Genomic DNA, 49,803 nt, shown 5'->3' with positions numbered 1-49,803 from the left:
CGGCTTCGGCCGGGCTTTTCTTTTGTGGACAAGGAAAACGCGGCGCCGGCGCGGCTACCATGCCCGTCGCCACCGCTATGCAGGATAGGGCCCGATCCATGCACACGCCGAAACCTCGGCCACCCGCCACCCGCCAGGCGCCGCGCCACGGCTTGGCGCGCGTGCTCAGCAAACTCGGCGTCTGCTCGCGCAGCCAGGCCGAGCGGGCGGTGCGCGGGGGCAGGGTGACGGTGGACGGCCGCGTGACGCTGGACCCGGAGCGGCCCACCGATCCCGCGCGCCAGCGCATCGCGCTCGACGGCCAGCCGGTGGCGGCCGCAAGCCGGGTCTACGTGGCGCTCAACAAGCCCCGCGGCATCGTCACTACGGCCGCCGACGAGCGCGGCCGGGACACCGTCTACGACCTGCTGCGCGACGCCGGCCTGCCCTGGCTGGGCCCGGTCGGCCGGCTCGACAAGGCCAGCGAGGGCCTGCTGCTACTGAGCAACGACAGCGCGTGGGCGGCGGGCCTGACCGATCCGCAGCGCCACGTGGACAAGACCTACCACGTGCAGATCGACGCCATCCCCGATCCGTCCATGCTGGATCGCTTGACGCAAGGCGTGACCGACGAAGGCGAGCGCCTGGCCGCCAAGCGGGTTTCCCTGCTGCGCAGCGGCACCAGGAACGCCTGGCTGGAAGTCGTGCTCGACGAGGGGCGCAACCGGCACATCCGCCGCCTGCTGGCCGTGCACGGCATCGGCGTGCTGCGGCTGATCCGCGTGGCGATCGGTGGCCTGGCGCTGGGCGAGTTGCCCAAGGGGCAGTGGCGGCACCTCGATGAGGAAGAAGTCGCCGCCTTGCGGCGCTAGTCCTGCAAGGCGGCCACCGCCGATGGGTTCCTGCGCGGGGATGCGCGGCGGGTCGAGACGCGGGCGTGCCGTGCGGCACGCGCCCACCGATGGCGCGGATCGGCAGCGCGCTTTCGCGCCAAGCCTCAGATCACGCCGAGCTTCTTGCCGATCTTGGTGAACGCCTCGATCGCCCGGTCGAGCTGCTCGCGGGTGTGCGCGGCGCTCACCTGCACGCGGATGCGGGCCTGGCCCTGCGGCACCACCGGGTAGAAGAAGCCGGTGACGTAGATGCCTTCCTCCAGCAGTTCGGCGGCCATCGCCTGGGCTTTCTTGGCGTCGTAGATCATCACCGGCACGATCGGGTGCACGCCCGGCTTGATGTCGAAGCCGGCCGCGCCCATGCGGGTGCGGAAGTGGCTGGTGTTGGCCTTCACCTGCTCGCGCAGGTCGCCTGCCTCGGCCAGCATGTCGAACACCTTGATCGCCGCGGCCACCACGTGCGGCGGCAGCGAGTTGGAGAAGAGGTACGGTCGCGAGCGCTGGCGCAGCATCTCGATGATCTCGCCGCGGCCGGTGGTGAAGCCGCCGATGGCGCCGCCCAGCGCCTTGCCGAGCGTGCCGGTGATGATGTCGATCTTGTCCAGCACCCCATGCACCTCGGCCGAGCCGCGGCCGGTGGCGCCGAGGAAACCGGTGCAGTGGCTCTCGTCGATGTGCACCAGCGCCTTGTACTTGTCGGCCAGCTCGGTGATCTCGGCCAGCGGCGCGATGAAGCCGTCCATGGAGAAGGCGCCGTCGGTGCTGATCAGCTTGGTGCGCGCGCCGGCGGCGTCGGCCGCGGCGAGCTGCTGTTCGAGGTCCACCATGTCGCAGTTGGCGTAGCGGTAGCGCTTGGCCTTGCACAGGCGGATGCCGTCGATGATGGAGGCGTGGTTGAGCGCGTCGGAGACGATCGCGTCTTCCTCGTTGAGCAGTGGCTCGTATAGGCCGCCGTTGGCGTCGAAGCAGGCGGCGTAGAGGATGGTGTCCTCGGTGCCGAAGAAGTCGGCGATCTTCGCCTCCAGCTGCTTGTGCAGGTCCTGCGTGCCGCAGATGAAGCGCACGCTGGCCATGCCGAAGCCGTGGGTGTCGAGCGCGTCCTTGGCGGCCTGGATCACCTCGGGGTGGTCGGCGAGGCCGAGGTAGTTGTTGGCGCAGAAGTTGAGCACCTCCTTGCCGCTGTCGAGCCGGATCCGCGCCGACTGCGGCGACACGATCACGCGCTCGGCCTTGAACAGCCCCTGCTCGCGGATGGATTCGAGTTCACTGGCGAAGCGGGCCTGGCCGGGGTAGCTCATGGGTGTCGTCCGTAGGGTGGGAGGACGCCCATTGTGGGCCTTCGCGGCGGATCGGAAAACCGCCGCGGAGGGGGCAGGCGTGGATCAGTGCAGCCCGAAATCGACCCGCGTGGTCTTGCCCTGGTCGTCGATGCCCTTGGCGTCGAGCCTGGGCGCGAGCAGGAACACCCGCTTGGCGTCGATCTTGCCCTCGAGCCACTTGCGTACGGCGGCGGCGCGGCGGTCGGCGAGCTGGCGCAGCGCATTCTGGTCCACTGTCACGTTGGCCTCGAGCATCTTCTTCATCTCCTCCGGCGGCTGCGACTTGGTCAGGCCGATGAAGTTGCGCGGCTTGTCGAACTTGGCGTGCTTGTAAGCGCGCTCCAGGTAGCGGTCGTAGTCCTCCGGCGAGAGCGGCGGGGGTGGCGCGACGCCGTCCGTGTCCTGGTCATCGCCCTGTTCGTGGCGCACCAGTTCGTCCACCGTCACCTGGCGCAGGCCCTGTTCGTCGCGGGCGGGGTCGATGCGGCCCACGATGTCGAGGTTGAGCGAGGGGCGCTCGCCCAGCGCCTTGACGATCTGCGCCAGGCGATCCTTGGCGGTGGCGTCGAGCAGGGCCGAGCCGGGCGCGAACTCCACGTAGCCCAGATCCTGGCCGCCGTTGCCGCCGCCACCGAAGGCGGAGGCGAGCAGGCGGAACGGCGCGGTGGCGGCCTTGGCGATCAGGTTGACGAAGGCACGCCAGATCACCCCGCCCAGGCTGAACTGCGGATCGTCCAGCGAGCCGGACACCGGCACGCGCACGTCGATCTCGCCGCGCGAGTTCTTGAGCAGCGCCACCGCGAGCTTCACCGGCAGGTGGCTGATGCCGGGGCTCTCGATGCGGTCGCCGAAGGTGAGCTGGTCGATGAAGATGTGGTTCTCGGCCTTGAGCTTGCCCTGGTCGAGCAGGTAGTGCACGTCGGCGTTGAGGCGGCCCTTGAGGATGGGGTAGCCGGTGTACTTGCTGGAGTAGGCGCTCAGGTGCGTGAGCTCCACCCCGTTGGCCTTGCCGTTGATGTCGAGGAAGGCCACCGGCGCCAGCGGGTTGATGCTGCCGCCGATGTCCACCGGCGAGCTGTCGTCGAGCTGGCCTTGCAGCACCACTTCGGCCGGCGGGCCGCCCTGGGTGCCGAAGGCGCCGACCTTGCCGGTGAGCGCCGTGATGTTGGCGCTGTAGTTGGGCTTGATGAAGTCGTCGGTGTAGTTGAGCTGGCCGCGCGCGAGCATGATCTGGCCGATGCGGATGTCGGATGGCGGCGCGGGGGCGGCGGCAGTGGCCGCGGCGGTCGAGGCCGCCGGCGCCGGCGTCTCGACCTTGGGCGGGGCGGCCGTCGGCTGTTCGTTTTCGGCCCGGGTGACCGACACCGGCTGCGCGGCGCCCTGGCCGGCCACGTCGGCGAGGTTGAGGCGGCCGTTGGCGTTGACGATCACGCGCGCATAGAAATCGCTGAGCGCGATGTCGCCCAGCGCGAGGTGCAGCGGCCCCTCGCCGTGGCGGAAGTCGATCCCGTCCAGGGCCAGCGTGCGCCAGCGCAGGAAGTCGTCGCCGGTGAGCTTGTCCTGCACCAGCACGCGGGCCAGCGTGGCGCGGCCGCGGTAGCTCACGCGCGGCTGCGCGCCGCCGGCGTAGCGCAGCTGGCCGTCGCTGGTGAGCTGGGCGCGGGCCACGCTCACGTTGAGCGGCATGTCCACGTAGGGCTGGAAGCCGGCCAGCTCGAACTGCCGCGTCCTGATCTTGAGATCGGCGCGCAACGGCTCGGGTCGCAGCGTGCCGCCGGCCTCGAAGCTGCCCTTGCCGACCGTGCCGGAGGCGGTCAGCTTGAACGGCTGGCGCAACTGGTCGGAGAGGCCCTGGAGCTCGGCCTTGAGCGCTTGCAGCCGGACCCTGGCGGGCTTGCCGGAAGCGTGGTCGGTCAGCGTGAGCGCGCCGTCGTCGAGGCCGAGGCGATCGAGGCGCCAGTGCCAGGCCGGTGCGGCGCCGCCGCCGGCCGGGCGCGCCGCCGGTTTCGCCGCGGGCGCGCTGTCGGCCAGGCTGGCGAGGTCGAGATGGCCGGCGGCGTTGCGCTGCGCCGTCACGTCCAGGCCGTGTATCGCCAAGGCATCCAGCTGCGCCTGCCGGCCGGCGAGGTCGAAGCGGGCGAGGGTGGCGTCCAGGGCCTTCCACGCCACCAGCGTATCCGGGGCGCCGCGCTTGCCGAGGGCGAGGTTGCGGAGGCCGAGCCTGGCCGGCTCCACGTGCAGGTTGAAGGCGTCGTGCCAGTCCACCTGCATGCTGCCGTCGGCGTCGAGCCGGGCTTGCCGGACTTCGGCCTGCAGCGTGGGCGCGGCCAGCGCCTGGAGCGGTGCGGCGTCCACGTCCTTGAGCGTCAGCGTGCCGGCGTAGCGGCCGGCAGCGAGGCCGAGCTTGCCGCGTGAGGCCACGCCGCCGCCGTTGAGCCGGCCGCTCACCGCCACGGCGGCGGCCGCGGTCGCCTGCGTGTTCAGGCCACTAAGGTTGCCTTTGAGCGCATCCAGCGTGAGCGTGGCGGGCGCCGCGCCGGTGGCGTCGGTGTAGACGAAGCGGCTGCCGCCAAGCGCGAGGCTGGCGATGCCGACCTCGGTGGGCGGCGCCTTCGGGTCCGGCGGCGTGGCCTTCGCCTGGCCGCCGCCGGTGAGCGCGTCGAAGTTGCTGCGGCCGCCGGCCTGGCGCGTGTACGCCATGCTGGCCTGCTCCAGGCTCACCGCGCCGAACCGGTAGCGCGCGAGCAGCGGCTGCACGTCCGCCAGCGCCGCACTGCCGTGGCCGAGCGCGAGGATCGCCGCGCCGTCCTTGCCGGTCAGGGCGAAGTCGTCCAGCGCCAGGGTGCCGCCGAGACGCAGCTGCGGTGTCGGCTTGCTGTCGATGAAGTGCAGTTCCAGGTCGCCGGACAGCTGGCCGCGCGGGATCGCGAACGGCAGCGCGGCGGGCACGTAGCCCAGGTAGCGGGGCAGGTCCAGCCGCTCCAGGTGGAAGCCGACGATGGATTCGAGGCTGCTGTCGAAGGGCTTGGTCTGGCCCTGGATGCGCAGCGGGCTGCCGTCCACGCGCATCGCCAGCAGCGGTTGCACGAACACGCCGGTGTCGCGCGGCAGATTGGCGATGAAGGGGATGCCCAGTTCCAGCTGGTCGACGCGGTGGCGGGTGCCGAGCGTGCGGTCGTCGAAGGCGATCTCGCCCCCGTGCACCACGATGTTGGAAAGCGCGAAGCGCGCCGGCTCGGCGCCGGGCTTGGGCGGGCCGCCGGCGAAGCGCTCGATCAGGTCGGAGAAGTTGAAGCGCTGCGGCGCGCTGCGCACCAGGGCGATGCGCGGGCGGTCCAGCTCCAGGGCGTCCAGCACCGGCGCCAGGCGGAACAGCGAGGTCCAGGAGGCGTTGACCACCACGCGGTCGGCATCGACGAACGGGCTGCGGCCGTCTGCATCGCCCACGTGCAGGCCGGCCACGCTGAGCTTGAGCGTGAGCGGGTTGAAGCGGATCGCTTGCACCGCCACCGGCCGTCCGAGCAGGGCGCCGGCGCGCGTCTGCGCGTAGTGGCGCAGCAGGGCAGGCACCGCCAGCGCGGTGGCCACCACGTACAGCAGCAGAGCGACCAGCGCGATCAGCACCCAGCGGCGCAGCCGCCGTGAACGGTAGAGCGCCACCAGGCGCTCGCGCCAGCGATGGCGCCACGGCTTGCCCGTGCTCGGCTCGTGCATGGTCCGGCTTCCTCGTGAGGCGCCGCCGATGGCTTCGGCAGCGTTTCAATGGGACGAACGACGACTGGCGCGAGTGTACGCTGCCGCCGTGCCGACGCGCAGGACGGGGGCCGGTACGGTCGTTCATGTGGAGCGCGCTTGCGCGCGGGAAGCCTGCGCGGCGGCAACAACACCGCAGTCGCGCGCGGGGGGCGCCTACAGGGCCGGCGACGGGGCGCTCAATGCCAGGAGCACACCACCTTGCCGCAGCTGCCCGCGTCCATCAGGTCGAAGCCGCGCTGGAAGTCGTCGATGTGGATCTGGTGGGTGAGCACCTTCTGCAGCGGGAAGCCGGTGAGCACCATCTGGGTCATCTTGTACCAGGTCTCGTACATGCGCCGGCCGTAGATGCCCTGCAGGGTGAGGCCCTTGAAGATCACCTTGTCCCAGTCGATGCCGGCGCCCTTGGGCTGGATGCCGAGCAGGGCGATCTTGCCGCCGTGGTACATGCATTCGAGCATGTCGTTGAAGGCGCGCGGGTTGCCGCTCATCTCCAGGCCCACGTCGAAGCCTTCCATGTGTAGGTCCGACATCACGTCGCGCAGCGACTGGTTGGCCACGTTCACCACGCGGGTGGCGCCCATGTCGGCGGCGAGCTTGAGGCGGTAGTCGTTGACGTCGGTGACCACCACGTTGCGCGCGCCCACGTGCTTGGCGATGCCGGCGGCGATGACGCCGATGGGGCCGGCGCCGGTGATCAGCACGTCCTCGCCGATCAGGTCGAACTCCAGCGCGCAGTGCGCGGCGTTGCCGTAGGGGTCGAAGAAGGCGGCCAGCTCCGAGGGGATCTGGTCGGGGATCGGCCACAGGTTGGAGGCCGGCATGCTCATGTACTCGGCGAAGGCGCCGTTGCGGTTCACGCCGATGCCGATGGTGTTGGGGCACAGGTGCTGGCGTCCGGCGCGGCAGTTGCGGCAGTGGCCGCACACGATGTGGCCCTCGGCCGAGACGCGGTCGCCGATCTGGTAGCCGGTGACGCCGGGGCCGATCTCCACGATGCGCCCGACGAACTCGTGGCCGATGGTGAGGCCCGGCCTGATGGTGCGCTGGCTCCACTCGTCCCACTTGTAGATGTGCAGGTCGGTGCCGCAGATGGCGGTCTTCTCGATCTTGATCAGCACCTCGTTCGGGCCGACCTGCGGCAGCGGCACCTCCTCCATCCAGATGCCTTGCTCGGCGTGGCGCTTGACCAGGGCTTTCATCGTCTGCGACATGGGAGATCCGTGGGTTGGCCCGCGCGGGGCGGGCGGGGAAGAAAGGCGCGCAGTATAGACCCCGGCGTGCCGCGCGGCTTGGCGCGGCGCAGTGAGGAAGCCGCGCGCCGGGAGGCGCGCCGGCACGGCCGGGCGGGGCGGCCGCCGGCGATCGCGCACGGCCTGATTACAATGGCCGGATGCCGATCGACCAACGCCCCCTCGCGATCTTCCTCATGGGCCCGACCGCCTCGGGCAAGACCGCGCTGGCCTGCGCGCTGAGCGAACGCTTCCCGGTGAGCCTGGTCAGCGTGGACTCGGCCCTGGTCTACCGCGGCATGGACATCGGCACCGCCAAGCCGGACGCCGCCACGCTGGCGCGCTACCCGCACGCGTTGGTCGACATCCGCGATCCGGCCGAGCCGTATTCGGCGGCCGACTTCCGCGCCGACGCGCTCGACGCGATGGCGGCGGTCGGCAGGCAGGGCCGGGTGCCGCTGCTGGTCGGCGGTACCGGGCTCTACTTCCGCGCCCTGCAGCAGGGCTTGTCGGCCCTGCCCGAAGCCGACGCGGCGGTGCGGGGGCGCCTGGCGGCGGAGGCGGCGGAGCAGGGCTGGCCGGCCATGCACCGGCGGCTGGCCGAGCTCGACCCGCCTGCCGCGGCGCGCATCGGCCCCAACGACGCCCAGCGCCTGCAGCGTGCGCTGGAGGTGATCGCGCTGACCGGCCGGCCGCTGTCCGAACTGCAACGCGGCGGCAGCGGCGAGCGCTTCCCCTGGCGCGTGCTCAAGCTGGCCCTGTTGCCGGCGGACCGCGCGCCGCTGCACGCGCGCATCGCCCAGCGCTTCGACGCCATGCTGGCGGCGGGCTTCCTCGACGAAGTCCGCACGCTGCGCGCGCGCGGAGATCTCCATGCCGACCTGCCGGCCCTGCGCGCGGTCGGCTACCGCCAGGCCTGGGAGCACCTGGACGGCCGGACCGACGCGGCCACCTTCCGCGACAAGGGCGTGTTCGCCACCCGCCAGCTGGCCAAGCGCCAGATCACCTGGCTGCGCAGCGAACTGGACGCCCGCGTGCTCGACCCCGACCGGCCGGGCCTCGCCGGGACCGCCACCGGCGCCTTGGAATTGTTCCTTGCCGGCTCCATCTCCTGAGCTATTCGAAGGGTTGCTTCGGAAACTGTGGAGCGGTGCCCGTGGCGCGGCCCACGGCGTTCTTTCAACCTGGATTTAAAAGCGGTTAACATCCTTGCACCTTGGGCCGGGCGCCGTGTGCGTTTTTCTCCGGCCCGTCCGTTGCGAGGGGGAAACAACAATGTCCAAAGGGCAGTCTCTGCAGGATCCATTTCTAAATGCGCTGCGTAAGGAACGTGTTCCGGTAGCCATCTATCTCGTCAACGGCATCAAGCTGCAGGGCACGATCGAATCGTTCGACCAGTTCGTCGTCCTGCTGCGCAACCAGGTGAGCCAGATGGTCTACAAGCACGCGATCTCCACCGTGGTGCCCAGTCGCAACGTGCGCGTCAGCGGCGCCCCGGAGGGCCACGGCGAGGCGCATTCCACATCCGCCGAGGCGGAAGGTTGATCCACTCTGTTCGATAGACAAAAGAAAGGCGAGCGTGCCGTACTGCTGCTCCCATACGCCCGCGGCGATGGCGACGCGGCGCGGCGCGCGGAAGAATTCACCGAACTGGTGAAGTCGGCGGGCGCCGAGGTGCTGGGGAACATCACGGCGCGCGTCGAAGATCCCAACCCCCGCTTCTACGTCGGCAGCGGCAAGGCCGACGAGGTCGCCGAGGCGGTCCGTGCGCTCGAGGCGGATCTGGTCCTGGTGGACCACCTGCTCAGCCCGGTGCAGGAGCGCAACCTGGAAAAGCACCTGGGCGTGCGCGTGGTCGACCGTGCAGGGCTGATCCTGGACATCTTCGCCCAGCGCGCCCGCTCGCACGAAGGCAAGCTGGAAGTGGAGCTGGCGCAGCTCAAGCACCTCGCCACCCGGCTGGTGCGCGGCTGGACCCACCTGGACGCCCAGCGCGGCGGCGCCATCGGCAACCGCGGCCCGGGCGAGACGCAGCTGGAAACCGACCGCCGCCTGCTCGGCGAGCGCGTCAAGCAGCTCACCAAGCGCCTGGAGAAGGTGCAGGTGCAGCGTGGCCAGCAGCGCCGCGCGCGCCTGCGCAACACGGTGCCGCGGGTGGCCCTGGTGGGCTACACCAACGCCGGCAAGTCCAGCCTGTTCAATGCCATCACCGTGGGCGACGTGTACGCCGCCGACCAGCTGTTCGCCACGCTCGACCCCACCGTGCGCAAGCTCGACGGCCTCGACTGCGGCCCGGCCGTGCTGGCCGACACCGTCGGCTTCGTGCGCGACCTGCCGCACGACCTGGTGGCCGCTTTCCGCGGCACCCTGGCCGAGGCGCGCGACGCCGACCTGCTGCTGCACGTCTCCGACGCCTCCGACGAGGAGCGCGACCTGTTGCAGCGCGTGGTCGACCAGGTGCTGGAGGAGATCGGCGCCGGCGACCTGCCGCAGCTGCGGGTGATGAACAAGATCGACCTGATCGAGGCCGAGCCGCGCCTGGTACGCGATGGCGAGGGCCGCCCCACCCAGGTATGGCTCTCCGCCGCCACCGGCGCCGGGCTGGACCTCCTGCGCGAGGCGCTGGGCGAACTGCTCGGCGGCGACCGCGTGCAGTCGGAACTGCACCTGCCGCTCACCGCGGGCCGGCTGCATGCGCGCCTGAAGGCCGCCGGTGCGATCGCCGGCGAATCGGTGGACGAACACGGCTGGCGGCTCGCCATCGACGCGCCGCGTGCGGTGCTGGCTGCGCTGGGCGGCGAGGACGCCGGCCCCGTGCGGGCCCTGATCGAGCGCGCCGAGGCCTCGGGCGGCTAGCCGCGGGCGGGGCGGCGTCCGCGTCGATCTGCTAGAATCCGCGCTGTTTGTGCCTAGTCGCGCCCGAGCTTTCCCCTTTCATCGCGATACCCTCGCAGCCGACACGACTGTCATCATGCCGATTTCCAGTTCGACCCACGCCCGGTGCCCCGCGCCGGCCAAGACTGCGCCCGCGGGAGCCTGAGCCATGGCCTGGAACGAACCCGGCGGCGGCCAGCGCGACCCCTGGAACCGCCACCGCCCCGGTGGCGGCAAGAGCCCGCTGGACGAGACGCTGCGCAAGCTGAAGGCGCGCTTCGGCCGCTTCGGCGGCGGGCCCGGCGGCATCCTCACCATCGTGGTGGCGCTGCTGCTCGCCTGGGCGCTGTTGAGCTGCTACACCGTGGTGGGCGCCACCGAATCGGGCGTGGTGCTGCGCTTCGGCCAGTACGCGCGCACGCTCGGCCCCGGCTTCCACCTCAAGCTGCCGCAGCCGGTCGAGTCGGTGCGCAAGGTCGCCACCACGCGCGTGCGCTCGGTGTCCGACAGCGTGCGCATGCTCACCCGCGACGAGAACATCATCACCATCGACTTTACCGTGCAGTACCAGGCAGCCGACGCGCACAAGTACCTGTACGCGATGGACGACATCGACGGCACCATCGGCGCCGCGGCGGAAGCGGCCGTGCGTGGCGTGATCGGCCGTAGCACCATGGACCAGATCCTCTCCGGCCAGGGCACCGCGCTGGTGGGCGAGACGCGCAGCGAGCTGCAGCGGACGCTGGACAGCTACGGCAGCGGCCTCGTGGTCACCGAGGTGAGCTTCCAGAACGTGTCGCCGCCGCAGGAAGTGAAGGACGCCTTCGACGACGTCAACAAGGCGCGCGAAGACAAGCAGAGCGCCGAGAACAACGCCATGGCCAACGCCAACAAAGTGGTGCCGCTGGCCCGCGGCGACGCCGCGCGCATCACCGCCGAGGCCGCCGGCTACAAGTCCGAGCGCATCGCGCGCGCGCAGGGCGACACCGAGCGCTTCAACCTGCTGCTCAAGGAATACAAGGCCGCGCCCGAGGTCACCCGCCGCCGGCTGTGGCTGGAGACGATGGAGCAGGTGATGGCGCACAACGCCAAGGTGATCGACGGCTCGGGCGGCCGCAACATCATCAACCTGCCGACGGCCGCGCCGGCCGGCCCGGCCGCCGCCGGCGCGGCGGACCAGCCGACCCAGGCGCAGGGCAAGGAGGGGCAGCCATGAAGATCGCCTCGATCGTCCTGGTCGTGCTGCTGGTGCTGTTCGGCTTCAACAGCGTCTTCGTGGTGAACGAGGGGCAGAGCGCGCTGCTGCTGCAGTTCGGCCGCATCGTGCGCGCCGACTACGCGCCGGGCCTGCACTTCAAGCTGCCGCTGATGCAGCAGGTGGTGCCGCTGGACGCCCGCCTGCTCGAGCTGGACGCGCAGCCGGAGCGCTACTTCACCGCCGAGAAGAAGAGCGTCAGCGTTGACTTCTACGTGAAGTGGCGCATCGCCGACAACGCCGCCTACTACCGCGCCACCAGCGGCGACCAGATCCAGGCGGTGCAGCGGCTCACCCCGATCGTGAAGGACGCGCTGCGCTTCGAGTTCAACGCGCGCGAGCTGCAGGACCTGATCGCCGGCAGCCGCCGCGACATCACCGAGCGCGTGCGCCAGTCCACCGACACCGCGGCGCGCCGCAGCCTCGGCATCGCCGTGCTCGACGTGCGCATCAAGCGCATCGACCTGCCGGACGAGGTGAGCGAATCGGTCTACCAGCGCATGCGCGCCGAGCGCCTGCAGCTGGCCAACGAGCTGCGCTACACCGGCCAGGAAGCGGCCGAGCGCATCCGCGCCGACGCCGACCGCCAGGGCCAGGTGCTGCGCGCCGACGCCGAGCGCGACGCCGCCAAGGTGCGCGGCGAGGGCGACGCCCAGGCCGCGGCGATCTACGCCCAGGCCTACGGGCAGGATCCGGAGTTCTTCGCCTTCTACCGCAGTCTGGCCGCGTACAAGCGCTCGTTCCAGGACGGCAAGGGCGTGCTGGTGCTCAAGCCGGACGCGGAGTTCCTGCGCTACTTCAACGACGGTGGCGCGAAGCGCTGAGCGCCCGGCGATGCCGCACGACCTGTATGCCGTGTTGTGCCTGGTGCTGTGGTGATCGAGGGCCTGGTGCTGCTCGCCGCGCCGCGCGGCTGGCAGCGCATGGTGCGCGTGGCGCTGGAACTGGAGTCCCGCGCCGCGCGTGGCCGGCGCCGGCGCGGTGGCGGCGGGGCTGCTGGTGCTGCAACTGGTGCGCCGGGCCAGACACAAAGAGACATCGGGGCGGGCGACCGCCGCAAGGTTTTTACTTCCTGCGCTCCCTGAGTGGAGCACAACCGACGAGCGAGAAAGATCATGGGCAAGTCAGTCGTCATCCTCGGCGCCCAGTGGGGCGATGAGGGCAAGGGCAAGATCGTCGACCTGCTGACCGAGCGGGTCGGCGCGGTGGCGCGTTTCCAGGGCGGCCACAACGCCGGCCACACGCTGGTCATCGGCGGCAAGAAGACCGTGCTGCACCTCATCCCCTCGGGCATCCTGCGCGACGATGCGCTGTGCCTGATCGGCAACGGCGTGGTGCTCTCGCCGGCCGCGCTCAAGCAGGAGATCGAGGAGCTCGAGGCGCAGGGCGTGGAAGTGCGCTCGCGCCTCAAGATCAGCCCGGCCACGCCGCTGATCATGCCCTACCACATCGCCGTCGATAAGGCGCGCGAGGCCGCCGCCGGCAAGCAGGCCATCGGCACCACCGGCCGCGGCATCGGCCCGGCCTACGAGGACAAGGTCGCCCGCCGCTCCATCCGCGTGGCCGACCTCATGTACCCGCACGAGCTGCCCGAGAAGCTCAAGGCCGCGGTGGACTACCACAACTTCATCCTCACCCAGTGGCTCAAGTGCGAGCCGGTGGACTACCAGGCCGTGCTCGACGAGGCGCTGGCCTGGGGCGAGTTCATCCGCCCGATGATCGACGACGTCGCCACCATCCTGCACGACGTGCGCCAGGAAGGCGGCAACATCCTGTACGAAGGCGCGCAGGGCGCGCTGCTGGACATCGACCACGGCACCTACCCGTACGTCACCTCGTCCAACACCACCGTGGGCGGCGCGCTGGCCGGCACCGGCGTGGGCGCCAACGACATCGACTACGTGCTGGGCATCTGCAAGGCCTACGCCACCCGCGTCGGCAGCGGCCCGTTCCCCACCGAGCTCGACGACGAGATGGGCGAGCTGCTGCGCAAGAAGGGCAACGAGTTCGGCGCCAGCACCGGCCGCCCGCGCCGCACCGGCTGGATCGACCTGGTGGCGCTCAAGCGCGCCGTGCAGATCAACGGCATCAACGGCCTGGCCATCACCAAGCTCGACGTGCTCGACGGCCTGCCCACCGTCAAGGTCTGCATCGCCTACGAATACCGCGGCAAGCGCCGCGAACTGGCCCCGCTCGACGCCGACGGCTGGGCCGAGTGCAAGCCCGTCTACCTCGACTTCCCGGGCTGGGAAGAATCCACCGCCGGCATCCGCGACTGGAACAAGCTGCCGCCCGCGGCGCGCGCCTACCTGCGTGCGGTGGAGGAGCTGTCCGGCTGCCGCCTGGCGCTGGTGGCGACGGGTGCGGATCGTGACGACACGATCGTGCTGGATGATCCGTTCGCCTGAGCCGTCGGCCATTGCAAACAAAAAGCCCCGCGTTGCGGGGTTTTTTGTTGGACAGGCCAAGAACATTGCCGATGCCGACATAGACGCTCCCCGGGTGCGGATACCGCTCGGGAGTGAGTTTGCATCGGTTGATGCTTTTGCCATGGGTAGGCGTGACTTCCGGCCGTATCGGGGCCGGGCAAGGGGACGGAAGATCGGCGGGCTGCGCGTTGCCGTATGGCGGCGCTTCCGGTTTGCCTCGCTGACAAGGATCTTCCCATGCGCCGTCGACTTTTCTCCGCCATCGCCCTGGCCCTGGTCGGGAGTCCTGTTGCCTGGGCCGCCACGCCCATCGCCACGCCGGCCGCCGAGCAAGCCACCACCCAACTCCCCCGCACCGTCCGCCCCACGCACTACGACGTGGCGGTGACGCCGCATGCGCAGACGCTGAGCTTCGACGGCAAGGTGACGGTGGATGTGGCGGTGCTGCAGCCGACCACGGCGATCACGCTCAATGCCATCGACATGGACTTTTCCTCGGTGCAGCTGGCGGCGCTCAAGGGCCGCTCGGCGTTTGCCGCGCCCAAGGTGGCGGTGGATGCGCAGAACCAGACGGCCACGTTCACCTTCGACCGGCCGATCCCGCCCGGCGGCTACAAGCTGGCGATGGTCTACACCGGCAAGATCGGCACGCAGGCCAACGGCCTGTTCGCCATCGACTACGACACTCGGGCGGGCAAGCAGCGGGCGCTGTACACGCAGTTCGAGAATTCCGACGCGCGGCGCTTCATTCCCTCGTGGGACGAGCCGGCGTACAAGGCCACCTTCGACCTGGAGGCGACCGTGCCGGTCGCCGACATGGCGGTGAGCAACATGCCGGTGGCGTCGAAGGCGGACCTCGGCAACGGGCTGGCACGGGTGAAGTTCCGGACCTCGCCGAAGATGTCCACCTACCTGCTGTTCTTCGGGCTGGGCGAGTTCGAGCGCGCTACCACCACCGCCGACGGCACCGAGATCGGCGTGATCACGCAGCGGGGCAAGACTGCGCAGGCGGCCTTCACGCTGGACTCGGGCAAGGCGGTGCTGCGCGAGTACAACGACTACTTCGGCGTGCCGTATCCGCTGCCCAAGCTGGACAACATCGCCTCGCCGGGCAGCAGCCAGTTCTTCTCGGCGATGGAGAACTGGGGCGCGATCTACACCTTCGAGTACGCGCTGCTGCTCGACCCCAGCATCTCCACGCAGTCGGACAAGCAGGCGGTGTTCAACACCGCCGCGCACGAGATGGCGCACCAGTGGTTCGGCGACCTAGTGACGATGCGCTGGTGGGACGATCTGTGGCTCAACGAGGGCTTCGCCTCGTGGATGGCCGCGCGCACCACCGAGAAGCTGCACCCGGAATGGAACACCGCGCTGGACGCGGTGGACACGCGCGAGTCGGCCATGTCGCGCGACGCGGTGGCGACCACGCACCCGGTGGTGCAGCACGTGGAGACGGTGGAGCAGGCGAGCCAGGCCTTCGACGCCATCACCTATTCCAAGGGCGAGGCGGTGATCCGCATGCTGGAAGGCTATGTGGGCGCCGAGACCTGGCGCCAGGGCGTGCGCCACTACATCAAGGCGCACGCCTACGGGAACACGGTGTCGGACGACCTGTGGCATGCGATGGACGAGGCGGCGGCGGGCAAGCAGGTCACCACCATCGCGCACGATTTCACCCTGCAGCCGGGCATTCCGCTGATCCGCGTGGACTCGGCGGTGTGCAGCGACGGCCGCACCACGCTCAAGCTCAGCCAGGGCGAGTTCACCAAGGACCGGCCGGGCAAGACGCCGCTGCGCTGGCACGTGCCGGTGATCGCGCAGGGCGCGGGCGGCGCGCCGGTGCGCACGCTGGTGGACGGCCAGACCACGCTGGCGGTGCCGGGCTGCGGCCCGGTGATCGTCAACGCGGGACAGAGCGGCTACTACCGCACGCAGTACGCGCCGGCGCAGTTCGCCGCGATCAAGGGCCGCTTCGCCCGGCTGTCGCCCATCGACCAGCTTGGCCTGCTGGGCGACAGCTGGGCGCTGGGCATGGCCGGCCTGCAGCCGGTGTCGGATTTCCTCGACCTGGCCGCGGCCACGCCGGCCGATGCCGATCCGCAGATCTGGGGGCAGGTGGCCGGCAGCTTCGCCGCGCTGGACAACTACTACCGCGGCAACGCGGTGCGCCAGGCGGCGCTCCGCGCGTTCGCCATCAAGCGGCTGGAGCCGGTGTTCGCGCGGGTCGGCTGGCAGGTGCAGCCGAACGAGAGCGTGCCGGCTACCATCCTGCGCTCGCAGCTGATCGGCACGCTGGCCGAACTGGGCGACCCGCGCGTGATCGCCGAGGCGCGCCGCCGCTACGGCGCCCAGGCGAGCGACCCGGCGGCGGTGCCGGCGGAGCTGCGCAAGACCATCCTGGCGATCGTGGCGAGCCATGCGGACGCGGCCACCTGGGACAGGCTGCACGCGCAGGCCAAGGCCGAGACCACGCCGCTGATCAAAGACCGGCTGTACGCGATGCTGGCCGCGGCGGACGACGAGGCGCTGGCCAAGCGCGCCCTGGCCCTGGCCCTCACCGACGAGCCCGGCGCCACCAACAGCGCGGGCATGATCGCCACCGTGGCCCACCGCCATCCGGACCTCGCCTTCGACTTCGCGCTGGCGCACCGCGCGCAGGTGGACAAGCTGGTGGATTCCACCTCCAGCAGCCGCTACTACCCGGCGCTGGGCGGCAGCTCCTTCGACCCGGCGATGATCGGCAAGATCAAGGCCTACGCCGAGGCGCACGTGGCGCCCGGCTCGCGCCGCGCCGCCGACACCGTGATTGCCAACATCAAGTACCGCCTGATGATCCGTGACGAACGGCTGCCGGCGGTCGATGCGTGGCTGGGCCGGCACGGCGCCTGATGCGGCGAGCCCCGGCACGGTTTCGCGCCGGGGAGGGCCTGCTGGGTTCGGAGCATTGGCCATGATGGTGGTGCGGGAGAGGCATGGCGCCGTTCGTGCAGCGCAAGCGCTGGTGCGGAAGGTGTGGCATCACGCGGTCAGCGGCGGCTGATCGGTCAACTCGCCGGCGACGCTCCGGCGGGCGGCGGGCCATCGGGCCGCCGTGGCGTATCCGGGCATCGAGGGGACGGCAATTGGTGGCGCGCCGCGCCCGCGCCATCTTGCCGGATCGCGCGCGAGGGCGTCCGGCGGCGAAAGGATGTGCCGCTTGCAGGCCTGTCTTTGCGATAACGCCATGCCGCGGCCGCAAGCCTTTGCGTAATGTCGATCCATGCCGCGAAAGCGGTGGCGATTCCGCCGGCCATGTCTATGATGGATCGCTCATGCAGCGATCGGAGGCACACGATGCGGATATCCCCTCGGTGCGGATTCGCCATCATGCTCTTGTCGGCGTGCTGCCTGCCCGCGCAGGCGGCGGACTGGTGCGAGGTGCCGCCCGCGCGCGCCGCGCCGTTCGTGCCCAGCGTGATCGGCCCACTGCAGGCCGCGCGCGACCGGCCGCCGCAACCGCTGCCTACCGTGCACACGGAGGGCACGCTGCCGCACCAGGGCATGTACGACGCCAGCATGGCGGCCAAGCGCGACCTGCCGCTGATGCGCGATGCCGCCCTCGCCTGGCGGGCGGGCGCCGGCGAGGCGTGGCTGCACTTCGCCACGCGCTATCTGATGGCCTGGGTCGGCGTCTATCGACCTTCGCTGGACCCGATCGACGAGACAGGATTCGAGGCGCTCATCGACACCTACGCGATCGTCGGCGCGCGTTTGCCGCCCGACGAGCGCGAACAGGTGCGCCGCTACCTGCACGATTGGGCGTGGGGCTACGTCGGCGCGATCCGGCACGGGCAGGCGGCGCACGGGCGCGCGGACAACTGGCAAAGCCACCGCATCAAGCTGGCGACCATGATGGCGGTGGCCCTGCACGACGACGAGCTGTTCCGCACCGCGCGCTCGCTGTTCCAGGCGCAAATCGCCGCCAACATCGCGCCGGACGGCGAGACGGTGGATTTCCGCGTGCGCGATGCGCTGCACTACGTCGTCTACGACCTCCAGCCGCTGGTGCAGGCCGCGCTGGCGGCGCATTCCCTCGGCGAGGACTGGTATCGCTGGCGGGCGCCGGGCGGGGCGTCGCTGGCCGGCGCACTCGCCTGGCTGGCGCCGTATGCGGCCGGCGAGAAGACGCACGAGGAATTCGTGCATTCGCAGGTCAAGTTCGATGCCATGCGTGCCCGGGCCGGCCTGAAGGGCTTCACCGGTCCGTTCGATCCCCGCGCGGCGGCCGCGCTCTACTGGCTGGCGGCGGAGCTGGATCCGTCCGTGCAGCCGCTGGCGCGCAAGCTGGGCGATGCGCCGCCGTCCTTCGTCCGGATGTGCGGGCAGTAATCGCGGTCGCCGGACCGGACAGGTGCGTGCGCGGCAATGCGGTGTGCCCCGCCGGGCGGCCGGCAAGGGTGCCGGCGATCGGCATCGGGATACGACAACGCAAAGAGCCCCGCATCGCGGGGCTCGAATCTCGTTACGGTCGGATGGCGGGTGAATCCGGGCCGGCCTGAGCGAGCGCCGCCGCAGGCGCCGCGTTCAGGCCGCCGGCCGCTTCACCACAGCACCCCGCGTTCCACCTGCGCCGGCTTGATGCCGTGCGCCTCGCCCAGCCCGTCGCGCAGGTCGATCTCGATGGCGCGGGTGATGGTGGTCAGCGGCACGTCGTTCTCGGTGTTCTCGAACGGGTTCTGCATGTCGTTGCCGATCTGCAGCAGGGCCAGGAACAGGAAGCCCACCGCGGTGGAGCCGAGCGGCGTGTAGATGCCCAGCGTCTCCACCAGGCCCAGCGGCAGCAGCAGGCAGAAGGCGTGGGTGAACAGGGCGGGGTAGGTGGCGTACTGCTGCGGCAGCGGCGTGTTCTTGATGCGCTCCATGCCGCCCTGCGAATTGGAGAGCTCGCTGAAGGTGCGCTCGAAGGCCACCTGCTTCATGCTGTCCAGCTGCGCGCGCTCGGCGATGATCTCGGCGGTGCGCTCGACGATGGCGTTGGGCACGTTGTTCATGCCCTTGAGCCGCTCGATCTCCTCCGCCGACAGCAGCCGGGCCAGTTCCTCCCACGGCGCCTGCCGGCGCAGGTGCAGGCGCAGCGCGTGCACGTAGGCGATGTGCCGGTGCACCAGCTCGCTGCGCAAGGCCGCGGCGCCCTGCGCCAGCAGCGTGCGGCTCTCGCGCGCGAAGCTGCGCGAGTAGTTCACCATCGCGCCCCACAGCGTGCGCGCCTCCCACCAGCGCGCGTAGGCGGTGGTGTTGCGGAAGCTCAGGTACACCGCCACGGCGGAGCCGAGCAGGGTCAGCGGCAGCTCCGGGAAATGCACCCAGTACTGGGCGAAGATCAGGTACACGGCGGTGACCAGCACGTCCCAGGCGAACAGCACGCCCAGCGGCCGGCCGACGTAACGCAGGATGTGTCCCAGGTGTGCCCGACCCGGGACGATCATGCCTGGACCTCTCGTTCGAGTTTCTCGATGGCCTCGCCCAGGGGCTGCAGGGTGTTCTCGCCCTCGTCGAACACCGATACGGTGCCATGCTCGATGTCGTACACCCAGCCCTGCACCACCAGCGACTTCTGCGCCAGGCCGGCCGCGACGGCAGGGTGGGTGCGCAGGTGGGCCAGCTGCAGGCGCACGTTCTCCTCGATCAGCGCCTTCAGCGCCTCGGCGCCTTCGAGCTTGCGCGCGAACACCACGCTTTGCGCCGCGGCCGCGTTGCGCAGCCAGGCCGCCACGGTGGGCATGTTGTCGGGCGGCGGGGCCATCAGGCCCTTCATGGCGCCGCAGTCGGAGTGGCCGCAGACCACGATCTGCTGCACGCCGAGCGCCTTCACCGCGTATTCGATCACCGCCGACACGCCGCCCAGCATCTCGCCGTAGGCCGGCACGATGTTGCCGATGTTGCGGTTCACGAACAGCTCGCCCGGCTGGGTCTGGGTGATCAGGTCGGGCACGATGCGCGAATCGGCGCAGGTGATGAACAAGGTGTGCGGGGACTGGCTCTTGGCAAGATCCTTGAACAGCTCGACGTTGTCGGGGTAGACCTCGTGGCTGAAGGCTTCCACGCCGCGCAGCAGGTCGAGCAGGCCGAGGGCGGCGCTGCGGTCCGCGTCGTTGGGGGTCGGGTCGTTCGGCATCGGGGATCTCACTCAGATGTGGGAAAGCGCTCGACGCGATGTGCGTCACGATGGGGCGAGCATGCCATGAAATGTCCGCGGCTTGATGCGCTTGCGGCGTTAGGGCACGGCGTGGCGGCACGGCGGGCGCGCCACGTCCAGGCGCATCCGCGTCGACGTTTCCGCGCGGGCTGGGCGGTCGATGGCGCGCCGCCGGAGCGCGCCGGCGTATATCGCGCATGCAGGTCTTGCACGCGCCGCACATGTGCCGTGGAGGATCATCGGGAGCCTCCACTCTTCACATGGGAGCAGCCGTCATGCGCAAGGCGAACGACATGGGCAAGGCACGCGGCGGAAACACCCGGCGCCAGGGCGGCAGCGGTCGCCGCGTGGCGAAGAGCCGGCAGGCCAATGCGTCGGACAGCCTGCCCGGCAAGCGCGTGGACGTGCCGGGACCCGCTCTCGATCGGGGCGACGAAGGCGCGCCGCCGACCGGCTTCACCGGCGACGACGGCGCCTATCAGCCCGGCGGAAGCCTTGCCTCGTCCGATGCGGCGGCGCGCGGGCAGGCCGAGATCGAGAGCCATGAGCGCGGGCGCAGCGGCACCGGTCAGGAGCTGCCGCACCACGGCCTGGACGATCCCGAGGGCGAGGCGTTCATGGCGCTCGGGCGCGCCGACCGCGAGTCGCCCGAGGGGCGCAGCGGCCAGGGCTACCAGAGCGGCGGCAGTGGCGCGCATCGCGAGCAGCATGCCCGGGAGCGCAAGGCCCGCGGCGGTGCCGGCGGCAGGAGCCCATACGGCGGCGCGGACCCGGCGCCCGGCGCGCCGGCCGAACGCGGCCGCTGAACCTCCACGGCGAGTCGAACCGGAACCGCTGATGCGGCGCGCCTCCGTGCGCCTTGTTTCCGCCCGGCGTTCCTGGATCGTTCGGACGATTGCGCGCCGCGCGGGCCGGCGCGTGTAATCGACGACTCGGGACGCCGGCGCGCGCTTGGGGGCATGCGGCGTACCGGGGCGGCAGTGCCGCGTGCCTGCCGGTCGATCATCCGCGTGAGCCGCCGCCGGGGCCCTGGCGGGGCTCGGGACGGCGGCGCAGGCGTCGGCGGCGTTGCAGCAGGGGAGCGCGGCGCAGGGGCAGGGTCAGGCGATCGTGGGCATGTGGAAGTTCATGTTCACCTTGGTGGGCAACCTCGGGATACCGGACGGGACGGTGCTCGACGCGGGGTTCCAGCTCTGGCACGACGACGGCACCGAGATCACCCATTTCCTCGCGGCCGCCGAAGACCAGCCATTTCTGCCTGGGGGGGGGGCTGGGACTACCGCGGCAATGTCGGATACCGGCTCAACCATTTCGCGCTGTCCTGGGACGCGGGCGGCGACCATTTCATCGGACCGGCCAACATCCGCGAGCGGATCAAGGTGGATCGCGGCGGCAACCGTTCCAGCGGCGTCTTCTCGATCGACCAGTACGCCCAGGACGGCAGCACGGTGCTGGTGCACCTGGAAGGCACGGTCACCGGCACGCGCATCCTGGCGCATTGATGCGGGCGCGCTCGCGTCCGCCATCGTGAGCGGCAACGAAAGAGGCCACGCATGCGGGGCCTCTCGTTGTCGTTCACGTGGTTGAGGCCGGCGTCAGGCCACGTTCGGCTCGCTGAAGGCTTCCGGCTCGCCCTGGAAGTCGCCGATCGGCACGCAGCTGCAGAACACGTTCTTGTCGCCGTAGATGTTGTCCACGCGGGCCACCGGCGACCAGTACTTCTGCAGCCTCAGGGTCGGCAGCGGGAAGGCCGCCAGTTCGCGCGGGTAGGCGTGGGTCCACTCCGAGGCCGACACCATGGTGGCGGTGTGCGGGGCGTGCTTGAGCGGGTTGTCCTCGCGGTCCAGGCGGCCGTCCTCGATGGCGCGGATCTCCTCGCGGATCTGGATCATCGCGTCGATGAAGCGGTCCAGCTCGTACAGCGACTCGCTCTCGGTCGGCTCCACCATCAGCGTGCCGGCCACCGGGAAGCTCAGCGTGGGCGCGTGGAAGCCGAAGTCGATCAGGCGCTTGGCCACGTCCTCGGCGCTGATGCCGGTCACATCCTTGAGCGGGCGCAGGTCGAGGATGCACTCGTGCGCCACCAGGCCGCCGCGGCCGGTGTACAGCGTGGGGTAGTGCGGCGCGAGGCGCCTGGCGATGTAGTTGGCGTTGAGCAGGGCCACCTGGGTGGCGCGGCGCAGGCCGGCGGTGCCCATCAGCGTGATGTACATCCAGCTGATCGGCAGGATGCTGGCGCTGCCATAGGCTGTGGCGGACACCATGCCGACCGGGCTCTCCTGGGACGTGCGGCGGCTCTCGGCGGCAGGGATGCCGGCACCCTGTTGGGCAGTGCGGCCATGGATGGACGCTTCTTGATTTTCGCCGGCAGGGATGCCGGCACCCGGCGATGTCCGCGGCAGGAACGGCGCCAGGTGCGCCTTCACCGCGCACGGGCCCACGCCGGGGCCGCCGCCGCCGTGCGGAATGCAGAAGGTCTTGTGCAGGTTGAGGTGGCTGACGTCCGAGCCCCACTGGCCCGGCTTGGCCAGGCCCACCAGTGCGTTCATGTTGGCGCCGTCGGTGTACACCTGGCCGCCGGCGGCGTGCACGATCTCGCAAAGCTCCACCACCGCCTCCTCGAACACGCCGTGGGTGGAGGGGTAGGTGATCATGATCGCGGCGAGGCGGTCCTTGAACTGCTCGGCGCGCACGCGCAGGTCGGCCACGTCCACGTTGCCCTGGGCGTCGCATTTGACCACCACCACCTGCATGCCGGCCATCTGCGCCGAGGCAGGGTTGGTGCCGTGGGCGGACTCGGGGATCAGGCACACGTCGCGGTGGCCCTCGCCGCGCGAGCGGTGGTAGGCGCGGATCGCCAGCAGGCCCGCGTATTCGCCCTGCGCGCCGGAGTTGGGCTGCAGGCTCACCGCGTCGTAGCCGGTGCACTCGGCCAGCATCGCCTCCAGCTCGCCGATCAGCTGGCGGTAGCCCACGGTCTGCGCGGCGGGCGCCAGCGGGTGGATGTTGGCGAATTCGGGCCAGGTCACCGGGATCATCTCGGCGGTGGCGTTGAGCTTCATGGTGCAGCTGCCCAGCGGGATCATGGTGCGATCCATCGCCAGGTCCTTGTCCGCCAGCGCGCGCAGGTAGCGCAGCAGCGCGTGCTCGCTGTGGTGGCTGTTGAACACCGGGTGGGTGAGGAATGGCGAGGTGCGGCGCAGGCCGGCGGGCAGGGCGTCGGCGGTGGCGGCGTCCAGTTCGTCCAGGTCGTCGATGTCCGCGCCGAACAGGCCCGCCAGGGCGATCACGTCCTCGCGCGTGGTGGTCTCGTCCAGGCTGATGCCGATGCAGGTGCCGTGGATCTGGCGCAGGTTGATGCGCAGCGTCTCGGCCTTCGCGTGCACCGCGTCGGCATCCACGCCGCTGACGTGCAGCGTGTCGAAGAAGCCGCCGGCCACCTCGATGCCGGCGCCGCGCAGCGCGGCGGCCAGGAGTGCCGCCAGGCGGTGCGTGCGGCGGGCGATGCGGGTCAGGCCCTCCGGGCCGTGGTAGACGGCGTACATGCTCGCCATCACCGCCAGCAGCACCTGCGCGGTGCAGATGTTGGAGGTGGCCTTCTCGCGGCGGATGTGCTGCTCGCGCGTCTGCAGGGTGAGGCGGTAGGCGTTCTTGCCTTCCGCATCCAGCGACACGCCGATCAGGCGGCCGGGCATGGAGCGCTTGTAGGCGTCGCGGCAGGCCATGAAGGCCGCGTGCGGGCCGCCGAAGCCGAACGGCACGCCGAAGCGCTGGCTGTTGCCGATCACGATGTCCGCGCCCCATTCGCCGGGCGCGGCGATCAGGGTGAGCGCGAGCAGGTCGGCGGCCACCGCCACCAGCGCGCCGCGCGCATGGGCGGCCTCCGCCAGCGCCTGGTAGTCGCCGATGCGGCCGAAGGTGTCGGGGTATTGCAGCAGCACGCCGTAGCTGTCGACCGTGGCGGCCTCGGCATCGGGGCCCACGTGCAGGGCGATGCCCAGGCCCTCGGCGCGGGTGCGCAGCACTTCCAGCGTCTGCGGGTGCACGCCCTGGGAGACGAAGAACACGTTGGACTTGGACTTGGCCGAGCGCTTGGCCAGCGTCATCGCCTCGGCCGCGGCGGTGGCCTCGTCCAGCAGCGAGGCGTTGGCGATCTCCATCCCGGTGAGGTCGGCCACCATGGTCTGGAAGTTGATCAGCGCCTCCATGCGGCCCTGCGAGATCTCCGCCTGGTAGGGCGTGTAGGCCGTGTACCAGGCCGGGTTCTCCAGGATGTTGCGCAGGATGACGTTGGGCGTGTGGGTGCCGTAGTAGCCCTGGCCGATGAAGCTCCGGAACACCTGGTTCTTCGCCGCGATGGCGCGGATCTTGGCCAGCGCCTCCACCTCGGTGAGGCTGCCGGGCAGGGCCAGCGGCGCGGCGGACTTGATCGCGGCCGGCACGATGGCGTCGGTCAGCGCCTCCAGCGAGTCGTGGCCGAGCGTGCGCAGCATCTGCGCGATCTCGGCCTCGCCGGGGCCGATGTGGCGCTCGACGAAGGCGTCGTGGTGTTCGAGGTCGCGCAGCGGGGGCGTAGGGGTCTGGCTCATGGGTTGAAGGCGTCCGAAGGCTAGCGTGCGAAGCCGCACGCGGGGCGCCCCTCTGTCCTTTTGCCTGAGAGTTTGGAAGCGCGTGCGCTTCGTGCCCCTTCGGCGCCGGATCCAACCGGTCTCTCCAGAGTGTTCGAGCGCGGTGGTACTGGGAGCCTGAGCGATTACGGGCGTTGCGCCTTCGGCAGCGGGGCGACCCGCTTCTCCCACCGAGCGTCAAGGCCGGATTATACAGGCCCCGGCGCGGTTTCTGCCTGCCCGCCCGGGCGGCCTATCATGGGCGTCCCCCGCCACGGCCCTGCCGCATGAGCCCGCTCCCGTTCCAGGTGCAGCAGATCGACCACGTGGTGCTGCGCGTGCGCGACAGCGCCGCGATGGAGGCCTTCTACGGCGCGGTGCTCGGCTGCCGCGTCGAGCGGCGCCAGGACGCGCTCGGCCTGGTGCAACTGCGCGCCGGCGCCTCGCTGATCGACCTGGTGAGCGTGGACGGCAGGCTCGGCCGCACCGGCGGCGCGGCGCCGGCCGCCGGGGGCCGCAACATGGACCACCTGTGCCTGAGCGTGGCGCCCTATGACGAGCCCGCCATCCTCCGCCACCTGGCCGCGCACGGCGTGCGCGTGGGCGAGACGGGGCAGCGCTACGGTGCGCAGGGCGAGGGGCCGTCGGTCTACCTGTACGATCCGGAAGGCAACATGGTCGAGCTGAAGGGGCCGGCGCGACCGGGCAGCCGCCTCGACCCGCCGGCCGCGTGAAAGATCACCTTTGGATATGCGATGAACGATTTCGACACGAGCTCCGACGCGCACCTGCGTGCGCTGGCGGAAGCGGTGGCCGCCGAGGCGCTGCGGCAGAAGCTGATGGTGGTGACCGCCGAATCCTGCACCGGCGGCTGGATCGCCAAGACCCTCACCGATCTCCCCGGCAGCTCCGCCTGGTTCGACGCCGGCGTGGTCACCTACAGCTACGGCGCCAAGGAGGCGCTGCTGGGCGTCAACCCGCACACCCTGGAGCGTACCGGTGCGGTCAGCGAGGAAACCGCGCTGGAGATGGTCTCCGGCGCGCTGGCCCGCTTCGGCGCCGGCGTGGCGGTGGCCGTCACCGGCATCGCCGGGCCCAGCGGCGGCACGCCGGAGAAGCCCGTGGGCACCGTGTGGATCGCCTGGAAGCGCCGCGGCGGCTATGCCCGCGCGCAGCTGTTCCGTTTCGCGGGCGACCGTGAGGCCGTGCGCCGGCAGACGGTGGCGGCCGCGCTCACCGGCGTGCGGCAAATGCTGACAGGCTGAGCCGCCCGTCGCCCGCCGGCCGAGCTTGACCGGTGTGGGATACTGATCGCCTGCTTTACCGCATCGCAGCCCGTGAGACGCAGCCCGGGCACGATGCGCCCCATTCACCGCACACGAGACTCCTACGATGGACGACAACAAGCGCAAGGCGCTCGCTTCCGCCCTCACCCAGATCGAAAAGCAGTTCGGCAAGGGAGCCGTGATGCGCCTGGGCGACCGCACCGACGACGCCATCGACACCGTTTCCACCGGCTCGCTGGGCCTGGACATCGCGCTCGGCGTCGGCGGCCTGCCGCGCGGCCGCGTGATCGAGATCTACGGCCCGGAATCCTCCGGCAAGACCACGCTCACCCTGCAGGCCATCGCCAGCTGCCAGAAGAACGGCGGCACCGCGGCCTTCGTCGACGCCGAGCACGCGCTCGACCCCAGCTACGCCGAGAAGCTCGGCGTCAACGTGGAAGACCTGCTGGTCTCCCAGCCCGACACCGGCGAGCAGGCGCTGGAGATCGCCGACATGCTGGTGCGCTCGGGCGCGGTGGACATGGTGGTGGTCGACTCGGTGGCGGCGCTGACGCCCAAGGCCGAGATCGAGGGCGAGATGGGCGATTCCCACGTCGGCCTGCACGCCCGCCTGATGAGCCAGGCGCTGCGCAAGCTCACCGCCAACATCAAGAAGTCCAACTGCCTGGTGATCTTCATCAACCAGATCCGCATGAAGATCGGCGTGATGTTCGGCAGCCCCGAGACCACCACCGGCGGCAATGCGCTGAAGTTCTACGCCTCGGTGCGCCTGGACATCCGCCGCATCGGCGCGGTGAAGAAGGGCGACGAGGTGATCGGCTCGGAGACCCGCGTCAAGGTGGTCAAGAACAAGGTGGCGCCGCCGTTCCGCCAGGCCGAGTTCGAGATCCTCTACGGCGAGGGCACCTCGCGCGAGGGCGAGATCATCGAGCTGGGCGTGAGGGAGAACCTGATCGACAAGTCCGGCGCCTGGTACAGCTACAAGGGCGACCGCATCGGCCAGGGCAAGGAGAACGTGCGCCAGTTCCTGCGCGACAACCCCACCATCGCCGACGAGATCGACCGTGAGTTGCGCGCGCGCCTGCTGGTCAACAGTGGCGGCACCAAGGCCGCCTCGGAAGAGGCGCTCGAGGAAGCCTGAGCCGCCCTGCATTAGGAGCGCGCCTGCGCGCGACCGCCCTTGACCTTGCTTGACCTTGGCTTCTTCTGGGCGTCCTGGGCGCGCGGCGAACAGCGGTCGCGCGCAGGCGCGCTCTTACAGTAGGTCATCGTTCGCAGGCCATCGTACGTATGAAACGCCAGCGCGACCGCTCAGGCGAGGATAAACCCAAGGCCAGTGCCTACGACAAGGCGCTGCGCCTGCTGGCGCGGCGCGAGCATTCGCGTCGCGAGCTGGGGCAGAAGCTGCGCCAGGGCGGCTACGAGGACGGGGAGGCCGGCGACGCGCTGGACCGCCTCGGCCAGCAGCACTACCAGGACGATGAGCGCTTCGCCGAGGCGCTGATCCGCAACCGCGCCGCTCAGGGTTACGGCCCCCTGCGCCTGCAGGCCGAGCTCAAGAGCCACGGCCTGTCCGGTGCGCGCATCCGGGCCCTGCTGGACGCCGCCGAAGTCGACTGGGGGGCGCTGGCCGCGTCACAATTGCGGCGCCGCTACGGTTCGGGGGGCGCTGCCGACCCCGCCGAGCGCGCCCGCCGGGCGCAGTTCCTCTTGCGCCGGGGCTTCCCCGCCGCCACAGTACGCGGCGTCACCCGCGCCGATGTGGACGATGCCGCCGATCCCGACGACTGATCGAACGCGGCGTTCAGCGTCCCAAGCGCTTTCTTTTCCAGTTTGCCGCCAGATCCGCATGAAGACCGCCGAAATCCGCTCGACCTTCCTGGAATTCTTCCGTTCCAAGGGCCACACCATCGTGCCGTCCAGTTCGCTGGTGCCGGCCAGCGACCCGACCCTGCTGTTCACCAACTCGGGCATGGTGCAGTTCAAGAACGTATTCCTCGGCAGCGAGAAGCTGCCGTACGTGCGCGCGGTGGACGTGCAGCGCTGCCTGCGTGCCGGCGGCAAGCACAACGACCTCGATGCGGTGGGCTACACCGCGCGCCACCACACCTTCTTCGAGATGCTGGGCAACTGGTCGTTCGGCGACTACTTCAAGCGTGAGGCCATCGCCTGGGCGTGGGAGCTGCTCACCGGCGTGTTCAAGCTGCCGGCCGAGAAGCTCTGGGTCACCGTCTACCACACCGACGACGAGGCCTACGACATCTGGCACAAGCAAGTGGGCGTGCCGGCCGAGCGCATCGTGCGCATCGGCGACAACAAGGGCGCGCCATTCGCCTCCGACAACTTCTGGCAGATGGCCGACACCGGCCCCTGTGGCCCGTGCACCGAGATCTTCTACGACCACGGCCCGCAGATCGCCGGCGGCCCGCCCGGCTCGCCGGACGAGGACGGCGACCGCTACATCGAGATCTGGAACCTGGTGTTCATGCAGTTCGACCGTGACGCGGAAGGCGCCCTGCACCCGCTGCCGGCCCCGTGCGTGGACACCGGCATGGGCCTGGAGCGCCTGGCCGCCGTGCTGCAGCACGTGCATTCGAACTACGAGATCGACCTGTTCGCGCACCTGATCGAGGTAGCCGCGCAGCTCACCGCCACGGCCGACCTCGCCAACAAGTCGCTGCGCGTGATCGCCGACCACATCCGCGCCTGCGCCTTCCTGATCGTGGACGGCGTGCTGCCCTCCAACGAGGGCCGCGGTTACGTACTGCGCCGGATCATCCGCCGCGCCTTGCGCCATGGCTGGATGCTCGGCGTGCGCGGCGACTTCTTCTGGAAGATGGTCAAGCCGCTGGTCGAGGAGATGGGCGAGGCCTATCCCGAGCTCAAGCAGAAGCAGGCCTTCGTCGAGGAGGCGCTGCGCACCGAGGAGCAGCGCTTCGGCGAGACGCTGGAGCACGGCATGCGCGTGTTCGACGAGGTGGCGGCCAAGGCCGGCAAGACCATCCCGGGCGCGGAGGCGTTCCGCCTCTACGACACCTACGGCTTCCCGGTCGACCTCACCGCCGACATCGCGCGCGAACGCGACCTGGACGTGGACATGGCCGGCTTCGAGCAGGCCATGAACGAGCAGCGCGAGCGCGCCCGCGCCGCCAGCCGCTTCGAGGCCAAGGGTCAACTGCCGGCCGAGCTCGCCAGCCAGCTCGCGCCTACCGTATTCCTGGGCTACGAGGCCCAGGAAGAGCGGGGCGCCAAGGTGGTCGGCATCGTCCGCGGCGGCAAGCAGCTGGCCGAGCTGGGCGAGGGCGAGGAGGGTCTGGTGATCCTCGACCGCACGCCGTTCTACGCCGAGTCCGGCGGCCAGGTGGGCGACACCGGCGTGCTGGCCAATGCGGCGGGGCGTTTCGCGGTGGCGGACACCCTCAAGATGGGCGGCGCCTTCTTCGGCCACCAGGGCCGCTGGCAGGGCGTGCAGCCGCTGCGCGTGGGCGATGCGGTGGACGCCGCCATCGACGCCGCGCGCCGCCAGGCCATCGTGCTCAACCATTCGGCCACGCACCTGCTGCACGCGGCGCTGCGCAAGGTGCTGGGCGAGCACGTCACGCAGAAGGGCTCGCTGGTCGCGCCCGACCGCCTGCGCTTCGACTTCGCCCACTTCAAGGCCGTGAGCCGCGAGGAGCTGGCCGAGGTGGAAGCGCAGGTCAACGCCGAGGTGCGCCGCAACGCCGAGGCGGAGGTACGCCATATGGCCTATGACGACGCGATCGCCTTCGGCGCCATGGCGCTGTTCGGCGAGAAGTACGGCGACGAGGTGCGCGTGCTGCGCATGGGCGACTTCTCCACCGAGCTGTGCGGCGGCACCCACGTGGGCCGTACCGGCGACATCGGCCTGTTCAAGATCGTCAGCGAGGCCGGCGTGGCCTCCGGCGTGCGCCGCATCGAGGCGGTGACCGGCGACGGCGCGCTGGCCTACGTGGGCGAGGAGGAACGCCGGCTGGGCGAGTTGTCGCAGCTGCTCTCCACCAGCGGCGACGAGGCGGTGGAGAAGCTGCGCCAGCTGCTCGACAAGCAGAAGAAGCTCGAGCGCGAGCTGGAGTCCCTGCGCGCCAAGGCGGCGGGCTCGGCGATCGCCGATCTGGCCGCCTCCGCGCAGGACATCGGCGGCATCAAGGTGGTGGCCGCCCGGCTCGAAGGGCTGGACGCCAAGGCGCTGCGCGAGGGCATGGACCAGCTCAAGCAGCAGCTCGGCGACTGCGTGGTGCTGCTGGCGGGCGCAGCCGACGGCCGCGTGTCGCTGGTGGCCGGTGTGAACGGTGGCGCGCAGGGCCGCGTCAAGGCCGGCGACGTGGTGGCCTACATCGCACGACAGATCGACGGCAAGGGCGGCGGGCGGCCTGATATGGCTCAGGGTGGCGGTAGCGATGCGCCGAACCTGCCGGGCCTCCTCGGCGGCCTGCCGGCATGGATCGGCGAGCAGCTGGCCGCTCACGCCTGAGTACGAAAGGGCCCGGCTGCCACATGAAGAAGCGCGCCGCGCCCAGCGCATTGCATAGGGCGCTTGGGCTCGGCTAGTATCCGTCGGATGCCGGTGTTCGTTGCAAGGCAACGAGGCCGACAGACAAGTTCTTTGAACACAGGTTTGTGAGTGCCGGGGAAGGCGGTAAGGCCTTCGACGGACGGTCGTCGAATGCAAGGCGTGGACTCAGGGGTGAGGTTCACGCCGTGCAGGCCTTAAACCATCAGTATCCATGGAGTAGAAAACATGTTGATTCTGACCCGCAGGGTCGGTGAAACCTTGATGATCGGCGACGAGGTGACCGTCACCGTGCTCGGCGTTAAAGGCAACCAGGTCCGCATTGGCATCAATGCACCCAAGAACGTCGCGGTGCACCGCGAAGAGATCTACCAGCGCATCAAGGGCGAGAACGAGTCCGGCGACGGCTCCACCGGCGGTTCCAGCGAGCACTGAGCGAGCGAAACCTTTACCTCGGCCGCATTGGTCGGTATCCTTGCCGGCTCCGCAGCAATGCGGCTCAAAACACGGAGAGATGCCCGAGAGGCCGAAGGGGCTCCCCTGCTAAGGGAGTATAGGGTCAAAAGCCTTATCGAGGGTTCGAATCCCTCTCTCTCCGCCAGTTGCAAAGACCCCTGTCCTCAGGGGTTTTTTGTTGCCCGGAGAAAGGCCTCCGGTTCCATGGCGAGGCCGAACTGAGGTGCCGGAACGGCCTCACGCGCTGCCGTTTCCCCTCAGCAGCATGGCCAGCAGTGCCGAGCGGCCGCGCACGCCGGCTTTGCGGTACGCCGGGCGATACGCGCGGCCTGCTGCTGGCCATCGTGGCCGAGGGTGCGCCGGTCTCCGAAGCCATGCCCGGCGTGACGACGCCTGCGGGCGGTTTCGGCGGATAAGGCCGTCGGCCTGTCCGGGTATGCGCGGCTTCAGCGCGAGCGCTTTTCGCTATGCTGCGCAGGATTTTGGCCGCGCGCCATCGTGCCTTCCGCAGGAGCCGCTCATGTCCTCCCCTCGTCTGACCGACCTCGCCCACGGCGGCGGTTGTGGCTGCAAGCTCGCGCCGTCCGTGCTGCAGGAATTGCTCGCCGGCAAGACGTCGGCGATGCCGTTCGCGCAGTTGCTGGTCGGCAGGGAGTCCAGCGACGATGCGGCGGTGTGGCAGGTGGACGAGCGCACCTGCGTGATCGCCACCACCGATTTCTTCATGCCGGTGGTGGACGACCCTTACGATTTCGGCCGCATCGCGGCGGCCAATGCGTTGTCCGACGTGTATGCGATGGGCGGCAAGCCGATCATGGCGCTGGCCATCCTGGGCATGCCGCTGGGCAAGCTGGAGGTGGAGACGGTGCGGGCGATCCTCGCTGGCGGCGAGGCGGTGTGCGCGCAGGCCGGCATTCCAGTCGCGGGCGGCCATTCGATCGATTCGGTGGAGCCGATCTACGGGCTTGCCGCGATCGGGCTGTGCGCGCCCGCCAACGTGCGCCGCAACGCGGGGGCGCAGGCGGGCGATGCGCTGATCCTGACCAAGGGCATCGGCGTGGGCGTCTATTCGGCGGCGTTCAAGAAGCAGGTGCTGCCGACGGAGGCGTATGCGGAGATGCTGGCCTCGACCACGCTGCTCAACCGCATCGGCACCGAGCTGGCCAAGGACGAGGACGTGCACGCGATCACCGACGTCACCGGCTTCGGCCTGCTCGGCCACAGCCTGGAAATGGCTCGCGGCAGCGGCCTGCGGATCAGTATCGAGCAGACGCGCATTCCTTTCCTCGCCCAGGCCGAGGCGCTGGCCGAGGCGGGCTACGTCACGGGCGCCTCGGGGCGCAACTGGAACAGCTACGGCGATGGCGTGGCGTTGCCGGAACACCTGCCGGCATGGCACCGCGCCCTGCTGACCGACCCGCAGACCTCGGGCGGCCTGCTGGTCGCGTGCAAGGCGGAACGGGCCGAGGCGATCCGGGCGATGATCGAGGCGGCGGGCTACCCCCGCGCGAGCCTCATCGGCTCGGTGGCGGCAGGCGCTCCCGGCGTCGAAGTCGCCTGAGAAACCTGCTCGCGCGCTCCCCGAGCGTTGATCCCTGCTGCTGTCGGAGCGTGCTGCGCGCGACAAGCTTACGCAGTGGTGCCGCCATGACTCCGCGGCTGCGCGCAAGGCGAACGCCTGCGCGACGCCCGGCGCGCCGGTGGCGGGATCGTGAACAGGTTCGGAGGCAACCGCCCGCGGCATGGCGGAAGAGAATGGGAGTCGAACCCACCCGAGACAGTCTTGTCTGCCTCACCCGGATTTGAAGTCCGGACGCCCCACCGGAGACGATTCTCTTCCATTCAACGCGACTGCAGAGGAACGGGTCCGAACAAATCGAGGTACCGCGCCTGGAGCCTGCGCAAGGTGCCGCGATGGAGCGTGACGCCTTGCCGGTCGAAGAATTCTAGTATCTGGATGGCGACTTTTCGACCATTGTCGAGGCGGTCGCGGAACTGCGCGGCGGTGAAGCGGCCGTCGGGCGCCTGCGCGGCGACGTCGGCGGCGATCAGCACCATTTCGTGCACGGTCGCGCGCAGGAAGAAATGATCGTGCGCCACTTCGTCGGTCAGGCCCAGCCGTGCGGCGAATTTCATCAGCTGCCGGATGTCCGGCTCCGGCTGGGCGAGCGCGCCGGCGATGTCGCGCACCCGCGGCGGGCGGAAGCGGGCCTCGCCGTCCAGCAGCGGGGCAATCGCCTGCCACAGTGCCTCGCGCTCCGCGCTCAGCTGCAGGGAATGGCTGGCCAGCCGCACGAAAGCGCCATCGCGGACCACGCGGTCGGCGAGGTCGGCATGCTGCAGGGCCTGCGCAAAGACGGAGGCGGGCAGCCTGGGCTGCAAGGCCAGCCGCAGCTTCTCCCGTCCCATGCCTTGCAGGTCCGGATGGCAGGCGTGGAAGGCCTGAAGACACTCGACCACGCCGGCGACGAAGCGCAGCCAATGCGTCCGGTTGACCGCGATGCGCTCGTCGCCGGCGGCGAAGACGAGCGGCGAGAGCGCGGCGACGATGCCATCGAGCCTGGCCGGGGACAGGGCGCGCTCCCGCGCGAAGCCCGGAAGATCCCACGCGAACGGCGGCGCGTCGAGCAGGGCGGCGAAGGCCTGCTGCGGATCGGCGATGGCCAGCGCGGCGCGCTGGGCCTGGCGCGCGGCGGTGCGGCGCTGGCGCGAGGGCGCGCGCAGGTCGAGGAACTGGCCGCCGCCTAGGGTGCGCTGGGCGGAGACGTCGCGCAGCACGAAGCGGTCGAGCGCGGCGGCGGCGATCGGCCGATCCAGCACCAGTTGGATGTCGGTGGTGCCGCCCGGCGGCAGTTGCTCGCCTTCGAGCAGCACGATGCGCGCGCCGACTTCGACCGCGCCGTGGTGCAGCCGCGCCGGAAACCATTGGCCGAGCGGCCTGGGTTCGCCGGGCAGGAGGCGCAGGCGCGCGTCGATGCGGTCGGTCGGCGCGTGCAGGAAAGGGTCGACCAGCATGTCGCCGCGATGGATCGCCGCCTTGGCGATGCCCTCGCCGACGAGATTGAGCGCGCAGCGGTCGCCGGCCCGCCCGCTCTCCACGGGGCGGTTCTGCGCATGCAGCGAGCGCACGCGCGCGGCCAGTCCCGAGGGGCTGAGCAGCACCTGGTCCTTGACGCGCACCGCGCCGGACAGCACGGTGCCGGTCACCGTCACGCCGATGCCGGGCAGCACGAACACGCGGTCGATGGCCAGGCGGAAGCGGCCGTCGGCGGCGCGCTCGCCCAGCGTGCGCGCCTCGGCGGCAAGCCGCTCGCGCAGCGCGCCGATGCCGGCGCCCGTGGCCGAGGAAACCGGCAAGATGTCGGCGCCAGCGAGCACGGTGCCCGCGGTCGCTTCGCGGATCTGCGCGCGCACCTCGGCCAGCCGCTCGGGCGTCGCCAGGTCGGCCTTGGTCAGGGCCACCAGGCCGCGCCGGATGTGCAGCAGGTCCAGGATCGCCAGGTGTTCGAGGGTCTGCGGCATCACTCCGTCGTCGGCCGCCACCACCAGCAGGGCGATGTCGATGCCGCTGGCGCCGGCCACCATGGTGTGCACGAAGCGCTCGTGGCCGGGCACGTCGACGAAGCCGAGGGTGAGGCCGTCTTCCAGCGGCAGGTAGGCGAAGCCGAGGTCAATGGTGATGCCGCGGGCCTTCTCTTCCTTGAGACGGTCGCCGTCGACGCCGGTGAGGGCTTTGACCAGCGAGGTCTTGCCGTGGTCGATATGGCCGGCCGTGCCAATGATCATGGGTCGTGCGCGGCCAGGCTGCCGGTGTCGAGTTGCGCGAGGGAGGCCAGGAACGGTGTTTCGTCGGTTTCGGCCAGGCAGCGCAGGTCCAGGCGCAGGGCGCCGTCGGCGACGCGGCCGACGATCGGGCGCGGCAAGGCGCGCAACGCCGCGGCCAGCTGTTCGAGTTCGCGCTGGCTGCCGCGCGGGCGGATCCGCAGCGCGGCGCTGGCGAGGGTATCCAGCGGCAGGGCGCCGGAGCCGACCTGGCTCAGGCAGTCGCCGACCTCGACCGCGAAGGCCATGCCGAGCCGCTCGGCCACGGCCGGGAGCAGGCGGCGCGCCTGGGCCTCGATGCCGGCCTTGTCGCGGGCCAGGAAGCGCAGGGTGGGCAGCCGTTCGGCGAGGCGGTCGGGATCGCGGTACAGGTTCAGCGTGGCCTCGATGGCGGCCAGGCGCAGCTTGTCCACGCGCAGCGCGCGCTTGAGCGGGTTGCGGTTGATCCGCGCGATCAGCGCGCGGTCGCCGACGATGAAGCCGGCCTGCGGGCCGCCCAGCAGCTTGTCGCCCGAGAAGGTGACCAGCCGCGCGCCCTCGGCCACGGCCTGGCGCACGGTGGGTTCTTTGGCGAGCCCGTAGCGGGAGAGATCGACGAGGGTGCCGGAGCCGAGGTCGTTGAGCAGCGGCACGCCGGCGGCATCGGCGAGCGCGGCCAGCTTGCGCGCGCCGACTTCCGCGGTGAAGCCCTGGATGCGGTAGTTGGAGGTGTGCACCTTGAGCACGACGCCGGTGTCCGCGTTGAGGGCGTCGCGGTAGTCGGCCGGATGGGTGCGGTTGGTGGTGCCCACCTCGACCATGCGCGCGCCGGCGCGCGCCATGATGTCGGGCATGCGGAAGGCGCCACCGATCTCGATCAGCTCGCCGCGCGACACCACGGCCTCGCGCCCGAGCGCGAGCGTGTTGAGGCAGAGCAGCACGGCGGCGGCGTTGTTGTTGACCACGGTGGCGTCCTGCGCGCCGGTCAGCTCGCACAGCAGGGCGCGCAGGTGATCGTCGCGCTCGCCGCGCGTGCCGCTGTCCAGGTCGTATTCCAGCGCCACCGCGTGGCGCATCGCGGCCACCGCCGCCTCGACGGCGGCCTCGGCCAGCACGGCGCGGCCGAGATTGGTGTGCAGCACGGTGCCGGTGAGGTTGAACAGCGGGCGCAGGCTGGGCGCGCGCGATTCCAGCAGCCCCTGGGCCCGCTGCGCCAGCTCGGCGGCGCTCGGCGCCGTGGCGGGCGCGGCGCGCAGGGCCTCGCGCGCCGCGTCGATGGCCTGGCGGATGGCGTCGGTGGTGGCGGCGCGCCCGTGCCGCTCCAGCAGCGGAGCCGCCTCGGCCGTGGCCAGCACGGCGGCGACCGCGGGGAGGTGACGCAGGGAGGTGGCCTCGGGTCCGCTCATGGCGCTCATCCGGTGACATCGCGATTCCCGGCCTCGATCCTTAAGCTCGCGCCACGCCGGCGCGCGGCAAAAGAGAAAGAAGGCCAAGGCTGCGTATGCTGCGGCGTGGGCTGGACCAGGGTCAAGGCAGGCGTGGGTGCCGAGGGTGGCTTGCGATGCGGTATCGCGGGTGCAATGGTCTTCGCAGGGAAGGAGCGCACGCGATGGATTGCCACGGCGCGCATCCACTCATCGCCGCCGCGAATGCGGTAACGCAACTAACGCATCACGCGACCGATCGCCCATGATCGTCTCGCTGATCAGTATGATCAGTAGCGTGTTGCTGTCGACCGGCAGAAATCGACCCGTAGCGGACGGTGAGGCCTGGCGTGTTCGAGGGCTTCTTGGAAGTATCCGCACTAACGGAGAAGAACCCACCCAGGTCATCAGGTGCGCGAGACTCCAAATGTTGTGGAAATGCGAAAATCAACAACGAATCTGGCAGTGGGGAGTCGCGAATGAACAAGGAGCTAGTTGCTCAGAGCGAGGTGGTCGACGAGGACGAGGTGCTGGTCCCTGAGGAGAACGCTGAAGACGAGTCGGAAGTGATAGGGGGCTATGAGCTTTCCATTGAGCTCAGTGTGCTTGACCACCTCGGCATCAACCTCTACAGCAATGTACCGGCGGTGCTGACTGAGCTCGTGGCGAACGCATGGGACGCCGACGCCAAGAAGGTGTCCATTGAGATTGATGTCCCAGGCGACTGCATTGTTATTGCTGACAACGGGGTCGGCATGACTCATAACGACGTCAACGAGAAGTTTCTGACTGTGGGCTACCGGCGGCGAGCGAAAGGTGACGATCGCACGCCGGGTGGTCGCCCGGTCATGGGGCGCAAGGGTGTCGGCAAACTCGCGCCGTTTTCCATCGCGAAGGAGGTGTCCGTCTTCTCTACCAAAGATGGCGAGTGTTGCGGGCTCAAGATGAAGCTGGCGGATATCGAAGCCGTTGCCGGAAGCGCGCGCAAGCACGAGCAAGGTCGTTACAGGCCAGAAGTACTCGACAGCCTTAAGGAAGAAATGCCTAAGGTTGGCACACGAATCGTGTTGCGAGACCTGAAGAAACACCGCGTCCGCGCAAAGAACCTTCGTGAACGCCTAGCCCGGCGATTCTCAGTGATCGGTACGGACGACTTCACTGTCGCGATCAATGACGAAGATGTTACCTCCAAGGACCGCGGGGACCTGTCAGCTTGTCAGTATTTGTGGAAGATAGGCGACTGGAAGAAGCCACAGTGGCTGGAGTCGGTCAAGCGAGAATCGACGCTCGATAGCCGGCTTGATGGGTGGGAGTCGTCGCGGCGCGTTCGCGGCTGGCTTGGCACTGCGTACAAGCCAAAGGATCTCACTGGCGCCGCCGGAAATCTGAACGGCGTCGTGGTCATCGCCAGAGGGCGGTTGTTCCAGGAAAACATACTCAGCGCGGTTGCCGATAGTCGCCACTACATGGAATACCTGACTGGCCAGATCGAGGTCGATTTTCTCGACGAAAGCGGCGATCAGGACATCGCGACAAGTGATCGCCAACGCGTGATCGAAGACGATCAGCGGTATGAGGATTTGCTCGTATACCTCAAAAAGGTGCTCGGGCAGCTCGAAAGGCAGTGGACGGAGTGGCGCCGCATGGACGACCCGACAGTTGTGGAGGACGAATTCCCAGCAATACGGAATTGGATTGCATCGCTCGATTCCGAAGGTCTGAAGCGCAACGCGCGTCGCGTCATTGGTGTAGTAGAACGTCTGCGCGTTGATGACGAAGCTGAACGTCGACAGTTGCTAAAGCATGCGATCTACGGCTTCGAGCGGATGAAGTTAAAGGGAATGAGCGATGCTCTGGCTTCGGCAATCGAAAGCGGGTCTGTCGAACTGATACGCCTATTCGCTGATCATGATGCAGTAGAAGGTGCTGCCTATAGGGACATTGTCTCGGGGCGTTTGGAAGCAATACGGGCTCTTGAGAAGGCGGTCGACCTTAACGTAAAGGAAAAGGTTCTCCAGCAGCACATCTTCAAGCGACTCTGGCTACTTGACCCGTCCTGGGAGAGGGCGACCGGCTCCGAGTACATGGAGACGCGTGTGGCGAAGATGTTTGCTGAGACACATGCTGACCGCGATGTCGAGACGAGCAACGGAAGAGTGGACATTGCATACAAGACGGTCGCTGGAAAGCACGTCATTGTCGAGCTCAAGCGGGCCGGTAGGGTGGTTACGCTCCAAGAGTTGATGACGCAGGGTAAGGGTTACGTCAATGACCTAAAGAAGATGCTCGTGAGCACCGGTGAAGCGAAAGCGGAATCAATGCCTTCGATCGAAGTTGTGTTCGTCGTTGGGCAGCCAGTGCCGGAACAACAACACAATCACGCAGACTATGAGAATGCGATGCGATTTGTCTCACCGGGATCGCGCATTCTTCAATACGATGAGCTAATTCACCGAGCTCAACAGGCGTACGGCGAATACATGGAAGCGACTGCCGAGCTCAACAGCTTGAACGAGTTGATGACATCACTTGACGGATAGGCTGACAACGCCCCAGCGAAGCGCGCACATGGGCCGTGTGCGGCAAAAGCATACCGGACCCGAATTGATTGTCCGGAAGCTGGTGCATGCGCTGGGTGGCCGGTTTCGTCTACACAGGAAGGACCTCCCTGGGTCTCCTGATCTCGTCCTTCCTCGGCGCCGAGTCGCGGTCTTTGTCCATGGGTGCTTTTGGCATCGACACCCGGGTTGCCGTCTCGCATCCGAGCCGAAATCAAACGTCGAATTCTGGCGGACGAAATTTGAAGCCAACGTGGCGCGTGATGTACGACAGCGAGCCGAACTCGAAAAGCTCGGCTGGCGTGTAGTCGTCGTATGGGAGTGCGAAGCCCGCGTTCCGAACCGCCTCAGGGTACGCCTTCGTGATGAACTCGGGCTCAGCGGCTCAGTTGTTCGAGATGCTGGTGTAGGCTCTTGGCGATGATCTCGCCAAGCCGAACAGGAACAGCGTTGCCAATCATGCGACCAACCGTGCGAAAGTGGACAGGTTGGTCAGGTGGAACGAAAACGTAGTCTGGCGGAAACGCTTGTAGCAACGCAGCCTCACGCAAGGTGATGGCTCTGTCCTGAGAAGGATGCCCAAAGCGGCCATTGCCATATCCATAGCACAATGTCGTCATCGTTGGGCTGGGCTTGTCCCAGGACATGCGGCCGTACACACCGGGATACGTCTTCCCAGAAGCTTTTTGGTGACACGCTGCTCGTAACCGTTTTGGCCAGTCACGCCACGTTCCATCAGGCTTGGATGCCCTGATTCGCTTCATGTTTATGTCAGAGAGGCGCGACGCTGTGTGCAGCGGGTCGATGGGGTCGCTTTCGCCGGCAGCTACTGGCAGTAACGCGCCAATCGCTTCTTTCACGGTGATGTGTCGATCGGCGTGAGTTGGCGAAATCAATTCGACTGGACCAAGACGAGAAGCCAACAATACGTGCCGTTTGCGTCGCTGGGGTAGGCCGTAGTCCGCGCATGACACCGTGCCGGCCCATACATGGTAGGGGTCGGGTCGGTCGGTCAGCGTAGCAACGAATCGGTGGTATACGTCGTGCTTGGTGACATCGGGGACGTTTTCCATGGTTACGAGGTCGGGCGCGGTCCCTTCGATCAGGCGGGCGAATTGATCGAGAAGTGGCCACTTTCGATCGGAGCTCGTGTCTCGTCCTTGGTTGTATGTCGAGAATGGTTGGCAAGGTGCGCAGCCCGCTAGCAGTCGCACAGCACCGGGCGTATACCGGCACCGAATCTCGTCGACCGTCACTTCGGTAACGTCTTTCAGAACGAACTCGGCGTCATTGTTCTCCTGGTAAGGAAACTCGCACGCGGAGTCGATGTCGTAGCCGGCGAGAACCCGCACGCCCTCACCGCGTAGGCCCGCGGTAAGTCCTCCCACGCCACAAAAGAGATCTACTGCTTCTATCATGCCACCGCTTCCTCTGGTTGTGGCCATTCTAGCTAGAAGCATCTCAGTGATCGAGCGGCAGAAATGCACCACTCGTGTTCAATGCGCAGCAGATATTACGTGGAAGGTTTGGAAGCGAACCGACGAGCCAACACCTCTCCGGTCGCAACATGGTGTTTGAGGTGCGTGCACTCTGGTCACGACTGGCCGATTGAGGTGACCCCCGCTTGATGTGCGCCATGCCGAATTCGTAGCTCATGCTACGGTCTCCAGTGGCGCCACGCTTAAGCAGTCCAAGCCCGACAAGCGCGTTGATGTCGCGCACAGCCGTCGGATTCGAACAACCGCAGAGACGCGTCCACTTGCTGATGTGTCATACCAAAAAAAGCTGGGGGAGGTTGCGCTTCCTCAACGTCCGCTTCTGTCCGATTCCAAACGATAGTCTCACGCCGGTCAGGATGTCGGCGCGCTGATCATGAACGATCGGTACGGGTGATCGCTTTATCGCTGTGCGCCCCGCGAGCCGTAGTGACTTTGCCCGCAGGCCGTAGCATGCTGCGCGGCACGCGATTGAAGGTCTTGCCCCTGCGCAGCGCACCTGGCCTGCGGCATCCGGTGGCAATGTCGTGCCCTGTAGGGCCGTAATGTCCCGATTGCCCGCAGGGGAGATCGATGCCTGCCGCTCTGCAAACAGCGCGCACCATGCGCTTGTCCGTGTTCCTGCTGCTGGCGGTCGCCGGCTTGTTCTACGTGAAGTGGCAGCCGTACTACGGCCGCGCGTTCGTGGCCGCGTCCGAGCATGCCATCGGCCATTCGATCCTGATGGGCGAGGCGGCGAGCGCGCCGGCGCCGTCCTGGAACGCGGCGCTCGACTATGCGCTGGCCTATGGCAAGGCGATCTGGAAGGCGATGGTGCTGGGCCTGTTGCTGGGCTCGGGCATCCAGGCCTTGCTGCCGGCGCACTGGATCGGGCGCCTGCTCGGCGGCCATGGCTTCGGCGGCGTGCTGGCCGGCGGCCTGCTGGCGGTGCCGGGGATGATGTGCACCTGCTGCGCGGCGCCGGTGGTCGTGGGCTTGCGCAGGCACAGGGCGTCGCCCGGCGGCGCGATCGCGTTCTGGCTCGGCAATACCGTGCTCAATCCCGCCACCCTGGTGTTCACCGGCTTCGTGCTCGGCTGGCACTGGACCTTGCTGCGCGTGCTGCTGGGCGTGCCGATGGTGTTCGGGCTGGGCTGGCTGGCGAACCGGATGGCCGCGCCGGGGCGGGAGGCGGCGGCCGGGCCGTGGCTGCCCGCGGAGCCCGAGCCGCGCTCGCTGGCCGAGACGGGGCGGCGCTGGATGGCGATCTTCGGGCGGATGGCGGCGCGGCTGATTCCCGAATACGTGGTGATCGTCCTGCTGCTGGGCGCGCTGCGCGCGTGGATGTTCCCGCACATCGGGCCGGCGATCGGCGACCAGTGGTTCTGGATCGCCGCCCTGGCGCTGGCCGGGATGCTGTTCGTGATCCCAACGGCCGGCGAGGTGCCGATCGTGCAGGCGATGCTGGCGCTGGGCCTGGGGAGCGGGCCGGCCGCCGCCTTGCTGCTGACCTTGCCGCCGGTGAGCCTGCCGTCGCTGGCGATGCTCGCGCGCGCCTTTCCCGTGCGGGTGCTGGTGGCGGTCGCGGTGGCGGTGGTCGGGTTTGGCGTTCTCGGCGGAGTGCTGGCGGTGTGGCTGCAATTGCGCTGATGCGCGAGAGCACCGGGCGGTGAGGGCAAGGGCGAGGGTGGGAAGGTCGGCGTCCGTCGGGGCCTCGCTCCGCCCGCACCCTCATCCGCCTGCCGGCACCTTCTCCCAAGGGGAGAAGGATTCGGCTTGGGAGAGTGAGGCCGAGGTAAGGCGCTCGCAAAGGCCGGCTGACATTCAACGCTAACCCCAAGTCCCGGAGGGAGAGGGATCACTCTCGCAGGCTGTGTAGCTACCCGGTCGCGGCTTCGGTCTCACCAACCAGCAGCAGCGGGTTCGGTGCGTGCCGGGCGAAGCCTTCCTCGGCGACCAGCATGTCCAGGCCCAGCGAGGCGAGGTCGTCCGCGTAAGGGTCGGCCTGCATGTCGCGCACCTGGTACAGCACTTTGGCGTAGGTGTGGCATTCGCCGCAGGTTTCGGCCCTGACCAGGCCAGCGTCGCCCTCGATGCCCTGCAGGGAGAGCCGGCGCGTGCCACCGCAGGTGATGCACACGGCGCGCACGTGGTTCCACGCGGTGGAGCACAGCGAGCAATACAGGTAGCGCGTGCCGGGCGCCTGGCCGCTGGCGGTGATCAGGCCGGATACCGGGGGCGAGCCGCAGCAGGGGCAGAGCCCGCGCTCTTCGAGCAGCCGCAGGTCTTCGGCCTTGAGGCGCGCCGCCGAGGCGGTGAAATAGACCTGCAGGGCGGCGGCCACGTAGACGGCGGCGCCGGCATCGGCGGCGGCGAGTCCGCCGCGCAGGAACTGGTCGGCCAGCTTCTCCTGCGCGGCGGCATCGCTGCGCCGCAGTTGCGCCATGACGGCCAGCGCGGCCGGCGGCAGAGCGCTGCCGTCGATGCGATCGAGCAGCAGGGCGAGCCCTTCGCGCCAGGACGCTTCGCGGCGATGGCCGTCCGCCGCCAGCGGTGGCAGGCGCGCCTCGACGGCCTGGGCCACCGCGGTCGGGTCGGGCGCGGCGGCGGGGGCGAGCGTGGTCGCCACGGCGTGCTGGGCCTGCGCGAGGCTGGCCATGAAGCGCAGCCAGGCCTCCATGGGATGCCCGGCGGCGAGGTTTTCAAGCCGTTGCGCGGTGGCGGCGAAGCGCCTGGCGGGATCGGCGAGCAGGATCGGGTCGGGCGACTTGACGCCGGCCTGCGCCGGGCCGGTCCACTTGGCGTTGGGCGGTGCTGCAGCCTGCTTCACGGGTGCTTCCTGGGGGGCGCCTTGTCGTGCTGCTCGGAAGCCAGTTCCCACAGCCACTTGCGGTGATGGCGCCAGGCCCAGCCCGGGGTCACGTAGCCCTGGGTCATGGCCCGCACCGAATGGCGGATCCAGATCGCCGCGTAGACGTGCACGACCCAGACGAGGATCGCCGCGATCGCGGCCAGGCTGTGCACCAGCACGGCCACGCGCTGCACCGGGATCGAGGTGGCCGCGCCGAAGTACACCTCCCAGATCAAGAGGCCGCTGAAGAACAGCGCCGGAACCAGCAGCGTCATCGACCAGAACACCATCTTCTGGCCGGCGTTGTTGCGGCCGACCGGCGGCACGTGTTCCTCGTCGTTGACCGCCACGTACCGGATCGACTTCATCCAGGCCACGTCGTCCCTGTTCACGAGGTTCTCGCGCCAGAACTGGATGATGAGGCCGAGGTAGCTCGCCATCAGCACGATGCCGATCCACGGATGCGCCGCGCGCATCCACTGGCCGCCGCCGAACAGGCCGGAGAGGAAGAACAGCATCGGGTGGAACATCGCCAGGCCCGAGAGGGTGAGCAGCACGAAGCAGAGGGCGGTGATCCAGTGGTTGACCCGGTTCGCCGCGGTATAGCGGGTGATCGCGTTGTTCGGGCGGGTCATGGCGACTTCTCCGGTTCGTGCGCGTCGGCTTCGCGCAGCACGCGCTCGCCCTCGGCCTCGTCTTCCTCGGTCACCTCGTTCGGGCCGGCGGTGATCCAGTGGAAGAAGGCGCCGACGGCGGCGAGCGCGATGCCGGCCACGGCCAGCGGCTTGATGAAGCCCTTCCACGCGCCCACCACGGGGCTGATCCGCGGCTTGTCGGGCAGGCCCGAGTACAGCGAGGGCTTGTCCGCGTGGTGCAGCACGTACATCACGTGGGTGCCGCCCACCTCCGGCGGGTCGTACAGGCCGGCCTGGTCGAAGCCGCGGGATTTCAGGTCCTCGATGCGCTCGGCGGCCTGGTGCTTCATGTCGGTCTTGGAGCCGAACATGATGGCGCCGGTGGGGCAGGCCTTGACGCAGGCCGGCTCCAGCCCGACCGACACGCGGTCGGAGCAGAGCGTGCACTTGTACGACTTATGGTCCTGCTTGCTGATCCGCGGGATATTGAACGGGCAGCCCTTCACGCAGTAGCCGCAGCCGATGCACTTGTCGCTGATGAAGTCGACGATGCCGTTGGCGTACTGCACGATCGCGCCGGGCGCCGGGCAGGCCTTCAGGCAGCCCGGGTCCTCGCAGTGCATGCAGCCGTCCTTGCGGATCAGCCACTCGAGGTTGCCCTGTTCGTTCTCGTGCTCGGCGAACTTCATCAGGGTCCACACGCTCGGGCCGAGGTCCGCCGGGTTCTCGTAGGAGCCTTCGAAGTGGCCCACTTCCGGCCGCAGGTCGTTCCATTCCATGCACGCCGACTGGCAGGCCTTGCAGCCGATGCAGCGGCTGACGTCGATCAGCTTGGCCACCTCGTCCTCGTGGCTGCGGACCGAAGGCGGCGTCAGGGTCGAGGCGGAGCGCCGAACATAGTCTTGCGATTGCAGGTCTGACATGACTGTGGCCTCAGGCTGCCGGCGCGCCGGTCTTTTCGACGTTGACGAGGAACGCCTTGAACTCCGGCGTCTGGGTGTTGGCGTCGCCGACGGAGGGCGTCAGCGTGTTGGCGCCGTAGCCCTTCCTGGCCTGGCCGGTGAAGCCCCAGTGCAACGGCACGCCGATCACGTGGGTCGGCTTGCCGTCGACCAGGAGCGGCTTGATGCGCTTGGTCACGTAGGCCTTGCACACCACCTCGCCGCGCTTGGAGGACACCTTCACCCAGCCGCCCTGCTCGATGCCTTTCTCCTTGGCCAGCACCTCGCCGATCTCGACGAATTCCTCCGGCTGGAGGATGGCGTTGATCAGCGCGTGCTTGGTCCAGAAGTGGAAGTGCTCGGTGAGGCGGTAGGTGGTCGCCACGTACGGGTAGTGCTGCGGGGTGCCGAACGCGGCCCGGTCGCTGGCGAACACGCGCGCCACCGGGTTGGAGCGCACCTTCGGATGCAGCACGTTCTCCACCGGCGACTCCAGCGGCTCGTAGTGCTCGGGGAAGGGGCCGTCGGCCATCAGGTCGCGGGCGAACAGGCGGCCCATGCCTTCGGCGTTCATGATGAACGGGCCGACGCCGTCGGAGGGCTTCACGGTGGGGCCGTAGTCGGGCACGTCGATGCCCTCCCAGCGGCTGCCGTTCCACTCGATGATCGGCTTGGCCGGGTTCCAGGCCTTGCCGTCCTGGTCCGCGCTGGCGCGGTTGTACAGGATGCGCCGGTTGGCCGGCCAGGCCCACGCCCAGTTCGGCGCGATGCCCTGCTCGCGCGGGTCGGTGGCATCGCGGCGGGCCATCTGGTTGCCCTTCTCGGTGAAGGAACCTGAGAAGATCCAGCAGCCCGAGGCGGTGGTGCCGTCGTCGCGCAACTGGGCGAAGCCGTCCAGCAGGGTGCCGGCCTTGGTGAGGACCGCGCCGGTGGCCGGGTCGGTGAGGTCGGCCAGCGCGCGGCCGTTCATTTCCCGTGCCAGCTCCTCCGGGTCCGGTTCGACCGGGTCGGTGTACTTCCAGGTCAGGTTGAGGATCGGGTCGGGGAAGGCACCGCCTTCCTTGCGGTACAGCTCGCGCAGGCGGTGGAAGATGCCGCTCATGATCCAGATGTCGGACATGGCCTCGCCGGGCGCCTCGGCCGCCTTCCAGTGCCATTGCAGCCAGCGCGCCGAGTTGACCAGCGAGCCGTTCTCCTCGGCGAAGCAGGTGGTCGGCAGCTGGAACACCTCGGTCTGGATCTCGGCCGACCTGGCCGGGTTCTGCGGCCCGAAGTCCTGCCAGAAGCGCGAGGTCTCGGTGTCCAGCGGGTCCATGGTGACCAGGAACTTGAGCTTGGACAGGCCGCGACGGATCTTGCCGCGGTCGGGGAAGGCCTGCAGCGGGTTGAAGCCCTGGCAGATGTAGCCGGTCAACTGGCCGTTGTTCATCATCTCGAAGGCCCGGATGATGTCGTACATCGGCACGTCGAGCTTGGGCAGCCAGTCGTAGGCCCAGTTGTTGTCCTGGGTGGCGGCGTCGCCGTAGATCGCCTTCTGCAGGCTGACCACGAACTTGCGGTAGTTCTGCCAGTAGCTGGTTTGTCCTGGACGAAGCGGCTTGTACTGCTTTGTCTTCATGTACTCGTCGAGACTGGTCTCCTTGTCCAGGGGCAGGTTGAGATAGCCCGGCATCAGATTGGAGAGCAGGCCGACGTCGGTCAGTCCCTGGATGTTGGAATGCCCGCGCAGCGCGTTCATGCCGCCGCCGGCCACGCCGATGTTGCCCAGCAGCAGCTGGATCATTGCCATCGTGCGGATGTTCTGCGAGCCGACCGAGTGTTGCGTCCAGCCCAGCGCGAACAGGCTGGTCATGGCCTTGTCCGGCGCGGCGGTGGCGGCGATGAGCCCGCAGATGTGCAGGAACTTGTCCTGCGGCGTGCCGCAGATGCGCGAGACCGTCTCCGGCGTGTAGCGGGAAACGTGCTGGCGGAGCAGGTTGATCACGCAGCGCGGGTGCTGCCAGCTGTCGTCGGACTTGGCGAAGCCCTGCTCGTCCAGCTCGTAGTCCCAGCTCGACCTATCGTAGCTGTGGGTTTCCTCGTTGTAGCCGCTGAACAGGCCATTCTCGAAGGCGAAGCCTTCCTTCACCACCAGGCTGGCGTTGGTGTAGGCGCGCACGTACTGGTGCTGGATCGCGTCCTGCTCCAGCAGGTAGCGGATCACGCCGCTCAGGAACGCGATGTCCGTGCCCGGGCGAATCGGGGCATAGTAGTCGGCCACCGAGGCCGTGCGGGTGAAGCGTGGATCGACCACGACCAGCTTGGCGCCGTTCTCGATCTTTGCCTCGATCACCCACTTGAAGCCGCAGGGGTGGGCTTCGGCGGCATTGCCGCCCATGACGATGACGAGATTGGCGTTCTTGATGTCCTGCCAGGTGTTGGTCATCGCACCGCGACCGAATGATGGGGCCAGACTGGCCACCGTCGGTCCGTGTCAGACGCGCGCCTGGTTGTCGAACACCACCATGCCGAGGGAGCGGGCCACCTTCCAGGTGAGGTAGGCGGTTTCGTTGGACGACGCCGAGGCCGCCAGCATGCCGGTGCTGGTCCAGCGGTTGACCGTGGTGCCGGCCGCGTTCCTGGCGATGAAGTGCTTGTCGCGGTCCTCCTTCATCAGCTTGGCGATGCGGTCCAGGGCGAAGTCCCAGGAGACTTCCTTGAACTCGGTGCCGCCGGGCGGCCGGTAGCGTGGGGCCTTCAGGCGGGTGGGGGCGTGCACCACGTCGAGCAGGGCCGTGCCCTTCGGACACAGGGTGCCGCGGTTCACCGGATGGTCCGGGTCGCCCTCGATGTGGATGATGTTGGAGCGCGCGTTCTTGGCGCGGTCCCCCATGCTGTAGATCAGGATGCCGCAGGCGACCGAGCAGTACGTGCAGGTGTTGCGCGTCTCGGTCGCGTGGGTGAGCTTGAATGGCCGTACGGCGGCGGCTTGCGCCACCCCGGCGGCACCGAAGCCGAGCATGCCAAGGCTCGATGCGGCCAGGCCGAGGCCCGTGACCTTGATGAACTCGCGGCGGGTGAGCGCCATCGTTTTGCTCCCGGAAATTGGCTGGACAGGCCGCCCGGTGGAGGGGCGGCGGACGTGGCTCGAGAGACTTCCTGGGGACGACGGGACTCAACCCCCGTTGTTCGGCGGAAAGGTAGCACTATGTCCGCACGGGCGGTACGCCCCCCGCTTTCGCCGGGCGCGTGGCGCCGTTGCGGGATGCTCCAAAAAAACGGGGCATCCGCCTCGCGACGGATGCCCCGCGGGTTCAGCGATGCATGCGCCTTACAGGCTCGCGTTCAGTGCGCTCACGATGGTGCTGCCGAAGCCGCTCGCGTAGTCCCAGCCCGGCGCGGCCGTCTCGCCGCCGTTGCTGCCGGAGGTGATGTCGTGATAGACGGCCGAGGGCGCGCCGTACAGGTGCGGGCCGGCGAAGCCGAGGCCCGGGTGGGCGGCCAGCTCGCGGGCCCAGACGCCGGCGAACAGTGGCGCCGCCAGGCTGGTGCCGCCGTACTGCGCGCTGCCGCCGTTGAGCACGATGATGGAGCCGGAGTTCGGGTCGGCGTCGAAGGCCACGTCCGCCACGTCGCGGGTGCTGCCGCCGCCCTGGGTCTGCCAGCTCGGCTTGGGCTCGACGGTGCTCGGGCTGCCGCCCGCCTTGCTCCACAGCGTCTCGCCCACCCAGCTGTTGTTGACGCCGGTGGTCAGCGTGGTGCCGCTGACGGCGACCACGTAGGGCGAGCTGGCCGGGTAGCTCGGCGTGGTGCCGCGCGGGCTCTTGCCGCATTCGTTGGCGCCGGCGTCGCCGGTCGAGATGGAGAAGGTCTGCCCCTGGGCGACGCCCAGCGCGAGGATCTGGTCGTCGGCGGCCATCGAACCGTCGTTGTAGGCGTAGGTCTCGCACTCGCCCAGCGAGACGTTGATGACGCTGGCCTGGTTGTCGCTCACCGCCTTGTTGAAGTCCGCGGTGAGGGCGCTGTTGGAGAGCGAGTTGGCGGCGTAGAAGATGAGCTTGTTGACGCCGCCGGACATGGCCACGATGTCCTGGCTGTCGAGGTCCCATTCGGCGGTGCCGCTGGTGTCGGTGCTGGCGCCGCCGACCACCACCACGGCGGTGTTGACCGCGGGCAGGCCGTTCTGGGAGGTGAAGGTGTTGAGGTCCTTGAGCGGCTGCGTCATGTCGCCGTCGGTGATGATGCCCACGGTGACCGTCGACGCCGTCGGCGTGCTGCCCACGTCGTAGATGGCGGGGAAGGCGGTCGGGTTGTGGCCGACGATGCCGGTGGTGGCCTGCGTGCCGGAGGCCGGCTTGTTCATCGTGTGCGCGTGCGAGACGGTCTGCAGGCCCACCACCGAGAGCACGGTGTCGGCCAGCGCGGCCGGGACCTTGGCGTCGTCGATGTTGGCATAGGCGCTGCGGCCTTCCGCGTCGAGCGCCTTCACCAGGCGCGTCTGGAAGGCGGCGTGTGCGCTGGCGGCGTCGCCGTCGGCGGAGACCAGCAGGCGGTTGGGCGACACGGTGATGTGGGTGAAGCCGGCCTGGCTGAGATGGTCCACGACCGCCTGCACCTGGGCCTCGCTCGGCGAGAACTCGGCCACGACGTCCTTCGGCTGCAGCTTGGCGCCGAACAGCAGGCTCCTGGGGTTGTGCGAGGAGGTGATGAAATCGTCCAGCGTCGCCTTGTTCTGCACCTTGAGCACCACTTCCACGTGCACCGGCGTGTCGGACGCGGCGAGGTCGCCCGCGGCGGCGGTGGCGGCCAGTTCGTGCGCATGCGTGGCGGTGGTCTTCCACGTCGCGGCCGGGGCGGCCGCGGCCAGCGTTACCGAAGACGCCAGCGACAGGACGGCGCCCAAAGCCAGGCTGAGCGACGTTTTCTTCATCTGCATAAAACCACTCCTCATGCTGAAATCCAGTGATATGGAGAAAAACCGGCGACTTGCAGGTGCGGGACGTTTGGATACGGCAAGGCCGCCCCGGGACAGGCGCACGGTGGCGCCTGCCGGAAGGCACGCTAGCACAGGGAAAATCGCCGCCAGATAATTTTTGTAGCGAAACTGACAACTGGTCGTCTTAATCGCCTTGGCGGTAATTTATTGCGAATAACGCAACTAATTTCGGCTCCATTGCTTAATCGAATGGTTTCGATTTTTGGCTGGCGAAGGGTGCCGCCCCGCGCACGCGGAGGCGACCGGCACACGGCTCGGGAAATAAGAGCCGGTTCACGATCTCCCTGCTGGTATCCGCGAGGGAAGGCTGTGTTGTTGGCCCAATCGCAGGCTGGCCGGCCTTTGGCCGGTGTT

General features: G+C 69.0%; 36 protein-coding genes, 2 tRNA genes and 2 riboswitches. Of the genes, 23 read left to right on the top strand and 15 right to left on the bottom strand.

The annotated features are described in order from the left end of the window. The coding region (locus ACH65_RS00300) for a pseudouridine synthase (RefSeq protein ID WP_237561393.1) at positions 1-851 on the top strand (851 nt) is incomplete at its 5' end. A 125-nt stretch (positions 852-976) separates the two neighbouring features. Here ACH65_RS00300 and kbl read toward each other — a convergent pair. The 3 genes from kbl to tdh all read right to left on the bottom strand — a co-directional run bounded on the left by kbl (position 977) and on the right by tdh (position 7,146). Beyond that, positions 977-2,170, bottom strand: coding sequence for a glycine C-acetyltransferase (kbl, locus tag ACH65_RS00295; protein ID WP_049620567.1), 1,194 nt, complete (start codon positions 2,168-2,170; stop codon positions 977-979). An 84-nt stretch (positions 2,171-2,254) separates the two neighbouring features. Then, positions 2,255-5,905, bottom strand: a complete 3,651-nt coding sequence (locus ACH65_RS00290) for a DUF748 domain-containing protein (protein WP_049620566.1) — start codon at positions 5,903-5,905, stop codon at positions 2,255-2,257. 218 nt (positions 5,906-6,123) lie between these two features. Further along, the gene (gene tdh, locus ACH65_RS00285; protein ID WP_049620571.1) at positions 6,124-7,146 is read right to left on the bottom strand and encodes an L-threonine 3-dehydrogenase; all 1,023 of its coding nucleotides are present in this window, start codon (positions 7,144-7,146) and stop codon (positions 6,124-6,126) included. 191 nt (positions 7,147-7,337) lie between these two features. Between tdh and miaA the strand changes: the two genes are divergently transcribed. The 9 genes from miaA to ACH65_RS00245 all read left to right on the top strand — a co-directional run bounded on the left by miaA (position 7,338) and on the right by ACH65_RS00245 (position 18,102). Next, positions 7,338-8,291 (top strand): tRNA (adenosine(37)-N6)-dimethylallyltransferase MiaA, encoded by a 954-nt coding sequence (gene miaA / locus ACH65_RS00280; RefSeq protein ID WP_049620565.1) that lies wholly within the window; start codon positions 7,338-7,340, stop codon positions 8,289-8,291. A 160-nt stretch (positions 8,292-8,451) separates the two neighbouring features. Next, a complete protein-coding gene (gene hfq / locus ACH65_RS00275) occupies positions 8,452-8,721 on the top strand; it encodes an RNA chaperone Hfq (protein ID WP_049620564.1) in 270 nt (89 codons plus the stop codon). Positions 8,722-8,727: 6 nt separating this feature from the next. Then, positions 8,728-10,032, top strand: a complete 1,305-nt coding sequence (gene hflX / locus ACH65_RS00270; protein WP_049620563.1) for a ribosome rescue GTPase HflX — start codon at positions 8,728-8,730, stop codon at positions 10,030-10,032. A gap of 187 nt (positions 10,033-10,219) precedes the next feature. After that, on the top strand, positions 10,220-11,266 hold the full coding sequence (gene hflK / locus ACH65_RS00265; RefSeq protein WP_049620562.1) for an FtsH protease activity modulator HflK: 1,047 nt from the start codon (positions 10,220-10,222) through the stop codon (positions 11,264-11,266). After that, positions 11,263-12,129 (top strand): protease modulator HflC, encoded by an 867-nt coding sequence (hflC, locus tag ACH65_RS00260; RefSeq protein ID WP_049620561.1) that lies wholly within the window; start codon positions 11,263-11,265, stop codon positions 12,127-12,129. Before hflK ends, hflC begins: the two co-directional genes overlap by 4 nt. Before the next feature lie 51 nt (positions 12,130-12,180). Beyond that, positions 12,181-12,390 carry a DUF2065 domain-containing protein gene (locus tag ACH65_RS20650; RefSeq protein ID WP_237561392.1) on the top strand — a complete coding sequence of 70 codons (210 nt, stop codon included), beginning with the start codon at positions 12,181-12,183 and terminating at the stop codon, positions 12,388-12,390. A gap of 30 nt (positions 12,391-12,420) precedes the next feature. Next, the gene (locus ACH65_RS00255; protein ID WP_049620560.1) at positions 12,421-13,713 is read left to right on the top strand and encodes an adenylosuccinate synthase; all 1,293 of its coding nucleotides are present in this window, start codon (positions 12,421-12,423) and stop codon (positions 13,711-13,713) included. A gap of 258 nt (positions 13,714-13,971) precedes the next feature. Then, positions 13,972-16,623 carry a M1 family metallopeptidase gene (locus tag ACH65_RS00250; RefSeq protein ID WP_049620559.1) on the top strand — a complete coding sequence of 884 codons (2,652 nt, stop codon included), beginning with the start codon at positions 13,972-13,974 and terminating at the stop codon, positions 16,621-16,623. A gap of 477 nt (positions 16,624-17,100) precedes the next feature. Continuing rightward, complete coding sequence (locus ACH65_RS00245; RefSeq protein ID WP_064504780.1) at positions 17,101-18,102, top strand: alginate lyase family protein; 1,002 nt, start codon at positions 17,101-17,103, stop codon at positions 18,100-18,102. A 212-nt stretch (positions 18,103-18,314) separates the two neighbouring features. Here the strand turns inward: ACH65_RS00245 and ACH65_RS00240 are convergent, their stop codons facing one another. Next, positions 18,315-19,199 carry a bestrophin family protein gene (locus ACH65_RS00240; protein WP_049620558.1) on the bottom strand — a complete coding sequence of 295 codons (885 nt, stop codon included), beginning with the start codon at positions 19,197-19,199 and terminating at the stop codon, positions 18,315-18,317. After that, on the bottom strand, positions 19,196-19,888 hold the full coding sequence (locus tag ACH65_RS00235) for a carbonic anhydrase (RefSeq protein ID WP_049620557.1): 693 nt from the start codon (positions 19,886-19,888) through the stop codon (positions 19,196-19,198). Before ACH65_RS00235 ends, ACH65_RS00240 begins: the two co-directional genes overlap by 4 nt. A gap of 296 nt (positions 19,889-20,184) precedes the next feature. Between ACH65_RS00235 and ACH65_RS00230 the strand changes: the two genes are divergently transcribed. Both ACH65_RS00230 and ACH65_RS20950 read left to right on the top strand, forming a co-directional pair. Then, positions 20,185-20,715, top strand: coding sequence for a hypothetical protein (locus ACH65_RS00230; RefSeq protein WP_049620556.1), 531 nt, complete (start codon positions 20,185-20,187; stop codon positions 20,713-20,715). 573 nt (positions 20,716-21,288) lie between these two features. Further along, a complete protein-coding gene (locus tag ACH65_RS20950) occupies positions 21,289-21,411 on the top strand; it encodes a hypothetical protein (RefSeq protein ID WP_272913753.1) in 123 nt (40 codons plus the stop codon). Positions 21,412-21,504: 93 nt separating this feature from the next. On the opposite strand, the gene gcvP is transcribed toward ACH65_RS20950, so the two are convergent. Beyond that, positions 21,505-24,498: an aminomethyl-transferring glycine dehydrogenase gene (gene gcvP, locus ACH65_RS00225; RefSeq protein ID WP_049620555.1), complete on the bottom strand. Its 2,994-nt coding sequence runs from the start codon at positions 24,496-24,498 to the stop codon at positions 21,505-21,507. A 48-nt stretch (positions 24,499-24,546) separates the two neighbouring features. Next, positions 24,547-24,630: riboswitch (glycine riboswitch) on the bottom strand. Between the two features lies 1 nt (position 24,631). Next, positions 24,632-24,717: riboswitch (glycine riboswitch) on the bottom strand. 86 nt (positions 24,718-24,803) lie between these two features. Between gcvP and ACH65_RS00220 the strand changes: the two genes are divergently transcribed. From ACH65_RS00220 to selD, 8 genes are all read left to right on the top strand, one after another. Then, entirely contained in the window at positions 24,804-25,250 is a 447-nt protein-coding gene (locus tag ACH65_RS00220) for a VOC family protein (RefSeq protein WP_049620554.1), read from the top strand. A gap of 21 nt (positions 25,251-25,271) precedes the next feature. Next, positions 25,272-25,781: a CinA family protein gene (locus tag ACH65_RS00215; protein WP_049620553.1), complete on the top strand. Its 510-nt coding sequence runs from the start codon at positions 25,272-25,274 to the stop codon at positions 25,779-25,781. Between the two features lie 127 nt (positions 25,782-25,908). Beyond that, positions 25,909-26,943 carry a recombinase RecA gene (gene recA, locus ACH65_RS00210; RefSeq protein ID WP_049620552.1) on the top strand — a complete coding sequence of 345 codons (1,035 nt, stop codon included), beginning with the start codon at positions 25,909-25,911 and terminating at the stop codon, positions 26,941-26,943. A gap of 149 nt (positions 26,944-27,092) precedes the next feature. Then, on the top strand, positions 27,093-27,593 hold the full coding sequence (locus ACH65_RS00205) for a regulatory protein RecX (protein ID WP_049620551.1): 501 nt from the start codon (positions 27,093-27,095) through the stop codon (positions 27,591-27,593). 58 nt (positions 27,594-27,651) lie between these two features. Then, on the top strand, positions 27,652-30,294 hold the full coding sequence (gene alaS / locus ACH65_RS00200; protein ID WP_049620550.1) for an alanine--tRNA ligase: 2,643 nt from the start codon (positions 27,652-27,654) through the stop codon (positions 30,292-30,294). A 267-nt stretch (positions 30,295-30,561) separates the two neighbouring features. Continuing rightward, a complete protein-coding gene (gene csrA / locus ACH65_RS00195) occupies positions 30,562-30,768 on the top strand; it encodes a carbon storage regulator CsrA (RefSeq protein WP_049620549.1) in 207 nt (68 codons plus the stop codon). Positions 30,769-30,841: 73 nt separating this feature from the next. After that, positions 30,842-30,934: transfer RNA gene (locus tag ACH65_RS00190), tRNA-Ser, on the top strand. Between the two features lie 375 nt (positions 30,935-31,309). Continuing rightward, positions 31,310-32,350, top strand: coding sequence for a selenide, water dikinase SelD (gene selD / locus ACH65_RS00185; protein ID WP_049620548.1), 1,041 nt, complete (start codon positions 31,310-31,312; stop codon positions 32,348-32,350). Positions 32,351-32,532: 182 nt separating this feature from the next. Here the strand turns inward: selD and ACH65_RS19480 are convergent. The 3 genes from ACH65_RS19480 to selA all read right to left on the bottom strand — a co-directional run bounded on the left by ACH65_RS19480 (position 32,533) and on the right by selA (position 36,005). Then, a tRNA-Sec gene (locus tag ACH65_RS19480) sits at positions 32,533-32,629 on the bottom strand. 2 nt (positions 32,630-32,631) lie between these two features. Then, complete coding sequence (selB, locus tag ACH65_RS00180) at positions 32,632-34,575, bottom strand: selenocysteine-specific translation elongation factor (RefSeq protein WP_049620547.1); 1,944 nt, start codon at positions 34,573-34,575, stop codon at positions 32,632-32,634. Further along, positions 34,572-36,005, bottom strand: coding sequence for an L-seryl-tRNA(Sec) selenium transferase (gene selA / locus ACH65_RS00175; protein WP_049620546.1), 1,434 nt, complete (start codon positions 36,003-36,005; stop codon positions 34,572-34,574). The genes selB and selA overlap by 4 nt, the downstream gene beginning before the upstream one ends. Positions 36,006-36,493: 488 nt before the next feature. Between selA and ACH65_RS00170 the strand changes: the two genes are divergently transcribed. Next, on the top strand, positions 36,494-38,554 hold the full coding sequence (locus ACH65_RS00170) for a BbrUII/HgiDII family restriction enzyme (RefSeq protein ID WP_049620545.1): 2,061 nt from the start codon (positions 36,494-36,496) through the stop codon (positions 38,552-38,554). A gap of 28 nt (positions 38,555-38,582) precedes the next feature. Then, positions 38,583-38,996, top strand: a complete 414-nt coding sequence (locus tag ACH65_RS18635; RefSeq protein WP_237561391.1) for a very short patch repair endonuclease — start codon at positions 38,583-38,585, stop codon at positions 38,994-38,996. Here the strand turns inward: ACH65_RS18635 and ACH65_RS18630 are convergent. Next, a complete protein-coding gene (locus ACH65_RS18630) occupies positions 38,950-39,990 on the bottom strand; it encodes a DNA cytosine methyltransferase (protein WP_082190048.1) in 1,041 nt (346 codons plus the stop codon). The genes ACH65_RS18635 and ACH65_RS18630 overlap by 47 nt on opposite strands. Positions 39,991-40,671: 681 nt before the next feature. Here ACH65_RS18630 and ACH65_RS00165 point away from each other — a divergent pair. Next, positions 40,672-41,697 (top strand): permease, encoded by a 1,026-nt coding sequence (locus ACH65_RS00165; RefSeq protein WP_049620544.1) that lies wholly within the window; start codon positions 40,672-40,674, stop codon positions 41,695-41,697. 229 nt (positions 41,698-41,926) lie between these two features. Here the strand turns inward: ACH65_RS00165 and fdhE are convergent, their stop codons facing one another. The 5 genes from fdhE to ACH65_RS00135 all read right to left on the bottom strand — a co-directional run bounded on the left by fdhE (position 41,927) and on the right by ACH65_RS00135 (position 49,389). Further along, complete coding sequence (fdhE, locus tag ACH65_RS00160) at positions 41,927-42,877, bottom strand: formate dehydrogenase accessory protein FdhE (protein ID WP_049620543.1); 951 nt, start codon at positions 42,875-42,877, stop codon at positions 41,927-41,929. Beyond that, positions 42,874-43,533: a formate dehydrogenase subunit gamma gene (locus ACH65_RS00155; RefSeq protein ID WP_049620542.1), complete on the bottom strand. Its 660-nt coding sequence runs from the start codon at positions 43,531-43,533 to the stop codon at positions 42,874-42,876. The genes fdhE and ACH65_RS00155 overlap by 4 nt, the downstream gene beginning before the upstream one ends. After that, positions 43,530-44,456: a formate dehydrogenase subunit beta gene (gene fdxH / locus ACH65_RS00150; protein ID WP_049620541.1), complete on the bottom strand. Its 927-nt coding sequence runs from the start codon at positions 44,454-44,456 to the stop codon at positions 43,530-43,532. Before fdxH ends, ACH65_RS00155 begins: the two co-directional genes overlap by 4 nt. Positions 44,457-44,466: 10 nt before the next feature. Further along, positions 44,467-47,475: a formate dehydrogenase-N subunit alpha gene (gene fdnG / locus ACH65_RS00145; protein WP_484494425.1), complete on the bottom strand. Its 3,009-nt coding sequence runs from the start codon at positions 47,473-47,475 to the stop codon at positions 44,467-44,469. Between the two features lie 309 nt (positions 47,476-47,784). Continuing rightward, complete coding sequence (locus ACH65_RS00135) at positions 47,785-49,389, bottom strand: S53 family peptidase (RefSeq protein WP_049620569.1); 1,605 nt, start codon at positions 49,387-49,389, stop codon at positions 47,785-47,787. Between the last annotated feature and the right edge of the window lie 414 nt (positions 49,390-49,803).

Origin of the sequence: Frateuria defendens, from assembly GCF_001182895.1 — a bacterium.
Classification (GTDB): domain Bacteria; phylum Pseudomonadota; class Gammaproteobacteria; order Xanthomonadales; family Rhodanobacteraceae; genus Frateuria_B; species Frateuria_B defendens.
This window is presented reverse-complemented; position numbering and strand designations above follow the sequence as displayed.

Excerpts from the sequence above, each read along its gene's own strand:
- kbl (WP_049620567.1), bottom strand. The coding sequence starts at position 2,170 with ATGAGCTACCCCGGCCAGGCCCGCTTCGCCAGTGAACTCGAATCCATC.
- ACH65_RS00290 (WP_049620566.1), bottom strand. The coding sequence starts at position 5,905 with ATGCACGAGCCGAGCACGGGCAAGCCGTGGCGCCATCGCTGGCGCGAG.
- tdh (WP_049620571.1), bottom strand. The coding sequence starts at position 7,146 with ATGAAAGCCCTGGTCAAGCGCCACGCCGAGCAAGGCATCTGGATGGAG.
- miaA (WP_049620565.1), top strand. The coding sequence starts at position 7,338 with ATGCCGATCGACCAACGCCCCCTCGCGATCTTCCTCATGGGCCCGACC.
- hfq (WP_049620564.1), top strand. The coding sequence starts at position 8,452 with ATGTCCAAAGGGCAGTCTCTGCAGGATCCATTTCTAAATGCGCTGCGT.
- hflK (WP_049620562.1), top strand. The coding sequence starts at position 10,220 with ATGGCCTGGAACGAACCCGGCGGCGGCCAGCGCGACCCCTGGAACCGC.
- hflC (WP_049620561.1), top strand. The coding sequence starts at position 11,263 with ATGAAGATCGCCTCGATCGTCCTGGTCGTGCTGCTGGTGCTGTTCGGC.
- ACH65_RS00255 (WP_049620560.1), top strand. The coding sequence starts at position 12,421 with ATGGGCAAGTCAGTCGTCATCCTCGGCGCCCAGTGGGGCGATGAGGGC.
- ACH65_RS00250 (WP_049620559.1), top strand. The coding sequence starts at position 13,972 with ATGCGCCGTCGACTTTTCTCCGCCATCGCCCTGGCCCTGGTCGGGAGT.
- ACH65_RS00245 (WP_064504780.1), top strand. The coding sequence starts at position 17,101 with ATGCTCTTGTCGGCGTGCTGCCTGCCCGCGCAGGCGGCGGACTGGTGC.
- ACH65_RS00240 (WP_049620558.1), bottom strand. The coding sequence starts at position 19,199 with ATGATCGTCCCGGGTCGGGCACACCTGGGACACATCCTGCGTTACGTC.
- ACH65_RS00235 (WP_049620557.1), bottom strand. The coding sequence starts at position 19,888 with ATGCCGAACGACCCGACCCCCAACGACGCGGACCGCAGCGCCGCCCTC.
- ACH65_RS00230 (WP_049620556.1), top strand. The coding sequence starts at position 20,185 with ATGCGCAAGGCGAACGACATGGGCAAGGCACGCGGCGGAAACACCCGG.
- gcvP (WP_049620555.1), bottom strand. The coding sequence starts at position 24,498 with ATGAGCCAGACCCCTACGCCCCCGCTGCGCGACCTCGAACACCACGAC.
- ACH65_RS00220 (WP_049620554.1), top strand. The coding sequence starts at position 24,804 with ATGAGCCCGCTCCCGTTCCAGGTGCAGCAGATCGACCACGTGGTGCTG.
- ACH65_RS00215 (WP_049620553.1), top strand. The coding sequence starts at position 25,272 with ATGAACGATTTCGACACGAGCTCCGACGCGCACCTGCGTGCGCTGGCG.
- recA (WP_049620552.1), top strand. The coding sequence starts at position 25,909 with ATGGACGACAACAAGCGCAAGGCGCTCGCTTCCGCCCTCACCCAGATC.
- ACH65_RS00205 (WP_049620551.1), top strand. The coding sequence starts at position 27,093 with ATGAAACGCCAGCGCGACCGCTCAGGCGAGGATAAACCCAAGGCCAGT.
- alaS (WP_049620550.1), top strand. The coding sequence starts at position 27,652 with ATGAAGACCGCCGAAATCCGCTCGACCTTCCTGGAATTCTTCCGTTCC.
- csrA (WP_049620549.1), top strand. The coding sequence starts at position 30,562 with ATGTTGATTCTGACCCGCAGGGTCGGTGAAACCTTGATGATCGGCGAC.
- selD (WP_049620548.1), top strand. The coding sequence starts at position 31,310 with ATGTCCTCCCCTCGTCTGACCGACCTCGCCCACGGCGGCGGTTGTGGC.
- selB (WP_049620547.1), bottom strand. The coding sequence starts at position 34,575 with ATGATCATTGGCACGGCCGGCCATATCGACCACGGCAAGACCTCGCTG.
- selA (WP_049620546.1), bottom strand. The coding sequence starts at position 36,005 with ATGAGCGCCATGAGCGGACCCGAGGCCACCTCCCTGCGTCACCTCCCC.
- ACH65_RS00170 (WP_049620545.1), top strand. The coding sequence starts at position 36,494 with ATGAACAAGGAGCTAGTTGCTCAGAGCGAGGTGGTCGACGAGGACGAG.
- ACH65_RS18635 (WP_237561391.1), top strand. The coding sequence starts at position 38,583 with ATGGGCCGTGTGCGGCAAAAGCATACCGGACCCGAATTGATTGTCCGG.
- ACH65_RS18630 (WP_082190048.1), bottom strand. The coding sequence starts at position 39,990 with ATGATAGAAGCAGTAGATCTCTTTTGTGGCGTGGGAGGACTTACCGCG.
- ACH65_RS00165 (WP_049620544.1), top strand. The coding sequence starts at position 40,672 with ATGCGCTTGTCCGTGTTCCTGCTGCTGGCGGTCGCCGGCTTGTTCTAC.
- ACH65_RS00155 (WP_049620542.1), bottom strand. The coding sequence starts at position 43,533 with ATGACCCGCCCGAACAACGCGATCACCCGCTATACCGCGGCGAACCGG.
- fdxH (WP_049620541.1), bottom strand. The coding sequence starts at position 44,456 with ATGTCAGACCTGCAATCGCAAGACTATGTTCGGCGCTCCGCCTCGACC.
- ACH65_RS00135 (WP_049620569.1), bottom strand. The coding sequence starts at position 49,389 with ATGCAGATGAAGAAAACGTCGCTCAGCCTGGCTTTGGGCGCCGTCCTG.